The sequence below is a fragment of the Bradyrhizobium sp. 1200_D9_N1_1 genome (assembly GCF_052075915.1).
Lineage (GTDB): Bacteria > Pseudomonadota > Alphaproteobacteria > Rhizobiales > Xanthobacteraceae > Bradyrhizobium > Bradyrhizobium diazoefficiens.
Genome location: NZ_CP197226.1, coordinates 2,432,758 through 2,489,525, shown reverse-complemented (window position 1 = coordinate 2,489,525; position 56,768 = coordinate 2,432,758). Strand labels below are relative to the sequence as shown.

At 65.5% G+C, this 56,768-nt stretch carries 55 protein-coding genes, 1 pseudogene and 1 riboswitch (2 of these 57 only partly in view); of the genes and pseudogenes, 26 read left to right on the top strand and 30 right to left on the bottom strand.

Going from position 1 to position 56,768, the window contains the following annotated elements; all coding sequences use genetic code 11:
- The 3 genes in view from glgX to treY are tightly spaced (at most 1 nt apart) and all read left to right on the top strand, a layout consistent with a single transcriptional unit that may run on beyond the window.
- On the top strand, positions 1–1,393 hold the 3' portion of the coding sequence (glgX, locus tag AB5K84_RS12075; protein ID WP_011089508.1) for a glycogen debranching protein GlgX. The gene continues 686 nt to the left of window position 1, outside the view; only the last 1,393 of its 2,079 coding nucleotides appear in the window; the start codon falls outside the window, past its left edge; it ends in the stop codon at positions 1,391–1,393.
- On the top strand, positions 1,390–3,141 hold the full coding sequence (gene treZ, locus AB5K84_RS12070; protein ID WP_011089509.1) for a malto-oligosyltrehalose trehalohydrolase: 1,752 nt from the start codon (positions 1,390–1,392) through the stop codon (positions 3,139–3,141). Before glgX ends, treZ begins: the two co-directional genes overlap by 4 nt.
- A 1-nt stretch (position 3,142) precedes the next feature.
- Positions 3,143–5,929: a malto-oligosyltrehalose synthase gene (gene treY / locus AB5K84_RS12065; RefSeq protein ID WP_011089510.1), complete on the top strand. Its 2,787-nt coding sequence runs from the start codon at positions 3,143–3,145 to the stop codon at positions 5,927–5,929.
- 3 nt (positions 5,930–5,932) lie between these two features.
- Here treY and AB5K84_RS12060 read toward each other — a convergent pair whose 3' ends face one another.
- Positions 5,933–6,250, bottom strand: a complete 318-nt coding sequence (locus AB5K84_RS12060; RefSeq protein ID WP_038965696.1) for a polyhydroxyalkanoic acid system family protein — start codon at positions 6,248–6,250, stop codon at positions 5,933–5,935.
- Positions 6,251–6,431: 181 nt separating this feature from the next.
- On the opposite strand from AB5K84_RS12060, the gene AB5K84_RS12055 reads away from it, so the two are divergent.
- Entirely contained in the window at positions 6,432–6,596 is a 165-nt protein-coding gene (locus AB5K84_RS12055; RefSeq protein ID WP_007595743.1) for a DUF3309 family protein, read from the top strand.
- A 113-nt stretch (positions 6,597–6,709) separates the two neighbouring features.
- On the opposite strand, the gene ligD is transcribed toward AB5K84_RS12055, so the two are convergent.
- Entirely contained in the window at positions 6,710–9,388 is a 2,679-nt protein-coding gene (gene ligD, locus AB5K84_RS12050) for a DNA ligase D (RefSeq protein WP_011089512.1), read from the bottom strand.
- Between the two features lie 116 nt (positions 9,389–9,504).
- Here ligD and ku point away from each other — a divergent pair, with 116 nt between their 5' ends.
- Complete coding sequence (gene ku / locus AB5K84_RS12045) at positions 9,505–10,389, top strand: non-homologous end joining protein Ku (protein ID WP_011089513.1); 885 nt, start codon at positions 9,505–9,507, stop codon at positions 10,387–10,389.
- A 111-nt stretch (positions 10,390–10,500) separates the two neighbouring features.
- Here the strand turns inward: ku and AB5K84_RS12040 are convergent, their stop codons facing one another.
- The 7 genes from AB5K84_RS12040 to AB5K84_RS12010 form a co-directional block, all read right to left on the bottom strand.
- On the bottom strand, positions 10,501–11,190 hold the full coding sequence (locus AB5K84_RS12040) for a response regulator (RefSeq protein WP_011089514.1): 690 nt from the start codon (positions 11,188–11,190) through the stop codon (positions 10,501–10,503).
- Positions 11,187–13,910 carry a sensor histidine kinase gene (locus AB5K84_RS12035; RefSeq protein WP_097531937.1) on the bottom strand — a complete coding sequence of 908 codons (2,724 nt, stop codon included), beginning with the start codon at positions 13,908–13,910 and terminating at the stop codon, positions 11,187–11,189. The genes AB5K84_RS12040 and AB5K84_RS12035 overlap by 4 nt, the downstream gene beginning before the upstream one ends.
- Before the next feature lie 40 nt (positions 13,911–13,950).
- Positions 13,951–14,556 (bottom strand): K(+)-transporting ATPase subunit C, encoded by a 606-nt coding sequence (locus AB5K84_RS12030; RefSeq protein ID WP_011089516.1) that lies wholly within the window; start codon positions 14,554–14,556, stop codon positions 13,951–13,953.
- 177 nt (positions 14,557–14,733) lie between these two features.
- Positions 14,734–16,845, bottom strand: coding sequence for a potassium-transporting ATPase subunit KdpB (gene kdpB, locus AB5K84_RS12025; protein ID WP_038965691.1), 2,112 nt, complete (start codon positions 16,843–16,845; stop codon positions 14,734–14,736).
- 50 nt (positions 16,846–16,895) lie between these two features.
- Positions 16,896–18,599, bottom strand: a complete 1,704-nt coding sequence (gene kdpA / locus AB5K84_RS12020; RefSeq protein WP_011089518.1) for a potassium-transporting ATPase subunit KdpA — start codon at positions 18,597–18,599, stop codon at positions 16,896–16,898.
- Between the two features lie 112 nt (positions 18,600–18,711).
- Positions 18,712–18,801 (bottom strand): K(+)-transporting ATPase subunit F, encoded by a 90-nt coding sequence (locus tag AB5K84_RS12015; protein WP_038965694.1) that lies wholly within the window; start codon positions 18,799–18,801, stop codon positions 18,712–18,714.
- 11 nt (positions 18,802–18,812) lie between these two features.
- Positions 18,813–18,971, bottom strand: a complete 159-nt coding sequence (locus tag AB5K84_RS12010; protein ID WP_162494044.1) for a hypothetical protein — start codon at positions 18,969–18,971, stop codon at positions 18,813–18,815.
- A gap of 433 nt (positions 18,972–19,404) precedes the next feature.
- On the opposite strand from AB5K84_RS12010, the gene AB5K84_RS12005 reads away from it, so the two are divergent.
- The 10 genes from AB5K84_RS12005 (at position 19,405) to AB5K84_RS11960 (ending at position 25,256) form a co-directional block, all read left to right on the top strand.
- Entirely contained in the window at positions 19,405–19,872 is a 468-nt protein-coding gene (locus AB5K84_RS12005) for a hypothetical protein (RefSeq protein WP_038965693.1), read from the top strand.
- A gap of 40 nt (positions 19,873–19,912) precedes the next feature.
- Positions 19,913–20,173, top strand: a complete 261-nt coding sequence (locus tag AB5K84_RS12000) for a hypothetical protein (protein WP_011089521.1) — start codon at positions 19,913–19,915, stop codon at positions 20,171–20,173.
- 132 nt (positions 20,174–20,305) lie between these two features.
- Entirely contained in the window at positions 20,306–20,560 is a 255-nt protein-coding gene (locus AB5K84_RS11995; protein ID WP_038965690.1) for a hypothetical protein, read from the top strand.
- Between the two features lie 25 nt (positions 20,561–20,585).
- Positions 20,586–21,503, top strand: a complete 918-nt coding sequence (gene dapA / locus AB5K84_RS11990) for a 4-hydroxy-tetrahydrodipicolinate synthase (RefSeq protein WP_011089523.1) — start codon at positions 20,586–20,588, stop codon at positions 21,501–21,503.
- Positions 21,504–21,578: 75 nt separating this feature from the next.
- Complete coding sequence (locus AB5K84_RS11985) at positions 21,579–21,926, top strand: hypothetical protein (protein WP_236842123.1); 348 nt, start codon at positions 21,579–21,581, stop codon at positions 21,924–21,926.
- 110 nt (positions 21,927–22,036) lie between these two features.
- On the top strand, positions 22,037–22,225 hold the full coding sequence (locus tag AB5K84_RS11980; protein ID WP_028174527.1) for a hypothetical protein: 189 nt from the start codon (positions 22,037–22,039) through the stop codon (positions 22,223–22,225).
- A gap of 17 nt (positions 22,226–22,242) precedes the next feature.
- Entirely contained in the window at positions 22,243–22,629 is a 387-nt protein-coding gene (locus tag AB5K84_RS11975) for a hypothetical protein (protein WP_011089526.1), read from the top strand.
- A gap of 90 nt (positions 22,630–22,719) precedes the next feature.
- The gene (locus AB5K84_RS11970; protein ID WP_018641127.1) at positions 22,720–22,848 is read left to right on the top strand and encodes a hypothetical protein; all 129 of its coding nucleotides are present in this window, start codon (positions 22,720–22,722) and stop codon (positions 22,846–22,848) included.
- Positions 22,849–23,012: 164 nt separating this feature from the next.
- Positions 23,013–23,648, top strand: coding sequence for a uracil phosphoribosyltransferase (gene upp, locus AB5K84_RS11965; RefSeq protein ID WP_028174525.1), 636 nt, complete (start codon positions 23,013–23,015; stop codon positions 23,646–23,648).
- A gap of 33 nt (positions 23,649–23,681) precedes the next feature.
- Complete coding sequence (locus AB5K84_RS11960; protein ID WP_011089528.1) at positions 23,682–25,256, top strand: AMP-binding protein; 1,575 nt, start codon at positions 23,682–23,684, stop codon at positions 25,254–25,256.
- A gap of 53 nt (positions 25,257–25,309) precedes the next feature.
- On the opposite strand, the gene AB5K84_RS11955 is transcribed toward AB5K84_RS11960, so the two are convergent.
- From AB5K84_RS11955 to AB5K84_RS11935, 5 genes are read right to left on the bottom strand one after another with little or no spacing between them, the layout of a single operon-like run.
- Positions 25,310–26,557, bottom strand: a complete 1,248-nt coding sequence (locus AB5K84_RS11955) for an acetyl-CoA hydrolase/transferase family protein (protein WP_011089529.1) — start codon at positions 26,555–26,557, stop codon at positions 25,310–25,312.
- A gap of 31 nt (positions 26,558–26,588) precedes the next feature.
- Positions 26,589–27,755 (bottom strand): acyl-CoA dehydrogenase family protein, encoded by a 1,167-nt coding sequence (locus AB5K84_RS11950; RefSeq protein ID WP_011089530.1) that lies wholly within the window; start codon positions 27,753–27,755, stop codon positions 26,589–26,591.
- 40 nt (positions 27,756–27,795) lie between these two features.
- Positions 27,796–29,085 (bottom strand): TRAP transporter large permease, encoded by a 1,290-nt coding sequence (locus tag AB5K84_RS11945; protein WP_011089531.1) that lies wholly within the window; start codon positions 29,083–29,085, stop codon positions 27,796–27,798.
- Between the two features lie 12 nt (positions 29,086–29,097).
- Positions 29,098–29,652, bottom strand: a complete 555-nt coding sequence (locus tag AB5K84_RS11940) for a TRAP transporter small permease (RefSeq protein ID WP_011089532.1) — start codon at positions 29,650–29,652, stop codon at positions 29,098–29,100.
- 35 nt (positions 29,653–29,687) lie between these two features.
- The gene (locus AB5K84_RS11935) at positions 29,688–30,716 is read right to left on the bottom strand and encodes a TRAP transporter substrate-binding protein (protein ID WP_038965687.1); all 1,029 of its coding nucleotides are present in this window, start codon (positions 30,714–30,716) and stop codon (positions 29,688–29,690) included.
- Between the two features lie 225 nt (positions 30,717–30,941).
- On the opposite strand from AB5K84_RS11935, the gene AB5K84_RS11930 reads away from it, so the two are divergent.
- From AB5K84_RS11930 to AB5K84_RS11915, 4 genes are read left to right on the top strand one after another with little or no spacing between them, the layout of a single operon-like run.
- Positions 30,942–32,144 carry a CaiB/BaiF CoA transferase family protein gene (locus tag AB5K84_RS11930; RefSeq protein WP_028174520.1) on the top strand — a complete coding sequence of 401 codons (1,203 nt, stop codon included), beginning with the start codon at positions 30,942–30,944 and terminating at the stop codon, positions 32,142–32,144.
- Complete coding sequence (locus AB5K84_RS11925) at positions 32,125–32,640, top strand: MaoC family dehydratase (protein ID WP_323922755.1); 516 nt, start codon at positions 32,125–32,127, stop codon at positions 32,638–32,640. Before AB5K84_RS11930 ends, AB5K84_RS11925 begins: the two co-directional genes overlap by 20 nt.
- On the top strand, positions 32,640–33,491 hold the full coding sequence (locus AB5K84_RS11920; RefSeq protein ID WP_038965686.1) for an HpcH/HpaI aldolase/citrate lyase family protein: 852 nt from the start codon (positions 32,640–32,642) through the stop codon (positions 33,489–33,491). The genes AB5K84_RS11925 and AB5K84_RS11920 overlap by 1 nt, the downstream gene beginning before the upstream one ends.
- A 37-nt stretch (positions 33,492–33,528) precedes the next feature.
- Entirely contained in the window at positions 33,529–34,272 is a 744-nt protein-coding gene (locus tag AB5K84_RS11915; RefSeq protein WP_011089537.1) for an IclR family transcriptional regulator, read from the top strand.
- A 10-nt stretch (positions 34,273–34,282) separates the two neighbouring features.
- Here the strand turns inward: AB5K84_RS11915 and AB5K84_RS11910 are convergent, their stop codons facing one another.
- Both AB5K84_RS11910 and AB5K84_RS11905 read right to left on the bottom strand, forming a co-directional pair.
- On the bottom strand, positions 34,283–34,699 hold the full coding sequence (locus AB5K84_RS11910; RefSeq protein ID WP_038965678.1) for a hypothetical protein: 417 nt from the start codon (positions 34,697–34,699) through the stop codon (positions 34,283–34,285).
- A 264-nt stretch (positions 34,700–34,963) separates the two neighbouring features.
- A complete protein-coding gene (locus tag AB5K84_RS11905; RefSeq protein WP_038965685.1) occupies positions 34,964–35,755 on the bottom strand; it encodes a fumarylacetoacetate hydrolase family protein in 792 nt (263 codons plus the stop codon).
- Positions 35,756–36,037: 282 nt separating this feature from the next.
- On the opposite strand from AB5K84_RS11905, the gene AB5K84_RS11900 reads away from it, so the two are divergent.
- Positions 36,038–36,334 carry a hypothetical protein gene (locus tag AB5K84_RS11900; protein ID WP_038965684.1) on the top strand — a complete coding sequence of 99 codons (297 nt, stop codon included), beginning with the start codon at positions 36,038–36,040 and terminating at the stop codon, positions 36,332–36,334.
- 217 nt (positions 36,335–36,551) lie between these two features.
- A complete protein-coding gene (locus tag AB5K84_RS11895) occupies positions 36,552–38,042 on the top strand; it encodes a hypothetical protein (RefSeq protein WP_236842124.1) in 1,491 nt (496 codons plus the stop codon).
- 9 nt (positions 38,043–38,051) lie between these two features.
- Here AB5K84_RS11895 and AB5K84_RS11890 read toward each other — a convergent pair whose 3' ends face one another.
- Positions 38,052–39,350: an MFS transporter gene (locus AB5K84_RS11890; RefSeq protein ID WP_011089542.1), complete on the bottom strand. Its 1,299-nt coding sequence runs from the start codon at positions 39,348–39,350 to the stop codon at positions 38,052–38,054.
- Positions 39,351–39,675: 325 nt separating this feature from the next.
- A complete protein-coding gene (locus AB5K84_RS11885) occupies positions 39,676–39,801 on the bottom strand; it encodes a hypothetical protein (protein WP_257784529.1) in 126 nt (41 codons plus the stop codon).
- On the opposite strand from AB5K84_RS11885, the gene AB5K84_RS11880 reads away from it, so the two are divergent.
- Genes AB5K84_RS11880 through AB5K84_RS11870 form a run of 3 tightly spaced genes read left to right on the top strand, consistent with a single transcriptional unit; the run spans position 39,749 to position 43,518 of the window.
- The gene (locus tag AB5K84_RS11880) at positions 39,749–40,963 is read left to right on the top strand and encodes an ABC transporter substrate-binding protein (protein WP_011089543.1); all 1,215 of its coding nucleotides are present in this window, start codon (positions 39,749–39,751) and stop codon (positions 40,961–40,963) included. The genes AB5K84_RS11885 and AB5K84_RS11880 overlap by 53 nt on opposite strands.
- 7 nt (positions 40,964–40,970) lie before the next feature.
- On the top strand, positions 40,971–42,704 hold the full coding sequence (locus AB5K84_RS11875) for an FAD-dependent oxidoreductase (RefSeq protein ID WP_011089544.1): 1,734 nt from the start codon (positions 40,971–40,973) through the stop codon (positions 42,702–42,704).
- 19 nt (positions 42,705–42,723) lie between these two features.
- On the top strand, positions 42,724–43,518 hold the full coding sequence (locus AB5K84_RS11870) for an IclR family transcriptional regulator (protein WP_011089545.1): 795 nt from the start codon (positions 42,724–42,726) through the stop codon (positions 43,516–43,518).
- Positions 43,519–43,674: 156 nt separating this feature from the next.
- Here the strand turns inward: AB5K84_RS11870 and AB5K84_RS11865 are convergent, their stop codons facing one another.
- The 8 genes and pseudogenes from AB5K84_RS11865 to AB5K84_RS11830 all read right to left on the bottom strand — a co-directional run bounded on the left by AB5K84_RS11865 (position 43,675) and on the right by AB5K84_RS11830 (position 51,527).
- Positions 43,675–44,454, bottom strand: coding sequence for an SDR family NAD(P)-dependent oxidoreductase (locus tag AB5K84_RS11865; protein ID WP_011089546.1), 780 nt, complete (start codon positions 44,452–44,454; stop codon positions 43,675–43,677).
- A 58-nt stretch (positions 44,455–44,512) separates the two neighbouring features.
- A pseudogene (locus tag AB5K84_RS11860) lies at positions 44,513–45,101 on the bottom strand (thiamine pyrophosphate-dependent enzyme).
- Positions 45,101–45,643 carry a thiamine pyrophosphate-binding protein gene (locus AB5K84_RS11855; RefSeq protein WP_038965676.1) on the bottom strand — a complete coding sequence of 181 codons (543 nt, stop codon included), beginning with the start codon at positions 45,641–45,643 and terminating at the stop codon, positions 45,101–45,103. The pseudogene AB5K84_RS11860 and the gene AB5K84_RS11855 overlap by 1 nt, the downstream one beginning before the upstream one ends.
- A 325-nt stretch (positions 45,644–45,968) precedes the next feature.
- The gene (locus tag AB5K84_RS11850; protein ID WP_231166568.1) at positions 45,969–46,658 is read right to left on the bottom strand and encodes a GntR family transcriptional regulator; all 690 of its coding nucleotides are present in this window, start codon (positions 46,656–46,658) and stop codon (positions 45,969–45,971) included.
- 120 nt (positions 46,659–46,778) lie between these two features.
- On the bottom strand, positions 46,779–47,522 hold the full coding sequence (locus tag AB5K84_RS11845; RefSeq protein ID WP_011089550.1) for an aspartate/glutamate racemase family protein: 744 nt from the start codon (positions 47,520–47,522) through the stop codon (positions 46,779–46,781).
- A gap of 9 nt (positions 47,523–47,531) precedes the next feature.
- Entirely contained in the window at positions 47,532–48,797 is a 1,266-nt protein-coding gene (locus tag AB5K84_RS11840) for an NAD(P)/FAD-dependent oxidoreductase (RefSeq protein WP_011089551.1), read from the bottom strand.
- A 3-nt stretch (positions 48,798–48,800) separates the two neighbouring features.
- On the bottom strand, positions 48,801–50,462 hold the full coding sequence (locus tag AB5K84_RS11835) for a thiamine pyrophosphate-binding protein (protein WP_011089552.1): 1,662 nt from the start codon (positions 50,460–50,462) through the stop codon (positions 48,801–48,803).
- Positions 50,463–50,609: 147 nt separating this feature from the next.
- Positions 50,610–51,527, bottom strand: coding sequence for an NAD(P)-dependent oxidoreductase (locus tag AB5K84_RS11830; RefSeq protein ID WP_011089553.1), 918 nt, complete (start codon positions 51,525–51,527; stop codon positions 50,610–50,612).
- A 113-nt stretch (positions 51,528–51,640) separates the two neighbouring features.
- Here AB5K84_RS11830 and AB5K84_RS11825 point away from each other — a divergent pair, with 113 nt between their 5' ends.
- Together AB5K84_RS11825 and AB5K84_RS11820 are read left to right on the top strand one after the other, a co-directional pair.
- Complete coding sequence (locus AB5K84_RS11825) at positions 51,641–52,477, top strand: transporter substrate-binding domain-containing protein (protein ID WP_011089555.1); 837 nt, start codon at positions 51,641–51,643, stop codon at positions 52,475–52,477.
- 215 nt (positions 52,478–52,692) lie between these two features.
- Positions 52,693–53,421, top strand: coding sequence for an aspartate/glutamate racemase family protein (locus AB5K84_RS11820; RefSeq protein WP_038965675.1), 729 nt, complete (start codon positions 52,693–52,695; stop codon positions 53,419–53,421).
- Between the two features lie 45 nt (positions 53,422–53,466).
- Here AB5K84_RS11820 and AB5K84_RS11815 read toward each other — a convergent pair whose 3' ends face one another.
- The 4 genes from AB5K84_RS11815 to AB5K84_RS11800 form a co-directional block, all read right to left on the bottom strand.
- Positions 53,467–53,625 (bottom strand): hypothetical protein, encoded by a 159-nt coding sequence (locus tag AB5K84_RS11815; RefSeq protein WP_165448172.1) that lies wholly within the window; start codon positions 53,623–53,625, stop codon positions 53,467–53,469.
- Positions 53,626–53,705: 80 nt separating this feature from the next.
- Complete coding sequence (locus tag AB5K84_RS11810) at positions 53,706–54,452, bottom strand: metallophosphoesterase family protein (protein WP_011089558.1); 747 nt, start codon at positions 54,450–54,452, stop codon at positions 53,706–53,708.
- Between the two features lie 47 nt (positions 54,453–54,499).
- Positions 54,500–54,578: riboswitch (SAM riboswitch) on the bottom strand.
- A gap of 23 nt (positions 54,579–54,601) precedes the next feature.
- The gene (locus AB5K84_RS11805; protein WP_011089559.1) at positions 54,602–56,110 is read right to left on the bottom strand and encodes a carboxylesterase/lipase family protein; all 1,509 of its coding nucleotides are present in this window, start codon (positions 56,108–56,110) and stop codon (positions 54,602–54,604) included.
- A 17-nt stretch (positions 56,111–56,127) separates the two neighbouring features.
- Positions 56,128–56,768, bottom strand: the final stretch of a protein-coding gene (locus tag AB5K84_RS11800) for an MFS transporter (protein WP_011089560.1). 700 nt of this gene lie beyond the right edge of the window; the window shows 641 of its 1,341 coding nt (coding positions 701–1,341); its start codon lies off the right edge, out of view — the gene reads right to left on this strand; the stop codon is at positions 56,128–56,130.

The window sequence follows — 56,768 nt, the reverse complement described above, 5'->3', positions numbered from 1 at the left end:
CTACAACACGCTGTCCTTCTTCGCGCCCGAGCCCCGCTACGCCCAGGACAACGCGCTCGATTCCTTCCGCACCACGGTCGCGCGCCTGCACGATGCCGGCATCGAGGTGATGCTCGACGTCGTCTACAACCACACCGCCGAAGGCAACCACCTCGGCCCGACGCTGTGCTACCGCGGCATCGACAACGCCTCCTATTACTGGCTGAACCGCGAGAACCCGCGCTATTACGACGATTTCACCGGCTGCGGCTCGTCGGTGAACCTCACCCATCCGCGCGTGCTGCAGATGGTGATGGATTCCCTGCGCTACTGGGTCGAGGTATGCCATGTCGACGGCTTCCGCTTCGACCTCGCCACGACCCTCGCGCGCGGGCCCAACGGTTTTGATCGCGGCAGCTCGCTCCTGACCGCGATCCGGCAGGATCCGGTGCTGGCCGCCGTCAAGCTCGTCGCCGAGCCGTGGGACCTCGGGCTTGGCGGCTACCAGGTCGGGGCGTTCCCCTCGCAATGGTCGGAGTGGAATGACCGCTATCGCAGCGCCATGCGCCGCTACTGGAGCGGCGAAGGCAGCCTGATCGGCGACATCTCCAGCCGCATGACGGCATCGTCCGACCTGTTCAACCACGACGGACGTCGGCCGCGCGCCAGCATCAACCACATCACCGTGCATGATGGCTTCACGCTGGCCGACCTGTTCAGCTACAACGAGAAGCACAACGAGGCCAATGGCGAGGACAATCGCGACGGCTCCAACGACAACCACAGCAACAATTGCGGTGTCGAAGGGCCGACCGACGATCCCGGGATTCTCGGTCTGCGCCGCCAGCTTCGCAAGAACGTGCTGGCCTGCCTGATGCTGGCGCAGGGCGTTCCCCTGCTTCTCGCCGGCGACGAGGTCGGCAATTCGCAATCCGGCAACAACAACGCCTATTGCCAGGACAACGAGGTCGGCTGGGTCGGCTGGGGCAATCTCGGCAAGGACGGCGACGACATGGTCGATTTCGTCGCCGGTCTCGCCGACATCCGCCGCCGCTTCTCGCAGCTTCGCAGCCATCGCTGGCTCGACGGGCGCCCCAAAGACGGCCTCTCCTACGGCGCGCTGTGGCTGACGCCTGCCGGAGAGGAGATGACGGAGAACGACTGGAAATTCCCGGAAGGGCGGTTCCTCTCCTATGTGATGGGGCCGATGGAACCGGGCGGGGCCGCGATCTTTATCGTCCTGAACGCCGCTCCCGAAGAGATCGCATTCAAATTGCCCAAGATGACCGAATATAAGAGCTGGCAGCAGATCCTCAACACGACCGATGCCAAGCTGAACACGATCGACTTCCAGCCTGGAAGCGACAGCAAGGCGCCGCCGCGCTCCGTGCTCGCCTTCGCGGGGGCGCTATGAGGCCGTCCTTCGGCGCGAGGCCGACGAAGGAGGGCGTGTCGTTTCGCCTGTGGGCGCCCGGCGCGCGACGAGTCGATCTCCTGCTCGACCGAAGGCACGCGATGCAGCGCCGGCAGGACGGCTGGTATGTGGCCGAGATCGCCAGCCTGACCACCGGCAGTCCCTACAAGTTCAGGATCGATGACGAGATCGACGTGCCCGATCCGGCCTCCGCCTTCCAGCCCGAGGACGTGTTCGGCCCGAGCGAGGTGATCGATCACGACGCCTTCGCCTGGCGCGCGCGCGACTGGCGCGGCCGTCCCTGGGAAGAGACGGTGCTGATCGAGAGCCATGTCGGCACCTTCACAGCGGAAGGTACTTACCGCGCCATGATCGACAGGCTCGATCATCTCACAGCGACCGGCATCACCGCGCTTGAGCTGATGCCGCTGGCCGATTTCGCCGGCTACCGCGGCTGGGGCTATGACGGCGTGCTGTGGTATGCGCCCGACAGCGCTTACGGTCGGCCCGAGGACCTGAAGACGCTGATCGACGAGGCGCATCTGCGCGGGTTGATGGTGTTTCTCGACGTCGTCTACAATCATTTCGGCCCCGAAGGGAATTACCTCGGACGCTATGCGCCGAGCTTCTTCACCGACGCGCATACGCCCTGGGGCAGCGCCATCGACTATCGCCTGTCGCAGGTGCGGGCCTTTGCGGTCGAGAACGCACTGTCCTGGCTCAGCGATTATCGCTTCGACGGACTGCGACTCGATGCCGCCAACCACATCATGGCGCTGCCCGGCGAGCAGTCGATGCTGCAAGACCTCAGCGTCGCCGCCGGCGAGCTTGCCAAGGCCACGGGGCGGCACATCCATCTGGTGCTGGAGAACGGCGACAATCGCGCCAGCCTGCTTGACGCCGCGCAGGAGCCGCCGAACGGCAAATATCGCGCGCAGTGGAACGACGACTATCACCACGTCTGGCATGTGATGCTGACCGGCGAGCTCGCCGGCTACTATGCCGACTACCAGACACCGCGCATGGATCTCGCACGCGCGCTCGCCTCGGGCTTCGTCTACCAGGGCGAGATCTCGGAGTTCTGGGGCAAGAAGCCGCGCGGCGAGCCGAGCCGCGAGCTGCCGCCGGCGACCTTCGTCAACTTCCTGCAAAACCACGACCAGATCGGCAACCGTCCGCTCGGCGAGCGGCTCGAAAGCCTGGCATCGCCGCGGCAGATCGAAGCCGCGCTCGCAGTCACGCTGCTGGCGCCGATGGTGCCGATGCTGTTTCAGGGCGAGGAATGGGGCTCGAAGGTCCCCTTCCCGTTCTTTTGCGACTTCCAGGGCGGGCTGGCCGACGCCGTGCGCAAGGGACGCAGGCAGGAATATGCCTGGGCCTATGAGAAATACGGCGACGAGGTGCCCGACCCGCTCGATCCGGCAACACTGCAATCGGCCGTGCTCGATTGGGGCGGCCGCACGCCGGAGCAGGATGCGCGGCTGGCTCTGGTGCGTGACCTGCTCGCGCTCCGCCGCAAGGAGATCATGCCGCGGCTGAAAGGCGCGCGCTTCGGCGACGCCGAGGCGACCGATAGCGGCTTGCTCCGCGCGCATTGGCGCATGGGCGACGGCACGACGCTGCGCCTCGTCGCCAATCTCTCGGATCACGAGATCATTTCCACTGACAATGCGGGCACGCCGATCTGGGGCGGCGCGGCCGGCGATCGCCTTCCGCCCTGGTCGGTGGTCTGGCGCCTCGGAGGTTGACATGCCTCCGGCCATTCCTCTCGCGACCTACCGGCTTCAGCTCACCGCGGATTTCGACTTCGACAAGGCTGCCGCAGTGGTGCCTTATCTCAAATCGCTCGGAATCACGCATCTGTATGCCTCGCCGGTGATGAAGGCGCGCAAGGGCTCGACGCACGGCTACGACACCGTCGATCACAGCCAGTTCAATCCGGAGCTCGGCGGCGAGGCCGGCTTTGCGCGGCTGAGCGAGGCACTCGGCAGGAACGACCTCGGCCTCATCATCGACTTCGTGCCGAACCATGTCGGCGTGCACTTTGCCGACAATCCCTGGTGGCTTGACGTGCTGGAATGGGGACCGACTTCGCCGCACGCGGCCGCCTTCGATATCGACTGGGATCTGCTGCCCCACCGCGCCCGCGGCGGCGTGCTGCTGCCGATCCTCGGTTCGTCCTATGGCGAGGCGCTGGAGCGCGGCGACATCGAGCTGCGCTACGATGCCAGCGAAGGCAGCCTTTCTGCCTGGTATTTCGAGCATCGCCTGCCGATCGCCCCGGAGCGCTATGGCGAAATGCTGCGGATGCTCGTGAAGGAAGCCGATGCCGCCGAGACGGAGGCCGGCAAGCGCCTGCTCGCGCTCGCGGCCCGCTACACCGGCCTTCGCCGTCCCAACCGCAAGGAAGCCCCTGGCTTCAAGACGGAGCTGAAGGAGATCGCGGGCGCGGCCGACATCATCGCGAGCGGCCTTTCCGCCTATCGTGCGGCCAAGGATCGTCCGGCGCAGACGCTGGCGCTGCATCATCTGCTGGAGCGCCAGCACTACAAGCTCGGTCATTGGCGGCTCGCCTCCAGCGACATCAACTACCGCCGCTTCTTCGACGTCAACGGGCTCGCCGGCCTGCGCGTCGAGGACCCCGGCACATTCGCTGCCACGCACCGGCTGGTGAAGCAGCTCGTGGCCGACGGCAGGCTGCACGGCATCCGGCTCGATCACATCGACGGCCTGCGCGATCCCGCCCAGTACTGCCAGCGGCTGCGCCGGCTGGTGCGCGACGCGCAAGGCAACACCAAGCCGTTCTACACCGTGATCGAAAAGATCCTGTGCGAGCACGAGCACCTGCCGCATTTCGCCGGCATCCAGGGCACCACCGGCTATGAGTGGATGAACGTCATCACGCAAGTGCTGGTCGACGCCAAGGGGCTGGAGGCGCTGGACGAGACCTGGCGGCAAGTCAGCAATCGCCCACCGCGGCTTGCGCCTTACGTCAAGGAGGCCAAGCGGCGGGTGCTGGAGACGCTGCTCACCAGCGAATTCATCGTGCTGACGCGCCTGCTCGCACGCATTGCCAACGGGCATTACTCGACCCGCGACTTCTCGGCCGACAGCCTGCGGCAGGCGCTCGAGCTCTACGTGCTGCATTTCCCGGTCTATCGCACCTATCTCACGTCCGGCGCGCCTGCCGCGCACGATCGCAAGCTGATCGACGATACCATCGCGCGCGCCCGGGCAGAGTGGTTCGCCGCGGACGAGGGCATTTTCGATTTCCTGCGCGATGCCCTCACCATGGACCTGCTCAAGCCCGGCCGGCCCCCGCACAGTGCCCCACGCGTGCGCCGCTTCGCGCTAAAGGTGCAGCAGTTCACCGGGCCGGTGATGGCGAAGTCGCTGGAGGACACCGCGTTCTACCAATTCCACCGGCTGCTCGCGCTGAACGAGGTCGGCGGCGATCCCGCGAGCACCGGCCTTGCCATTCCCGCCTTCCACGAGGCCATGCGCGCGCGCGCCAAGGAATGGCCGCAAGGGATGACGGCAACCGCCACCCACGACACCAAGCGCGGCGAGGACGCCCGCGCCCGGATCGCAGCGCTCAGCGAAATTCCCGGCGAATGGACCAGCGCAGTTTCGCGCTGGAAGGTGCTGAACGCGCCGCATCTCGCGCTCCATGGCCATCTGCGCGCGCCGTCGGCGACGTTCGAATACATGCTCTACCAGACCCTGCTCGGCGCCTGGCCGCTTCAGACACCCGCGGACGCCGGCTTCGTCGAGCGCATCCAGGCCTATGCGCTGAAGGCCGCCCGCGAGGGCAAGGAAGAGACGAGCTGGCTCAACCCGCACGAGACCTACGAGACCGGACTACGAGACTTCGTCGCGAAGATCCTCGATCCCGCGCAGTCGCGCGAATTCCTGGAGGCGCTGCAAACCCTGGCGCGCCGCGTCGCGCTGCTCGGCGCGTTGAACTCGCTGAGCCAGCTCACCCTCAAGGCAACGCTGCCGGGCGTTCCTGACTTCTACCAGGGCACCGAATTCTGGGATCTGTCGCTGGTCGATCCCGACAACCGCCGTCCGGTGGATTTTTCCGCGCGGAATACGGCGCTTGGTTCGCTGTCCGGTCCGGATTGGAGCAGCCTTATCAAGACTTGGCCGGATGGCCAGCTCAAGCTGGCCTGGACGCGGCACCTCCTCAAGCTGCGCAACGAGCTCGCCGGCGTTTTTACGCAAGGCGACTACCAGTCGCTGGACGTCCATGGCGCGCACGCCGATCATGTCATCGCTTTCGCCCGTCGCCACGACCGCGCTGCGGCGATTGTCGTGGTCGGGCGATTGTTCGCGCCGTTTTCGCAAGGCGGCCGGGAATGGCCCGCGCTCGAAGGTTTTGACGCCACCATCGACATCACCGGCTACGCTGCGCCGGGACTTGCAGGCAACGAACTGCCGGTCGCGCAGGCTTTTCGTGATTTTCCCGCGGCCGTCATCGAGGCCCGTACAGCGGGCGCCATCAGGCCTGCGCGGCAGCGCGTGCGCGCCTGAAACTCACTTTCCCCCGTCCTTGGTCAGCAGCAACTGCCCGCGCTTGCGGATCGTCGCCTGCGCCATCTCGGCAAAGCGCTGCAACAGCCAGGGCAGCACGACTTGCACCTTGACCTGGTCGTCGGCGACGTCGACCTGGCCGGTGGCAATCTGCCCGAGTGCGCGGATGCGAAAGGTCATGCTGTCGCCGCTCCAGCGCTCCTCCTCCACCTGCATCACGGGAATGCTCGCCGCCGCGCGGCCAAGCCCGGACTTCAGCCGGCGCACCGCTTCCTCGCGGCCGAGACGATGGGGAATTGAAACGACAAGCGGTGCTGACATGGCCGTGCCCTACGCTGATTGAATCTCATTCATCATGCCGGCCCGAGCGGCAAAGGTTCCATGCAACTTGCACCTGTCGCCCCGTTTCAAAACCGGAACTTTAAAACCTGCGGCAAGTTGCCCCCGCACCAAAGGGACAGGTGCAAACGACCCTTTCAACAGAGGGCTGGAGGAGACTAGCATGTCTATCGGTACGATCATTCTGATCATTTTGGTCATCGCCCTGCTCGGCGGCTTCAGCGGCATCGGCGGCGGGCCGTTCTACGGCACCGGCTATTACGGCGGCGGCGGCCTCGGGCTCGTCATCGTCATCCTGCTGATCCTGCTGCTGCTCGGACGGATCTAGCCAAGTCGGTCATTCCGGGGCGCGCGCAAGCGCGAACCCGGAATCTCGCGCCGCAAACCTCTGGATTCCGGGTCTGCGCTTCGCGCAGCCCGGAATGACGTTTAAAAGAGCGACTACCTCATCTTCCCCGCAAGCTTCTTCATCGCGGCCTTGATCGACGCGGCCGCATCGTCATAGCCCTCCCACGCCTTGGAACGCGCCAGCAGGCCCGGCACCGTCCGCACCGTATATCGCTTCGGATCGAGATCGCCCTTCACCTGCGCCCAGGTGACAGGCATCGACACGGTCGCGCCGTCGCGGGCGCGGGGCGATAGCGGCGCCACCGCCGTCGCCAGGCGATCGTTGCGCAGATAGTCCAGAAAGATCTTTCCGTTGCGCAGCTTCTTGGACATGTTGAGCAGATAGCGCTCGGGCTCGTCATCCGCCATCCATCGGCAGATTCCTTGCGCGAACGCCTTGGCCTCCTTCCAGCTCACCTTGTCGCGCGCGCCGTGGAGCAGCGGCACCACCACATGCAGGCCCTTGCCGCCGGTGGTCTTGCAGAAGCTCTCCATGCCAACGTCAGTGAGCCGCTGCCGCATCTGCTTGGCCGCCTCGACGACATCGGCGAAACCGACATCAGGCGCGGGGTCGAGATCGAACACCAGCCGGCCCGGCGTGTCATAGGCATCCGGCGCACAGTTCCAGGGATGCAGCTCGAGGCCGCCGATCTGCGCGACCGCGGCAAGTCCCTCGACGCGATCGATCTGCAAATACGGCTTGCGATCGCCGGACACCTTGGCGAGCTCGAGCAGGTTCGAGGTGCCCTGCATGGCATGGCGCTGGAAGAATGTCTCGCCGCCGATGCCGTCGGGCGCGCGCAGGATCGAGCAAGGTCGCCCCTTCAGGTGCTCGATCATCCAGCCGCCGACCGCCTCGAAATAGCGCGCGAGATCGAGCTTGGTAACGCCCTCGCCGTCGCCGCCATCCGGCCACAGCTCCTTGTCCGGCTTCGAGATCACGACGCCCATGACCTCGGCAGCGCCGGCATCTTTCTTCTTTCCGGACTTCGCAGGAACGCGCTTTCCAGCAGACGGCCTGGCGAGCTCGGTATCGGCGGGCGTCTCCGCCTCGACCTCCTCGGCCGGCTTGTCCTGCCGCAGCCCCTTGAAGGCGGCCTGGCGAATGTTGCCGTCGGCGGTGAAGCCGGCGAACTCGATTTCGGCGACGAGCTCCGGCTTCAGCCAGTGCACGTCCCGCGTCTTCTTCGGCGCGTTCTTGCCGCTGAACGGGCTGTCCTTGGCCTCCATGGCTTTAAGGGACGGCATGATGCGCTTGACCGTGTCGGCGCCGAAGCCGGTACCGACCATGCCGACGAAGACGAGGTGATCGCCGCGATGCACACCGGCCATCAGCGAGCGGAATTTGCCGTTGGTGGTCTTCCAGCCGCCGATCACGACCTCATGGCCGGCGCGGCATTTGGCCTTGGTCCAGCTCTCCGTCCGTCCCGACCGGTACGGTGCGTCCAGCTTCTTCGACACCACGCCTTCAAGCTCGAGCTTGCAGGCCGATTGCAGCACGGCGTCGCCGCCGCTCTCGAAATGCTCGACATAGCGGATCTGGTTCGATTTCCGCTTTTGTGCCTCCAGCAGCTCCTTGAGCCGCGACTTACGCTCCCTGAGCGGAAGGCGGCGATAGTCGCGGCCTTCGGCGAACAGGAGATCGAAGGCAAAGAAGATGAGGTCCTCGGTCTTGCCATCCGACAGCGCGGCCTGGAGCGAGGAGAAGTTCGGCGCGCCGTTGTGGTCGAGCGCGACAATCTCGCCGTCGATCATGGCCTCCGGCAGCGAATTCGCCTCCTTCGCGATGGAGGCGAACTTGTCGGTCCAGTCGAGACCCTTGCGGGTCTTCAGCGTCGCCTTGCCATCCTCGATGCGAAGCTGCACGCGATAGCCGTCGAACTTGATCTCGTGGCACCAGCCGTCGCCGGCCGGCGGACGCTCGACCGGCGTGCAGAGCTGCGGCGCGACGAAATCCGGCATGTCCGCGACCGTCTTGGCGTTCGTAGCCGCCGTGGCACTCTTCTTTGCGGCCTTGTTTACGGTCTTGCCGGCCTTCAACGCGGCGCGTGGCGCCGGCGCGACGGTCCGCCCCTTCGTCTCCTCGACGCGGTTGGATTGCCACACTGCATCGGCCTTGCCCCTGGCACCCTTCGCCAGCATGAACGGCTTTGGCGCGCGGCCCTTGCCTTCGGCGATCTGCGCCATCGCGCGGCCGGAGGCGACTGACTTGTCCTCGGCAAGGATGTCCTCGCCCTCGCGGGCATATTCGTCGCGATGCTTGATCAGCAGCCAGTTGGTCCGCTTGCCGCCATCGCGATCGTTGCGCATGCGGACCAGCACCCAGCTTCCGTGCAGCTTTTCGCCGTGCAGCGTGAACTTCAGGTCGCCCTTCTTGAAACCACGCTCGGGATCATCGGCCTCCCAGGTGCCGCGGTCCCACAGCATAACCGTGCCGCCGCCATACTGCCCTTCCGGAATCGTTCCTTCGAAATCGCCATAGTCGAGCGGATGGTCCTCGACCTCGACCGCCAGCCGCTTGTCGTGCGGATCGAGCGAGGGGCCCTTCGTCACCGCCCAGGACTTGAACACGCCGTCGAACTCGAGGCGGAAATCGTAGTGCAGCCGGCTGGCGTCATGCTTCTGGATCACGAAGCGTCGCTGTTTCGAAGAGGCTACCGCGGCCTCGCCGGAGGGCTCAGGGGTCTTCTCGAAGTCCCGCTTCTGTCGATAGGTGGAGAGTTTTCGCAGCACGACCGGTCCCGCATCTCTTTCGGCTTCAAGCCTATCACGGCAAAAGTCCCATCCGGAACCAAAACCCGACGCGCCGGTTGGAGTTCCAAAACGCCTTGAAAACGCTGGAGAATGGAATGGCCCCCCGCGCCTATTGGAAGGGAACGTTGAAGCTGTCGCTGGTCAGCTGCCCGGTCGTGCTCTATCCCGCAACGACCGCCGCGGAGAAGACCCGGTTTCACATGATCAACCGCGAAACCGGCAATCGCCTCAAGCAGCAAATGGTCGATTCGGAAACCGGCGACGTCGTCGAGAGCGACCAGAAGGGACGCGGCTACGAGCTGCGCAAGGGCAAATATGTCGAGATCGAACCGGAGGAGCTCGAGGCGGTCCAGATCGAGAGCAACCACACCATCGACATTGAGAGCTTCGTGCCGAGCGACGAGATCGACCAGCGCTACCTGGACCATCCCTATTACATCGCACCAGACGGCAAGGCCGCAATCGACGCCTTTGCTGTGATCCGCGACGCCATGAAGGACCAGGAGCGCGTCGCGCTCGCAAAAATCGTGCTTACCAACCGCGAGCATGTCATGGCGATCGAGCCGCTCGGCAAGGGCCTGCTCGGCACCACGCTGCGCTATCCTTATGAGCTCCGCGACGAGGACCAGTTCTTCGACGACATCAAGAGCCCGAAGATCACCAGGGACATGGTCGAGCTCGCCGGTCACATCCTGCACACCAAGGCTGCGCATTTCGATCCGAGCAAGTTCAAGGACCAGTACGAGACCGCGCTGAAGGCGCTGGTGAAGCGGAAGGCGAGCGGCAAGACGATCGAGCTGCCGGAGCCGGAGGAGCGGCCGAGCAATGTCGTCAGCCTGATGGATGCGCTGAAGCAGAGCCTGAGGGGGCGCGGCGGGGGACGGCCGTCGGCCAAGTCGCATGGACGACGGACGACAGGACGGGGACGAGCCGCGAAGAAGGTGCACCGGTCGACGGCGCGACAGAGGAAGGCGGGTTAGCTTGTCATTCCGGGGCGCCTCGAAGAGGCGAACTATGGTGCGCAATTGCGCACCTAAGAATCTCGAGGTTCCGGGTTCGATGCTTCGCATCGCCCCGGAACGACGGCTTAATCAATCCCCCGCCTTCAGGCGGTACCCGATCCCCGTCTCCGTCAGCACATATTGCGGCCGTTCCGGATCGGCTTCGATTTTCTGGCGGAGCTGGCGGACGTAGACGCGGAGATATTGCGCGTCGGTCAGTTCGTCCCAGAGCTCCTTGAGCAGGAAGCGGTGGGTCAGCACCTTGCCGGCATGCTGCACCAGCACGCGCAGGAGGTCGTACTCCTTCGGCGACAGCTTGACCTCGCGCTCGCCGACCTTGACGATGCGGCGGACGAGATCGACGGAGAGATCGCCGGTGCGGAATATCGGTCGCTCGCCCTGGACCTGGAGCTGGTGCCGCAGCGCGGCGCGCAGACGCGCCAGCAGCTCGTCCATGCCGAACGGCTTGGTCAAATAGTCGTCGGCGCCGAGATCGAGCGCCTGCACCTTGCCGGCCTCGTCGCCCCGGCTCGACAGCACCACGATCGGCACGGCTTCGTTGCGGGCCCGGATGGTACGGAGCAGCTCGTGGCCCTGGATGTCGGGCAGGCCGAGATCGAGGATGATCAGCGCAGGCTCCTCGGTGAGCTTCTCCAGCGCAATCTTGCCGTTTGACGCTTCCAGGATCTCATAGCCCTGCGTCGTCAGCCCCATCCGCAGCAATTTGCGGATCGGTGGCTCGTCGTCGATGACCAGAACCTTGATCGGGGCGGCACTCATGCGGCGGTATCCAATGCGTGGGTCTGTGCCGGAACGGGCAAACGGATGGTGAGGACCGCGCCGCTCCGGTCGCTGCGGTTGGCGGCCGAGATCGTGCCATGCATTGCCTCGACGAAGCCGCGGGAAATGGCGAGCCCGAGCCCGGTGCCGGGACGAACGTGATCGCCCTTCTGCACGCGATAGAACTTGTCGAACACGCTCTCGACCTCGTCCGGCGGAATACCGCTCCCCTCGTCGGCGATCTGGAGCACCACTTGATCTCGCTCGCGCTGGCTCTTGATCGAGATCGTCGTCTCCGCCGGCGAATACTTCGCGGCGTTGTCGAGCAGGTTGAACAGCACCTGCTCGAACAACACGGCATCCAGCTGGAGCATCGGCAGATCGGCGGCCAGCACCAGCTCCACCTTGTGCGCCGTGAGGATCTTGGCTGCCCGCCGGAGTGCGCTGCCGACGATCTCACTAAGATCATGCAGCGCCGTGTTGGGCACGATGGCGCCGGATTCGAGCTTCGTCATGTCGAGCAGATTGGCGATGAAACGGTTGAGTCGCTCGGACTCGTCGATCACGGTGGCCAGCAGGTCGCGCTTCTCGGTGTCGGACAAGGCACCTGCCAGATCGCGCATCGTGGAGGCGGCCCCCAACACGGAGGCGAGCGGCGTCTTGAGGTCATGCGAAATCGACGTCAGCAGTGCCGAGCGCAGCCGCTCGGATTCGACGGTGCGCTTGACGCGGTCCATGTCCTCGACCAGCAGCACGCGCTCGATCGCGAGCGCGCCCTGGTCGACCAGCGCGTCCAGCAGCCGGCGCTGGTCCGGCGTCAGCAACGGGCCGGTACGGTCGTTGTCGATGCCGATCACCCCGATCGGGCCGCGGCCGGTGCGCATCGGCAGGAACAGCCGTTTCGCACCCGGCAGCGTGTCCGAGCCGCGACCGGCTGGGCGATCATTGCTCCAGGCCCAGTTGGCGGCGGCAAGGTCCGCCTGGTCGAGCTGGTCCTCCGGCGGATAGCCGGACTTCACCGTGAGCAGCCCATCCTCCGGCAGCAACAGCACCACGCGCACCTTCAGCATCAGCGCGATCTGATAGGCCGTCGCCCACAAGACGTCGTCGAGCGTGGCGGTGCCGGCAAGCTTGCGGCTGAAAGCATAGAGCTGCTCGGTGGTCCTGATCCGGCCGATCGCGGTGTCGGCCTGCGTGCGCACGCGCGCGGCGACATTGGAGACGATCATCGCCACCACCATGAACAGGACAAAGGCGGCGACGTTGGTCGGATCGGTGATCGTGAAGGTGTAGATCGGCGGCAGGAAGAAGAAATTATAGGACAGCGAGGCCGCGACGGTGGCGAGCAGCGACGGCCACAGGCCATAGCGGACCGCGACCGCCACCACGGCCGTGAGCAGCACGAGGTCCACGTTCTCGATGCCGAACCTCGGCTGAATCAGCTCGGCAGCGCCGAGGCCGATCAGCACGATGCCGAGCGCCTTCAGATAGGGCAGCGGATCGAACGGCTCCGTCCGCGCCGCGGTCTGCACCGCGGTCTTGGGCGCCGCCTCGCCCGGCACATCGTCGCCGGCGATGACATGAACCGTGATATTGCCGGCACGGCGCACCAGGTCATGCACGACCGAGCCGCGCGTGATCTCGAACCAGCGCGAGCGCGTCGACTTTCCGATCACGATCTGGGTGACGTTGTTGCCCTGCGCGAAATTGACGACGTCGTCGGCGATGCGGCGGCCGACCGCGGGAATCGTCAGTGCCTCGCCGCCCAAGGCTTCGGCGAGCCGCAGCGTGTCGGCGAGCCGGTCGCGCTCGTCATCGGAAAGCTGGAGGGAGCGCCGCGTCTCGATCGAAATCGCGGTAAACGGCGCATGCAGCCGGTCGGCCAGCCGCTTGGTGTAGCGCACGAGGCCGGCGGCGCGCGGATCCTCGCTGACGCAGACGAGAATACGCTCGCCCGCGGCCCAGGGGCCGGCGATGGCGTTCGCCTGCATGTGGGTGAGGAGCTGCTCGTCGACCCGTTCGGCTGTCCGCCGCAAAGCGAGCTCGCGCAGCGCGGTCAGATTGCCCGGCGAGAAATAATGCTCCAGCGCCCGCTCGGCCTGCCTGGGGACGTAAACCTTGCCTTCTCTGAGCCGCTGGATCAGGTCGTCGGGCGTGAGGTCGATCAGCTCGATCGCATCCGCGCGGTCGAACACCGAGTCCGGCACCGTCTCGCGCACCCGGACATGGGTGATCTGGGCGACGACGTCGTTCAGGCTCTCGATGTGCTGGATGTTGACGGCGGTGTAGACGTCGATGCCGTGGGAGAGCAGCTCCTCGACGTCGAGATAGCGCTTGGGATGGCGGCTGCCGGCCGCGTTGGTGTGGGCGAGCTCGTCGACCAGCGCGATTTGCGGCCGGCGCGCGATCACGGCGTCGAGGTCCATCTCCTCGATCGTCTGGCCGCGGTAGTCGAGCCTCTTGCGCGGGACGACTTCGAGCCCCCGCACCAGCGCCTCGGTCTCGGCGCGGCCATGGGTCTCGACGAAGCCGACCACGACGTCGATGCCGGCCTTGCGCTTGGCATGGGCGCTTTGCAGCATCTCGTAGGTCTTGCCGACGCCCGGGGCCGCGCCGACGAAAATCTTCAGCTTGCCGCTCGCGCTTTCCTCCCGGCGCGCGGCTTCCAGCAGTGCCTCGGGAGACGGACGTTGTTCGGAATCGCGGCGCTCTCGGACCATTTTGCCAATATAATCATCTGCGCACCGGGAGCCTAGACCGCTACTTGGCGGCGGCGCGATCGAGCGCGAGATTCAACGCCAATACGTTAACGCGCGGTTCGCCAAGCAGGCCGAGCAGACGGCCCTGGACGTTGGAAGCCACAAGCTGCTTCACCGCCTCTTCCGGCATATTCCGGGCCTTGGCAACGCGCGGCACCTGGAATTGCGCGGCTTCCGGCGAGATATCCGGATCGAGGCCGCTGGCAGAGGTGGTGACGAGGTCGACCGGCACGGCCGCGTTCGGATTCTCCGCTTTCAGCTTGTCCACGTCTTCCTTCAACCGGTCGGCCAGCGCCTTGCTGGTCGGGCCGAGATTGGAGCCGCCCGAGTTGGCGGCGTTGTAGGGCGCCGAGACGGTCTTGGTCGAATCATTCGGGTCCGGCGCCAGGGTCGCCGAGGGGCGGCCGTGGAAATATTTGTCGTCCTTGAACTCCTGCCCGATCAGGGCGGAGCCGATCACCTTGCCATCCTTCTCGATCAGGCTGCCTTGCGCCTGGGCGGGAAAGAGCATGCCCGCGATGCCGGTCATGGCGAGCGGATAGGCCAGGCCCGTGATGGCGGTGAGCACCAGCAGGAGGACGATGGCGGGGCGGATTTCTCTGAGCATGTTAGGTCTCCGGTTATTTCGTCATTGCGGGCGAAGCATCTCTGTCGTCGTTCCGGGGCGATGCAAGGCATCGAACCCGGAACCTCGAGATTCTCAGGTGCGCAATTGCGCACCATAGTTCGCCTCTTCGAGGCGCCCCGGAATGACAGAGAGAATTTGCTCCTCGCATGACAACGATCAGGCCAGGTGCAAGGCGACGACGACGAGGTCGATCGCCTTGATTCCGATGAAGGGAATGACGATGCCGCCAAGCCCGTAGATCAGCAGGTTACGTCGCAACAGTGCGCCGGCCCCGACGGCGCGGTAGGCGACGCCCTTCAGCGCGAGCGGAATCAGCGCGATGATGACAAGCGCGTTGAAGATGATCGCCGACAGGATGGCGCTCTGCGGGCTCGACAGGTTCATGACGTTGAGCACGTTGAGCTGCGGGTAGAACGCCAAGAACATCGCCGGGATGATCGCAAAGTATTTTGCGACGTCGTTGGCGATCGAGAAGGTCGTCAGCGCGCCGCGCGTCATCAGCAGCTGTTTGCCGATCTCGACCACTTCGATCAGCTTGGTCGGGTTGGAATCGAGATCGACCATGTTGCCGGCCTCGCGGGCCGCCTGCGTGCCGGTGTTCATGGCGACGCCGACATCGGCCTGGGCGAGCGCCGGCGCGTCATTGGTGCCGTCGCCGCACATCGCCACCAGCTTGCCCTTGGCCTGCTCGTCGCGGATCAGCTTGAGCTTGTCCTCGGGGGTTGCCTGCGCCAGGAAATCGTCGACGCCGGCTTCCGCCGCGATCGCGGCGGCCGTCATCGGGTTGTCGCCGGTGATCATGATGGTGCGGATGCCCATGCGGCGCAGCTCGGCAAAGCGCTCGCGGATGCCGCCCTTGACGATATCCTTGAGCTGGATGACGCCGAGCAGCTTGCCGTCCTTCGCGACGGCCAGCGGCGTGCCGCCGGCTTTCGAGATCTCGTCGGCGATGATCTGGATCTCGCGGCCGACCTCCGAGAGCTCCGCAGGCTGGATCGCGCGGGCGGTGTTGCCGGAGGCAACGGCCAGAGGCGCGCCGCCGCCGACATAGTTGAGCATGGCATCGACCGCGCCCTTGCGCACCGACGAGCCGCCGGCATCGACGCCGCTCATGCGGGTCTGCGCCGTGAACGGGATGAAGGTTGCCCCGAGCTCGGCCATGTCGCGGCCGCGGATGCCATACTTCTCCTTCGCCAGCACGACGATGGAGCGGCCTTCCGGCGTCTCGTCGGCGAGCGAGGCGAGCTGAGCCGCGTCCGCCAGCTCCTGCTCGGTGACGCCGCGAACGGGGCGGAACGCGGTCGCCTGACGATTGCCGAGCGTGATCGTTCCGGTCTTGTCGAGCAGCAGCGTGTCGACGTCGCCGGCCGCCTCGACGGCGCGGCCCGACATCGCCAGCACGTTGAAGCGCACCAGGCGGTCCATGCCGGCAATGCCGATCGCCGACAGCAGCGCACCGATCGTAGTCGGGATCAGCGTCACGAACAGCGCGACCAGCACGACTACCGAGATCGAGCCGCCGGCATAGGCCGCATAGCTCGGAATCGTGACGGTGGCGAACACGAAGATGATGGTGAGGCCGGCGAGCAGGATGTTGAGCGCGATCTCGTTCGGCGTCTTCTGACGCTCGGCGCCCTCGACCAGCTTGATCATGCGATCGATGAAGGTCGAGCCCTGCGCGGCGGTGATGCGGACGCGGATCCAGTCCGACAGCACCTGCGTGCCGCCCGTCACCGCCGAGCGGTCGCCACCTGACTCGCGGATGACGGGCGCGGATTCGCCGGTGATGGCGGCCTCGTTGACGGAGGCGACGCCCTCGATCACCTCGCCGTCGGAGGGAATGGTGTCCCCCGCTTCGACCAGCACGATGTCGCCGACCTTCAGGCTCGTGCCCGGAACCAGCTTTGCCTGGCCGGTGCCGGTGAGCAGCTTGGCCTGGCTCTCGGTGCGGGTCTTGCGCAGCGATTCAGCCTGCGCCTTGCCGCGGCCTTCGGCGACCGCCTCGGCGAAGTTCGCAAACAGCACGGTGAACCAGAGCCAGAGGATGATCTGGAACGTGAAGCCGAGATTCGCGCCGCTGGTGACGAGATCGCGCAGGAAGATCACGGTGGTGAGCGCGGCCACGATCTCGACCACGAACATCACGGGATTCTTCACCATCAGTCGCGGGTCGAGCTTGGTGAAGGAGGCGCGGATCGCGGGCACTACGATCCTGGGATCGAGCATCGCCGATACGGCAGCACGTTTTTGCAGTTTCATCGTATCCATGGAGGTCACTCCAAACCAATCGGAAGATTGTCGATCAGAAGACTTGTCGATCAGAAGACTTGGCCGGCATTCATCGCGAGGTGCTCGACGATGGGGCCGAGTGCGAGGGCCGGGAAGAACGTCAAGCCGCCGATGATCAGGATGACGCCGACGACAAGGCCGACGAACAGCCCGCCCGTGGTCGGGAAGGTGCCCGCCGACGGAGGGATCGATTTCTTGGCGGCGAGCGAGCCCGCGATCGCCATCGCCGGAACGATCATGAAGAAGCGGCCGACGAACATCGCGCTTGCCAGCGTGAGGTTGTAGAACAGGGTGTTACCGGTCAGGCCCGCGAAGGCCGAGCCGTTGTTGCCGGTCGCCGACGTGAAGGCATAGAGCACCTCGGTGAAACCGTGCGGGCCGGCATTCGCCATGGAGGCAACCGCCGCCGGATAGACCACACCGACCGCGGTCCAGCCGAGATACATCAGTGGCAGCACCAGGATCGCGAGCATCGCCATCTTGACCTCGCGCGCCTCGATCTTCTTGCCGACATATTCCGGCGTGCGGCCGACCATCAGGCCGGCCACGAAGATCGCGAGCACGACGAACAGCAGCATGCCGTAGAGGCCTGCGCCGACGCCGCCGACGATGATCTCGCCGAGCTGCATGTTAATCAGCGGAATCATGCCGCCGAGCGCGGTAAAGCTGTCATGCATGGCGTTGACGGCGCCGCACGAGGCGGCCGTCGTGATCACGGCGAACAGCGAGGACGCGACGAGGCCGAAGCGAACCTCCTTGCCTTCCATGTTGCCGCCGGTCAGGCCCAGCGCATGCATGGTAGAGGTGCCGTTGGCTTCCGCCCAGTAGGTGACCGCGACACCGGCGACGAAAAGCACGCCCATCACGGCGAGGATCGCCCAGCCCTGGCGCTGGTTGCCGACCATGCGGCCAAACACGTTGGTGAGCGCAGCCCCGAGCGCGAAGATCGACAGCATCTGCACGAAGTTCGACAGCGCGGTCGGGTTCTCGAAGGGATGCGCGGCGTTGGCGTTGAAGAAGCCGCCGCCATTGGTGCCAAGCATCTTGATCGCGACCTGCGAGGCGACCGGGCCGACCGCGATGGTCTGCTTGGCGCCTTCGAGCGTGGTGGCCTCGACATAGTCGCCGAGCGTCTGCGGAATGCCCTGCCAGACCAGGAACAGCGTGTAGACGACGCAGATCGGCAGCAACACGTAGAGGGTACAGCGCGTCACGTCGACCCAGAAATTGCCGACCGTGCGCACCGAGGCGCGCGAGAAGCCGCGAATCAGGGCCATCGCCAGCGCGATGCCGGTGGCCGCCGACAGGAAGTTCTGGTGCGTCAGGCCGAGCATCTGCACGAGATAGGACAGCGTGCTCTCGCCGCCGTAGTTCTGCCAGTTGGTGTTGGTGATGAAGGAGATCGCGGTATTGAAGGAGAGATCCTGCGCCACCGCCGACTGCCCGGCCGGATTGAAGGGCAGCACGGCCTGGAGCCGCATCACGCCGTAGATGACCAGGAAGCCGCCGACATGGAACAGCAGCATGGCGACCGTGTAGGTCAGCCAATGCTGCTCGCGCCTCTCATCGACGCCAGAGATCCAGTAGATCCCGGCTTCGATCGGACGCAGCACCGGCGACAGGAAGGTCCGCTCGCCGTTGAACACGCGCGTCATGTACCAGCCGAGCGGCTTGGTCAGCGCGACGATAATGACGCAGAAAAGAATGATCTGGAGCCAACCGATCATGGTCATGGCATTAACCCTTCAGGCTTTGTGTCCGGCGCAAGAGCGGCAGGAGCAGCGCAAGCAGGCCCGCGACGAGTGCGACGTCCGCCAGCAGCAATTCGGCAAGCAGCAGCACGGTTCAGAACCGCTCGGGCCGCAGCAGTGCATAAGTGAGGTAGAACAGGAGGCCGAACGAGACGGCACCGGCGAGCGCATAATCGAAGATCATGGTGTGCTCCATCACAGCCGTTCGCAGGCGTAGGTGTAGCCGATCGCGAGGGCAAAGAAGACGAAGCCCAGCGCCAGCATCAGAATGTCCATCATGGCGATACTCCTCAATGCGAGACGATCTCCGGCATTGCCCGCCGGCGGGCCGCTTGCTGCGAGCGAATGCAACACGTGTCTCTCCCGGCCGGGAAACGTCACCGCGCCGAAGTGCCACCGCGCACATAGGTTTTCGAGATGAGGCCTATGGCGACGTTATAGGAATCTCATAAAGGCCGGCCCGTCGTAGCCGCCGGCCGTACGACACGGACGACGCATTCCAGGCGATCGTTCCAGGCAGGCCGCGCAGCGACGCGATCCACCAACGCTTTCGCCTCCCGTTGTTACGGCGGGCCGGCGCCGAGGTCTTTTCAAAAAGCCCTGCTTCTATAAGCCTCCACCTACGACCGAGACGGCAGGCGAGGATCTGTCGGTCTTACACGGAAGAATCCGGGCACTTATGAAATCCCTATATCTCTCGCCCGATCCCCATCTCGTTTTCAAATGCCCTCCCGGCCATCTTGGCAATGCCGGCCGACTGACCGACGCCAACTCCGGGAGGCCTGACATGACCGCCGCTCTCCGACGTCTCGACCCACCATCCCTCAGCCAGCGGCTTCACGCGGCGCCGGCGATGACGCGACCGCTGATGCACGACGTCATCGATCACGCTTGCCGGCGCATCCCTTCGCTCGGCCAGAACGAACGCACCACGCGCGTCATGCGCCTGATCGACGCCGAGGCCTGGGCCGATGCGGCGCTGGCGCTGATCGAGCTCGAGCTGCCGCTATGGCAGGTCCGCCGCATCGCCTATGACGAGGGCGAGTGGCACTGCGCGCTCTCGCGCGAGCGTGAGCTGCCGGACTGGCTCGACGCTGCGGTCGAGGCACGCCACGCCGACCTCGCACTGGCCTTGCTGTCGGCCTTCGTCGAGGTCCGGGCATTGGCCGCGGACGTGTCGCGGCCGAGCGTTCCCTCCGTTCGTCCTGTGCCGGATCCGCTTTACGAGCCGGTCGCCTGCGACAATTTCGGCTAGAGCAGCCTGACGGGTTCACACCTTGTCGCAAGCTCCGGACATGCCGCACAAGCTGAGCCCGGCGCGCGTGATCGCACGCTTCGCCGTCCGCATCGCGCTGCTCGCCGCCTTTGCCGCATTCGGTAGCGTCGGCTTCGGTCGAAGCCTTGCCGTTCTGCTCTGGATGTCGATCATCCTGTGCGCTCTCGCCGGCCTCGTCAGGCGCGAACCGCTGTTCGGCCCTGCCCTCAATCATTGGGACGAAGCTGCTGCATTCGGTGCGCTGTTCGCGCTGGTCCACATTGCCAATGATGTGACCTGAGCGGTCGGCTTTATGACCTTCCTATGAGATCGCCGCGCACCCGCCCTCGAAATCATATTCGCGAGACGGGATATTGAGCGCGCAGGCAGGGACATGCATCCCGCGCCGGCGTCGTTCAGAAGGAATACATCCGTGAAACTCGTCGACCCTCCCTCGTGCACCTCCACCTCAACCATCGTCCTTATCGGCCGCAACCACCGGGGACAATGGGTCGCGCAGGAGCAGAACGGCCTCTATGGCGGCTTGTTCGTCAGCCGCGCCCAGGCCGTCAAATATGCGCTGTTCGAGAACGGACAGCATCCGGAGACCATCGTCGAGCTGCCGCGCGAGATCGAGCTCGACATGGGCAAGAGCCCCAACGCCATCGTCTCGCAGCGCGCCGCCTGAGCCGGCGCCATCCGGCGGAAAAGCCATGTTCACTCCTCCTGCTGCCTGGTTCACGGGCTTCATTCCAGACCTGCCGACGCCGTTCGACGCGGCTGACACAATCGATCTCAAGGCGTTCACCGCGCTCTGCGAGCGCCAGATCGCGGCTGGCGTCCCCGCGATCGTGGTCTGCGAGACGGCCGGCGAGGCGCCGACGCTCTCCCCGGCCGAGCAGGAGCTCGTCATTCGCGCCGCGGTGGACGTCGCCCGCGGCCGGGTGCGGATCATCGCCGGCGCGATGTCGAACGCGACCAGCCAGGCCATCGCGCTCGCGCGGTGCGCGGAGGCCGCCGGCGCCGATGCCGTGATGGCGGTGGTGCCGGCCTACAACAAGCCGATGCAGGAGGGGATGCTCGCGCATTTCCGGGCCATCGCCGGTGCAACCGGCTTGCCCGTGATCCTGCACGATATTCCCTCCCGCACGCTGCGCCCGCTCGCCGACGAGACGCTGGTGCGTCTCGTCGAATCCCGCCAGTTCGTCGGCCTGCGCGATGGAAGCTGCGACATCGCCCGACCGATGCGCCTCGCCCGGTTGCTCCCGGCCGGCTTTCGCCTGCTCTCCGGCGACGACGTCACCGCGTTCGGCTACATCGCAAGCGGCGGCGACGGCGCCATCTCGGAAGTCTCCAACATCGCCCCCGATCTGTGCCGCATGATCTTCTCGCAGGTCAGGCAAGGCCGCTTGCAATCGGCACGCTACCTGCACAGGCGCCTCATCCCGCTCATCACATGCCTCTCCAAGGACAGCCCGGCGGCGCTCAAGAGCGCGCTGAGCGTGCTCGGCCTGATGTCACCGGCGACGAGGCTGCCGATCGTGCCGCTGGACGCGGCCGCGCAGCGGGAGGTGATACGCGCCTTCGCCGCGATCGCCGACGAGGAGCTGATCGACCGCGTCGGCGCCTGACGCCTCGCGCAGTCGTTCGGATCTCGCATGCCGCCATCAGTTGAAGACCATCAGAGGCTGCTCGGCGCCTGGCAGTTGGCGATCCTGCGCTTTGCCGTGACGCTGAGCGACTCCGACAGGCACAATGTCGCCGCACTCGCGGTTGAACTCGATCGTCTCGGCGGCCGGCGCAGCGGCGAGGACTCGCTGCACTTCTTCCGGCGCACCAGCTCCCGTCTCTGCGCGGCCATCGACGGCCGGCAACAAGACGCGAAGGCGACCCTGGACTGCTTCTGCAAGCAGATCGAGGAGCCGCGGCTGCGGCTCGCCTTCGCCGCCGCCGTCGGGCTGGCGCGTTCGAAGCCTGCGCGATCCAAACCGCAACCGAAACGCGACCAAAACCTCTTCAGAGGACTGCTGGCGCGACCGCCGGCGCCTTTATGACTTTCCTATACGGCAACTGCGGCGGTCACCTCGCAATCATACGCAGCGGTGGCCATCATACGGGACAGCTCGGAGCGGCCGTCTCGCCACTCCGGATAAGGACTGAAAAAATGTCGATCCTGACACATGGCCTTGACCGCCCCTTCGTGCCTGGGCGTTCGGCGCGCATCTCCGAGGCACGCAAGGCGCAGCTCAAAGGTTTCGCTCTCGGCACACTGACGCTGCTCTCGATGGGTAGCGTGCTCACCGCGTTGATCGCGCTGAGGACCGCAATCTATGTCTGGCACATGCACGGCTGACCCGCAGGGAGGCCCCTATGACCTTGCAGATGTGTGAGGAAGCCGCCATGGCCGCAATTGCGCTTCAGGCTTCCCGTCGCCGCCCCGATACCAGGCAGGCGGCGGCGCTCAAGCCACTCGATCCGGATGTCGTCAGCGCCGCCATTCCCGCGTTCTTCATTGGACGCAACAGCGCCGGCCTCTGGGTGGTGCGCGAAGCGAACGGACGTGTCGGCGGCCTGTTCCTGTTCAAGAGCTCGGCGGTGGATTTCGCCAACCGTCAGAGCGCGCCGGCGCGGTGCGCGCTGGTGTTTCCCGCCGAGACCTTCGAGCTCGACATCGAGAACCGCGGCAATCCGCTGATTGTGCTCGCGGAGGGAGCGAGGCAGCTTCTTGCACGCGTGACCGCGAGACGGCGGACATGATCGAGCTCAAGATCGCGATCCTGGTTGTGTTGATGGGAGCATTGCTGCTCGGCATGCGCATCGGCGCGGCGCCCGCCCCGGACAAGTAGCGTGCAGCTCCTCAAGGGAAATCTCGAGCACGCAGTCACCACGACGATCCTGACCATGACGCTGAGCCTGGTCTGGGGCGCGGTCCTGACGATCGTGATCACGCTCGTCGCGCGGGGGCTCGGGGTCTAGCCTTTACCTCTTCACGCGCCAGTTCCGCCGCCGTGACCATGGCTGCCTACGAGGCGAGCAGCCGTGCCCGCAAGGAGGTCGCGATGCCGGCTTGAGGCCACGTATCCCGCGGAAAATACCCGGCCGATCTGGCGCAATTTCACGGAACCGTGTAGAGCGGTTTCATGAGCACAAGCAGCGTCAACGTCGTCGCCCACCCTCTGGTCCAGCACAAGCTCTCGCTGATGCGGGAGAAGGACCGCTCGACCAAGAGCTTTCGCGAGATCCTGAACGAGATCGGGATGCTGCTCGGCTACGAGGTGACGCGCGACCTGCCGCTGGAGCTGGTCGAGATCGAGACGCCGATCGCATCGATGCGGGCGCCGAAGATCGCCGGCAAGAAGCTCACGCTGGCGCCGATCCTGCGCGCCGGCGTCGGCTTCCTCGACGGCATGCTGGCGCTGATGCCCTCGGCGCGCATTGCCCATATCGGGCTCTACCGCGACCCCGAAACATTGCAGGCCGTGGAATATTACTTCAAGGCGCCGCAGGACCTGTCCGACCGCACCGTGATCCTGATGGACCCGATGCTGGCGACCGGCAACTCGGCCTGCGCCGGCGCGTCCCTGCTCAAGAACCGCGGCGCCCGCGACATCCGCTTCGTGTGCCTTCTGGCCGCGCCGGAAGGCATCGCGCAGTTCCAGAGCGAACATCCCGACGTGCCGATCTGGACCGCCGCAATCGACGAGCGGCTCAACGACCACGGCTACATCGTGCCGGGCCTGGGCGATGCCGGCGACCGGATGTTCGGCACCAAGTAGACAGTTTTGCGCGATCGGGTTACTCCGGGCGCCATGAGCTCCAACGAATTTTCGCTGCAATCGCTGATCTGCACCGAGGCCTTCGCGGATCCCGCCTTCGTGTTCGACGGCACGCCGGTCTCGCGCGCGGAATTCTCGGCAAATATCGAAAAGACCGCGGCCTGGCTTGCTGCGCAGGGTGTCGGCAAGGGCGACGTCGTCGCGGTCTGGCTGGTCAACCGGATCGAATGGGTCGCGCTGCTGTTCGCCGCCGCCCGCCTCGGTGCGATCGTCTCCGCCGTCAATACCCGCTACCGCAGCGCGGAAGTCGCCCATCTGCTTCGCTTGTCCGGCGCCAGGCTGATGGTGGTCGAGGCCGCGTTCCGCTCGATCGACTTTGCCGCCATCCTCGCCGATATCGCCAAGGACGAGGTGCCCGCGCTGCGACAGCTTGCAGTGGTCGGCGCGGATACGATCCCGGCGCACTGGCCGTGTGTACGGTTCGATGCGTTCGACCAACCCTATCCGCCGGCCCCGCCCGCCCAGGATGACGTCGACCTCCCCGTGCTGCTCTACACCACGTCGGGCACGACCAAGGGACCGAAGCTCGTCGCGCATTCGCAGCGGACGCTGGCCGCGCACGCCGCCGCCGTCGCCAGGGCGCTAAGCCTCGCGCCGCAAAACCATTCGCTCCTCGCCATGCTGCCGTTCTGCGGCACCTTCGGCATGACGAGCCTGCTCGGCTTCATCGCGGCGGGCGCGACCATCCATGTGCTCGACGCCTTCGAAGCGGCGCCGGCGCTGAAGATCCTCGGCGAGCATGAGATCACCCACGCCTTCGGCTCCGACGAGATGTTTCGCCGCATCCTCGCCCTCACCGACGTGGCCCAGCCCTTCCCCCGTGCCGAGGTGTTCGGCTTCGCCGCGTTCCAGCCCGGCTGGCGCGAGCTTGCCGCGGAGGCCGAGGCGCGCGGCATGCCGCTGTACGGCCTCTACGGTTCGAGCGAGGTGCAGGCCCTGTTCTCGATCGGCCGCGCCAGCGACGCGTTCGCCGACCGGATCGAGGGCGGCGGCTGGCCGATGTCGCCGGAGGCCAGGGTCCGCGTGCGCGACACCGAGACCGGCGAACTCGCAGCTCCCGGCGTCTCCGGCGAGATCGAGATCAGCGCGCCGTCACGCTTCCTCGGCTACTTCAACAATCCCGACGCCACGCGCGACGCGATTACCGCGGACGGCTTCTTCCGCACCGGCGACATCGGCCGGCTGCGCGGCGATGGCTCCTTCGTCTACGAGACCCGCGCGGGCGATGCGATGCGGCTCGGCGGCTTCCTTGTCGCGCCCGGCGAGATCGAGGACGAGCTCAAGTCCTGCGCAGGTGTTGCCGACGCCCAGGTCGTCGCGGTCGACCTGAAGGGAAACGCACGCTGCGTCGCTTTTGTGATTCCAGCAGGGGAGCCGCCTCAACAGGAGATGCTGGTCGCGCACCTGCGCGAACGGCTCGCCGGATACAAGGTGCCGGCACGAATCTATATCGTCGATGCTTTCCCCGTCACCGACAGCGCCAACGGTGTGAAAATCCAGCGCGCCCGGCTTCGTGCCATGGCGATGGAGCGGATTGCCGCCGAATAGGCCGGCCACCTCCTCGACGATCTCGTCATGGACGCTCGCGATGATGAACTGAGCTAGCTCGCGGGCCCGCGAAGCCGCGCCGAAAGCGCGTCGCGATGCTCAGGCGCCGCGATCGCGATCATGCGGCGCGCGCGCTCGGCAAGGCCGCAGCCACGCAGCTCCGCAACGCCCCATTCGGTGACGACGGCATCGACATCGGCGCGCGGTGTCGTCACCGTCTCGACGTCAGCGACGATCCGGCTGGTCCCGTCGGAGGCCGTCGCCGGCAGCGCGATGATCGCCCTTCCGCCGCAAGAGGCGTTGGCGCCGCGCACGAAATCGAGCTGCCCGCCGATGGCGCCGATCGCGACGCCATTCAGCGTCTCGGAATTGACGCTGCCGTCGAGGCCGACCTGAAGCGCCGAATTGATCGCGACCAGCCGGTTGATCCGCGCCAACACGTTCTGGCTGTGCGTATAGGACGTCGGCCGCACCGCCACCGCCTTGTTCTCGTGCGCGAAGCGATAGAGCCGCCGGGTCCCGATCACCTGGTTGGTGACCGTGATGCCGGCATCGATGCCCTTCTCCGCATTCGTCACCGCGCCGCGCTCGATCAGGTCGACGACGGCATCGTTGATCAGGCCGGAATGGATGCCGAGACGGCGCGCATGCGACAGCGAGGACAGGATCGCATCCGGAATTCGGCCGACGCCGAACTGGAGCGTGCTGCCGTCGGCGATCAGGCCTGCCGCATGCGCGGCGATGCGCCGCGAAACGTCATCGAGCGGCGTCGAGGCCAATTCAACCGGCGGCCTGCGGGCTGCCACGCGAACATGGATCGGCACGTCCTCCGGCCATTCGGCGCCGAACGTAAAGGGCGTATCCGGATTGATCTCGGCGATGACGAGGCGTGCGCCGCGCGCGGCATCGATGACGTAGTCGTTGGAGAGGCTGGCGCTGAGCCGCCCTTCGAGCTCCGCAAGCTGCACCAGAACGACATCGGCCTTGTAGCGGCGCGCCGCGAAGTCGGCACAGAAGGCGCTGTAATTGCTCGGGATCACGTCGAGCCGCCCCGCTTTCGCGAGCCGCCGCGAATTGCCGATCACGCCATAGCTCTGGAACGAGACATTTCCCGCGCACGACGCCGAAAACGTCTCCGAGAACACTGGCCCGATCATCATGCGGAAGGGCGGAAGCTGTGCTGCCTGCGCCATCAGCGCTTCCGTCAGCGTGACAGGCTCCGCCGTCGCCTGCCCGCACACGACGAGATCATCCTTCCGGACCAAGCCGGCAAAATCGATCGGCGAGCTGTCCTCGGGCATCGGCAATCCTCCCGACCGATCCGCGGGCAACCTAGTACGACTTCGCCAGCCCCAGCACCTTTTCCGCGATGAAGCTGAGCGCGAGCTGCGGGCTGACCGGCGCGATGCGCGGGATCAGCACTTCACGCAGATAACGCTCGACGTGGAACTCCTTGGCATAGCCGAAGCCGCCATGGGTCATCACGGCCTGCTCGCAGGCATGGTAGCCGGCTTCGCCTGCGAAATATTTCGCGGCATTCGCGCCGGCCCCGCAGGGCAAGCCCTTGTCGTATTGCCAGGCCGCCTGCATCACCATCAGCCAGGCCGCCTCGAGCTCGACCCAGTTCACCGCGAGCGGATGCTGGATGCCCTGGTTCTTGCCGATCGGGCGGTTGAAGACGACGCGGGTCTTGGCGTATTCGGTCGCGCGCGCCAGCGCGAGCTTGCCGAGGCCGACGGCTTCCGCCGCGATCAGGATGCGCTCGGGGTTCATGCCTTCGAGGATGTACTGGAAGCCCTTGCCCTCTTCGCCGATGCGGTCCTCCATCGGGATCTCGAAATCCTCGAAGAACAGCTCGTTGGAATCGACGACCTTGCGGCCCATCTTCTCGATCTCGTGGACCTTGATCTTCTTGCGGTCGAAGTCGGTGTAGAACAGGCTGAGGCCGTGGGTGGGCGAGCGCACCTCTTCCAGCGGCGTGGTGCGCGCCAGCAGCAGGATCTTGTGCGCGACCTGCGCGGTCGAGATCCACACCTTCTGGCCGTTGACGATGTAGCGGTCGTTCTTGGCGACCGCACGGGTCTTGAGCTGGGTGGTGTTGAGGCCGGTATTGGGCTCGGTGACGGCGAAGCACGCCTTCTCGCGGCCCTCGACCATCGGCGGCAGCATGCGCTTGCGCTGCTCCTCGGTGCCGAACACGACGACGGGATTGAGCCCGAACACGTTGATGTGCACGGCCGAGGCGCCGGACATGCCGGCGCCGGATTCGGCGATGGTGCGCATCATGATCGCGGCTTCGGTGATGCCGAGCCCCGAGCCGCCATAGGCCTCCGGCACGCAGATGCCGAGCCAGCCGGCGTCGGCCAGCGCCTTGTGGAAATCGTGCGGGAAGCCGCCGTCGTGGTCCTTCTTCAGCCAGTAGGCATCGGGAAAACCTTCACAGATCTTGGCGATGGCATCGCGAATGGCTTCCTGCTGATCGGTGAGCGCGAAATCCATGTTCTTGATCTCCTGATTGGGAGCAGCAGAGGCTCCGATCCTAGCGCCCCATCTGCGAGGGCAGCCAGAGAATGATGCTCGGAAACGCCACCAGGATCGCGATCGCGATCAGATGGGCGATGAAATGCGGGAAAGTGCCGTGGAACACTTCCGCCACCGGCCGCTTGGCATAGCGGGCGACGATGAAGCAGTTCAGCCCGACCGGCGGCGTGATCATGCCGACCTCGGCGGTGACGATCTTGATGACGCCGAACCAGATCGGATCGAAGCCGAGCGTCTTGATCAGCGGCAGCACGATCGGCACGGTCAGCACCAGGATGGCGATCTGGTCCATGAAGGAGCCGAGCACGATGTAGCCGCACAGGATCAGCGTGATGATCACCCAGCGCGAAGTCGGCAGACTGCCGATCCAGGCGACGAGGTCCTGCGTGACGTGGGTGAGCGTAAAGAAGTAGCCGAAGATCGAGGCGCCGACGAGGATCATGATGATCATGCAGGTGCCGTGGCAGGCCCGCAGCAGCGTCCGGTAGAGCGATGACGGCGTGATCTTGCCCTTGACGATAGCGAGCAGGAAGGCGCCGAACGCGCCGAAGGCGGAAGCCTCCGTCGGCGTGGCGACGCCGAGATAGATCGTGCCCGTCACGATCGAGAACAGCACCACCATCGGCGAGACTTGCCACAACAGCGCGAATTTTTCGCGCCACGGCACCGATTTCGCAGCGGGGGCGCGCGAAGGATCCTGCCAGACCAGGAAGTAGATCGTGGCCATGATGGTGATGGTGACGAGGATCGCGGGGATGATGCCGCTGATCAGGAGCTTGCCGATGTTCACCTCGGCGAGCAGGCCGAAGATGACGAGCGCGACGCTGGTCGGCAGCAGCATCGACAGCGTGCCTGATATCGCGACCACGCCGGCGGCCATCTTGGGCTCATAGCCCTGGCGGATCATCGCGGGAAGGCTGGTCGAGGACAGCGTCGCGGCGGAGGCCGTCGAGGTGCCGCAGATCGCGCCAAAACCTGCGCCGGCCAGTGCCGTCGCCATGCCGAGCCCGCCGGGAATGCGCCCGACCCAGGCCGACGCCGTCTTGAACAGGTCGTCCGCGACACCCGACAGCAGCACGAGGTCCGCCATCAGTAGGAACATCGGGATGGTGATCAGCTCGTAGGACGAGACAGTCGACAGCGGCGCGGTTTGCAGGATGCCGAACAATGTGCCCCATCCGCCGACCATCACGAGGCCGACCGAACCGGAGAAGGCCATTGCGAAGCCGACGGGCGTGCCGAGTGCCAGCAGGCCGAACAGCAGGGCGAGAACGATGAAAGGTGTCATGGATGCCTGCCGTTACTCAAAGCTTCGCGTTTCGCCGACGCCGGTCACCGGCGGCAGCGGATAGAGGTCGCGCCCGCTGACGAGGCTCAGCACATTGCCGACGAGCTGGAGCGCCAGCCGCAGCACCAGCACGCCGCAGCCGAACGGCACCAGCGCCGCCGATATCCAGGTCGGCCAGGCGATCGCACCGGCCAGCACGTCGTGCTGCTCGTAATTCTCCAGCGCACGCTCGAACCCGACCTTGCAGATCAGGACGAACACGAACAGGCCGGCGAGCGCGGTGATGATCTCGGACAGTCGCCGTCCCGCCGGCGAGAAGCGCGACAGGAGGATATCGACGCCGACATGCGCATGCTCGCGCAAGCCGTCCGACAGCGTGAAGAAGAACACGCCGGCCAGAAGATAGAGGCCGATCAGATCATAGGTGAAGGCAAACGGACGGTTCAGCGCGTAGCGCATGAACACGTCGGTCACCACAAGCAGCATGATCACGAACAGGAACACCACCGCGATCACCGTCAGCGCGCGCTCCAGCGCGCCGAGCACATCTCCCGCCCGCTTGATCACCTCCAGCGCCTCCCTTTGCCGTATTTCATGGACGGTTACTTGGCGCCACCGGCGGCGAGCAGATCTTCAAACTCCTTCAGCGCGGCGGACGCCTGCTTGCCGCGGCTGTCGAGCCCGCTCGCCCACTCCTTGCCGACGCCCTTCAGCTTGTCCTTCATCTCGGCACGCGTCGCCTCCGGCAGCGGCTCGAAGCTGACGCCCTGGTCCTGAAGGTGCTTCCTGGTGGTCTCCGTCTCCTTGTCGACCTGGGCACAGGCAGTCGGCTCGATCGCCTCGGACGCCTCGTTCATCGCCTTCTTCACGTCGTCGGGCAGCTTGTCCCAAACCGACTGGTTGATGGAATAAGCGACGATGAAGCTGCCGAAGCTGACGCCTTCGGTGGCGTGCTTGACCAGCTTGTCCAGCCCATAGGCCACGACGCTTTCCATCGGGAACAGCAGGCCGTCCATGGTACCGCGCGACAGCGATTCATACGCATCGGGCGCCGCCATGCGCACCGGCACGGCGCCGAGCGCACGCAATGTCAGATCCTGCGCGCCGCCGGTGGTGCGCAGCTTCAGGCCCTGCATGTCCTTGGTCGTGTCGACCTTGGTTTTTGCGGTCCACACCTGATAGGGCGGCAGCACCACCTCGAACAGCAGCTTGATCTTGTTCGGCGCGTATTCCTGCTTGGCCAAAACGCCTTCGCGCGCGGTCTTCCAATAGGCGAGCGTGCCCTGGCAGCTCGTCTCAAAGGCCCCCGGCAACTGCGCGACTTCCGACAGCGGCATCTTGTCGGAGACGTAGGACGGCCCGATGTAGCCGATGTCGACCACACCGGACTGCGTCAACCGCAACATGTCGGCGGCCTTGCCGATCTGCTGGTTCGGATAATAGGTGAAGGTTACCGCGCCATTGGTGCGCTTGGTGACGTCGTCCATCCAGGGCTTGAGCAGCAGGCGAACCAGATAGTGGCCGGCGGGGAAGCTATCGGCGACCTTCAGCTCCAGCGCCTGCGCCTGAAACGTCGAGACCGGCAGCGCGAGCGCGAACACTGCTGCGGCCCAGACCTTGTTCTTCTTCATTTCGTTCTCCCTGACGCGTCCCATGCCGAAGGCGGCAGCCTTCGGCTGCCATCCGTCCGGCCCTCACTCCACTTCTTGCTTGAGGAAAATGTACATATACGTGAATTTATAAGTCAAGTATATGAACTATGCATGGGCCCATGCACGGAACATCGGGACCGTCGAATTGACACCTGAGTTTTATGAATTCTAACTCCACGAATATGAATGCACCCACGAGGCCCCATGGGACCGCTCGCCGGCTTCACCGTTCTCGACCTGACCTCCGTCCTGATGGGCCCGTACGGCACCCAGGTGCTGGCGGACATGGGCGCCGACGTCATCAAGGTCGAAAGCCCCGAGGGCGACATCGTCCGCCAGATCGGTCCCGGCCGCACGCCCGGCATGGGCGGGATGTTTCACAACGCCAATCGCGGCAAGCGCAGCATCGTCCTCGACCTCAAGAAGACGGAAGGCCGCGACACGCTGCTGCGGCTGGCGAGGCGCGCCAACGCGCTCGTCTATAATGTGCGCCCGCAGGCGATGGCGCGGCTCGGCCTCGACTACGAGACGCTGGCCGCGGTCAATCCCGCCCTCGTCTATGTCGGCGCCTTCGGCTACGGCCAATCCGGCCCCTACGCCGCAAAGCCCGCCTACGACGATCTGATCCAGGGCGCAGCGACCATTCCGACGCTGCTCGCGGCCGCCGGTGACGGCACGCCGCGCTACGTCCCTGTGACCATCGCCGACCGCGTCGTCGGTCTGATGATGGTCAACGCCATCATGGGCGGGCTGATGCACCAGCAGCGCACCGGCCAGGGCCAGCGCATCGACGTGCCGATGTTCGAATCGATGACCGAGTTCGTGCTGGTCGATCATCTCGGCGGCCTCACCTACGATCCGCCGCTCGACCATGGCGGCTATGTCCGCCTGCTCTCGCGCTACCGAAAGCCCTACAAGACCAGCGACGGCTATCTTTGCGTCCTGATCTACAACGACAAGCACTGGCGCAGCTTCTTCGAGGCGATCGGCCGGCCGGAATTCCTGCAGCAGCCGCGCTTCGCCAACCACGCGTCACGCACGAAACATATCGACGAGATCTATGAGGAGATCGGCCACATCTTCCTCACCCGCACCACCGCGGAGTGGCGCGAGCTGCTGGAGCACGCCGACATTCCGGTGATGCCGATGCACACCCTGGAGACGATTCTGGACGATCCGCATCTCAACGCGGTCGGCTTCTTCAGGACGGTCGATCACCCCGTGGAAGGCCGCATCCGCCAGATGCGGGTGCCTTCGACCTGGAGCGTGACCCAGCCGGAGCCGGCCGGCCCGGCGCCGACGCTCGGCCAGCATGGCCGCGACATCCTGCACGAGGCCGGCTTCTCGGCAGACGAGATCGAAGCGCTCGCGCAGCAGAAAGCAGTTCATCTGGCGGCGCCGCCTTAACGGCAGCGCCAGCCAAACCGCACGATACAGGGAGGAAATCGCGATGGCCGGACTTTATTTCGAGGACTTTTCCGTGGGCCAGGAGTTCAGGCATCCGCTAACCCGGACCGTCACGGAGATGGACAACACCATGTTCAGCCTGCTGACGCTCAACCCGCAGCCGCTGCATATCGACGCGCATTTCGCCGAAAAGACCGAGTTCGGCCAGCGCATTTTCAACAGCCTTTACACTCTCGGCATCATGATCGGCATGACGGTCTATGATACGACCATGGGCACCACCGTCGCCAATCTCGGCATGACCGACGTCACCTTTCCGAAGCCGGTCTTCCATGGCGACACCTTGCGGGCGACGACGAAGGTGCTTTCGTTGCGGGAATCCAAATCGCGCCCCAAGGCGGGCATCGTCGAGTTCGAGCACCACGCCCTGAACCAGAACGACGAGATCGTCGGAAAATGCCGCCGCATGGCGATGATGCACAAGAGGCCGGTCTGATGCGTTCGATGCTGTTCGTGCCGGGGGATTCCCCGCGCAAATTCGAGAAGGCGAGCGAAGGCAAGGCCGACGCGCTGATCATCGATCTCGAGGATTCCGTCGTCACCGAGAAGAAGGCGGAAGCACGCGGGTTGACGCTGGCGATGCTGAAGAGCCGTCCCGGCCCACACCAGCTCTATGTCCGCGTCAACGCGCTCGACACCGGCATGACGCTGGCCGATCTCGCCGCGGTGATGCCGGGCAGGCCCGACGGCATCGTGCTGCCGAAATCGCAAGGCGGCGACGATGTGCGGCAGGTCGCGACCTGGCTCGAAGCACTCGAGGCGGCGGCCGGCATCACGGTCGGCGCAACCCGCATCGTCTGCGTCGCGACGGAGACCGCCGGCTCGATCTTCGGGCTCGGCAGCTACAAGGGCTGCTCCCCTCGCCTCGCCGGCCTGATGTGGGGCGCGGAGGATCTCTCCGCCTCTTTGGGTGCCACAGAGAAGTCCTCGGGCGGCGTGTTCCACAGTCCCTATCGCCTCGCGCGCGATCTCTGCCTGATGGCAGCCGCCGCGGCCGAGGTCGCGCCGATCGACACTGTCTATACCGACATCGACAATCTGGCCGGCCTCGAGCAGGAAACCCGGGCGGCGCGGCGCGACGGGTTTTCGGCGAAGGCGCTGATCCATCCCAAGCATGTCGATGTCGTCAACGCGGCATTCGAGCCGACGGAAGCCGAGCGCAGTTGGGCGGAGAAGGTGATCGCGGCGTTCGCGGGCAATCCGAACTCCGGAACGCTGCGGCTCGACGGCCAGATGATCGACAAGCCGCATCTTCGCGCGGCGAAGAAGATCCTCGGCCAGTCCTAGATCAAGGGCATCGCGCTGCGACAGACGGGACCGGATCATGATCGTTCGCCAAGCCGCAAACGTCCTGGAGATCATGGAATTCTTCGCCCATACGAGGAAGCCGGCGACGCTTGCGGAGATCGCCGATCATTTCGGCTGGCCGCGCTCGTCGACCTTCAACCTGCTCGCGACGCTCTCGGAGAAGGGCTATCTCTACGAGCCGCGGCCGCGCGCCGGCTTCTATCCGACACCGCGCTGGCTCGCCATGGCGCGGATGATCTCGGAGGTCGAGCCGCTGCCGCCATGGACGCATACGCTGGTTGCCGATCTCTCGGCCGAGACCGGCGAGACTGCGTCGATCGTGGCGCCCGCGGGCGTGATGGCCGTGTTCATCGACGTCGTCGAGTCCAAGGCGGCGATCCGCTATTTCGCGACCATCGGCCACCGCGTGCCGATCCACGCGACCGCGAGCGGCCGCGCGCTGCTGCTGCAATATTCGCAGGAGGAGCGCGACTCCGTCTATCGCAAGATCGAGTTCAAGCAGTACGGTCCGTCGACGCCGATCAGCATCGAGGCGGTGGAAGCCGAACTGCGCAACTCGATCGAGCGCGGCTATTGCCAGAGCTTTGGCGACTACAGCCGCGACCTCGCGGGCGCTGCGATTCCACTGCCGATCGGCGACCGCAGGCTCTCCGTCGTCGTCGCGGGGCCGGAGTTCCGGATTGGACCGAAGGTGGCCGAGGTGGCGGCGCTGATCGCGCGCACGGTCGACCGGCTGCGGCCGAAGACCACCGCGGCCTAACGCCGAAGCTTCATTCGAATCCCTGAATCGGCGGCGCCAAAGTCTGTACCGGCGCAGCCGGTGCAGCTTCAACAGGCTGCTCCGCAGGCGCGGCTTGGGCCGGCGGATTGCCGGCAGCCCTGATTTGGCCGTTGGCATTCATCGCCTCACGTGCGCGCGGCGGAGCTCCGGTTGCAGCTGCGCGATACGTCTCGCGGCGCGGCGGCTGCCGATGTCTCGCCGAACGTGAATCTCTCGCGCCCCAGGACCGGGCGATTGCAGGTCCGGCGGTATAGCCCACCACCGCGCCCGCGACGGCACCGATCGGCCCCAGCACCACAGCGCCTGATACGGCTCCGATTGCTGCAGCACCGGCGCGCTCTTGCGCGGCGGCGCTTGCAGGCACGCCAGCCAGCAGCACGACGGCAGTGATCAAAGCTTTGTTCATCGGAGCGTCTCCCTCACGGGAGATCACTTCTTACTGAAATATGGCTGCAGAACGTTTGTTCGTTGCCAAACACGGGGCAATCGCCGATGGAACTCCGGCAATTCAGAGGCCTCGCCTTCAAACCGCGATTCCAGCGGAGGTCGCGCGGCGCAACTACGGCGCGACCTTGTCGCTGGTAAACCCGTTAGCGTCGAGCGCGCGACGCGGATTGCATCTGAAGGTGCAATCCGGCCTCCCCCCGCACGCGGGGAGAGGCGAGGACGATCAGACGATCTTGATCGACATGTCCGGCAGTCCCTCGAGCTTGCACAGCAGCACGTCGCCCTTCACCACCGGGCCGACATTCTCCGGCGTGCCGGAATAGATGATGTCGCCGGCCTTCAGCTCGAACGCTTCCGAGAGCTTTGCGATCTGCTCGGCGACGCTCCAGATCATCTTGCTGAGATCCGAGCTCTGCTTCACGGTGCCGTTGATTGCGAGCGAGATCGCGCCCTTCTCGAAATGGCCGGTCTTGCTCGCGGGGTGGATCGGACCGAGCACCGCGGCGTGGTCAAAGCTCTTGCCGATTTCCCACGGCTTCTTCTCCGCGGCCATGCCGTTCTGGAGATCGCGCCGGGTCATGTCGAGACCGAGCGCGTAGCCATAGACGTGGTCGAGCGCCTTCTCGGCCGGGATATTGGTGCCGCCGGATTTCAGCGCGGCAACCAGCTCGATCTCGTGATGATAATTCTTGGTCAGCGACGGATAGGGATGGTCGGCGACCTCGCCGACCGCGACGTTCTGGATCGCGTCCGTCGGCTTCTGGAAGAAGAACGGCGGCTCGCGGTTCGGATCCGAGCCGCGCTCGATCGCATGCGCCGCATAGTTGCGCCCGATGCAGTAGATGCGGCGGACCTGGAACACCTGGGTCTCGCCGACGATCGGGATCGCGACCATCGGCACCGGGAAGATCGGCTTCGGTCCGGCCTGCGCTGCGGCGGGCGCAACCTCCGCGATGGAAGCTGCGGTGGCTGCGGCGGCTGTTGCGAGCAGATCCCGGCGCGTGGTCTTTTTCATCTTTTGTGCTCCCTTGTTGCTTCGCAGGTCGGCGTTCATGCGCGCCGATCCGTCTGCTTAGACGATATTCAATATGCCAGCAACGCTGGACGGGCGCGACGAGACATCGTCTTCTTGATGAGCCAACTTCAACCGCATCCAACCCGTCATGCGGCAGGACGGACATTGTCAGCGCCTGCGTTGACCTCCACTTTTGGGCCATTCCATAAGTAGGCCCTAGTCCGGCAGCGGCCCGGTATGCTTTGATGCGTGGGGGAGGAACCGAGACGCAAGGGTGGCCTGATGTACATACTCATTCGAAAATACACCAAGGTTCGTTCGGTCGCGGATGCTGCCCGCCGCGCCAAAAGCGGCGTCGGTCAGATCCTGAGGGAGTCGCGCGGCTTCAAGTCTTACTATGTGCTGGATGGGGGCGAAGGCGTTGGTGTCGCCGTGATGATATTTGAGGACCGCGAATGCGCCAATGCGGCGAACGACAAGGTGATGGAGTTCGTTCAAGCAAGCATGCATGACCTTGATCTCGGGGATCCCGAAATCATCGCCGGAGAAGTCCTGGTGAATATAGAATCTGCCGCGTAGATGCCCGCATGGCTACTCACGCCTTGACATGCGCCAGGCTCTGCTCGCGCAACGCCAGCTATGGCCAGAACTTTGCCCAGGGCTGCGCCGCTTCGAACGCGGCGGGGCTAATGGTTCGGGCGGCTGCATTTTGCTTTTGGCAGCACGCATAAGAAGGCGTCAGGACGTGCATACAAGACGGCGAATGCCACGCGGCGGGCTTCTTGACGCAGCACGGGTGACAGGGCTTGCGCTGCTCGCAGCCGGGACATCGTGCGCCGCGCACGCCGGCACGGTGTCGATCGCGCCTGCGGGGCTGCGAGCGATCGGTACGATCGATCCCCGCTTTCAGTCCTACAACATCGAGATGGTGGAGGTGACCGGCGGGCGGTTCTGGAAGCCTTATCCGCAAGCGATGCGCGCGTGGGCCGACAAGGATCGCTACAGTTACAGACCTCCAATCGATCTCGGCAACACGCGTCTGCGCGGGCTCGCGGTGGCGTTGTCGCCCGCTTATCTGCGCGTGAGCGGCACCTGGGCCAATGCGACGTTCTTCGCCGACACCGAGAGCGCGCCGGCCGCGCCGCCACCGGGATTCAACGCGGTGCTGGGCCGCGCGCAGTGGCGCGGCGTCGTCGACTTTGCGCGTGCGACTGGTGCGGAGATCGTCACCTCCCTTGCCGTCAGCCCGGGCAGCCGCGATGCGGATGGCCTTTGGAGGCCGGATCAGGCGCAACGCCTGATCGACTATACGCGCTCGCTGGGCGGCCACATCGCCGCCGCCGAATTCATGAACGAGCCGACGCTCGCGGCGACCAACGGTGCGCCGCCTGGGTACGATGCGAAGGCTTATGTTCGCGATGTCGGGATCTTTCACGAGTGGATGCTGCGCGCCGCGCCGCAGACGCTGATCGTCGGACCAGGCTCGGTCGGCGACTCAGCTTCCACCGGCGCGTCCGGCCTCCGCACGCGCGACCTGCTCGCCGCCTCGGGCGCCGGTGTCGATCGCTTCTCCTATCATCACTACAACACGATCTCGCCGCGCTGCGGCGGCCGCGACGAGCCGGCAGGTGCGCTGTCCGAAGCGTGGCTCGCCCGCACCGATGCCGCGCTATCGACCTACAAATCGCTGCGCGACGAATTCGCGCCGGACAAGCCGATCTGGCTGACCGAAACCGCGGACGCCGCCTGCGGCGGTAACCGCTGGGACAAGACTTTCCTCGATACGTTCCGCTATCTCGACCAACTCGGACGCTTGGCCAGGGCCGGCGTTCAAGTGGTGATGCACAACACGCTGGCCGCGAGCGACTACGGATTGCTGGACGAGAAGACGTTCCGCCCGCGGCCGAATTATTGGGGCGCGCTGCTCTGGCGTCGGTTGATGGGTACGACGGTGCTCGACGCAGGCGCCGCGATGGCACCCGGCCTCCATGTCTACGCGCACTGTCATCCGTCGAAGCGCGGCGCCGTGACCGTGCTCGCGATCAATATCTCGCGCAGCACAGCGCGCACGATCGTGTTGCCGCTACCCGCCGAGCGCTACACCTTGCAGGCCGCAAGGCTGCAAGGCGCAACCGTGCAACTGAACGGCAAGACGCTGGCGCTGACCGACGAAGATGGGCTGCCGCCCCTCGCCGGGCGCGCGATCGAGGCCGGCGCAGTGCAGCTTGCATCCGAGACCATCACCTTCCTCGCCATTCCGGGCGCCGCGAACTCCGCCTGCCGATGACGGCGCTCACTATTTGAGCGCGTCGCGCGCCGTCTCCGGCGCCATCAGCGTAGCGACGATCGTGATGATCGACAGCGCGATGATGTAGACCGACACCGCCCAATAAGAGCCGGCCCATGCGAGCAGCGCGGTTGCGATCAACGGCGAGAAGCCGCCGCTGAGCGCGGCCGCGACGTTGGCACCAAGCGACGCGCCGCTGTAGCGCACCTGGGTGCGGAACAGTTCCGGCATGAACGCGGCCTTCGGCCCGAACAGCAGCGCATGCGTCAGCGTCATCGTGACCACGAGCGCGAGCGTGATCAGCGCCGGGTCCCTGGTGTCGAGGAACCAGAACAGCGGAAACGCCAGCGCCACCGAGAACACGCCGCCGGCGAGATACAGCGCCTTGCGGCCGAAGATATCGGACAACCAGCCTGCAAGCGGCAATGTGGCGAATTCGACGATCGCCGCATAGACCACCGCATCCAGGATAACCTGGCGCGGCAGGCCGAGCTTTGTCGTGGCGTAGACCACGGTGAAGACGGTGAGGAGGTAGGCGAGCCCGACTTCCGAGACCGTGATGCCGATCGCCAGCAGGAAGCTGCGCCAGTCGCGGCGCAGCACTTCCCAGACCGGCTGCGCCAGCACCTCCTTGCGCTCGACCACCTCCTTGAAGTGCGGTGTCTCCGCAAGCTTCAGCCGCACGATGAAGCCGACACCGACGAGCACAATGCTGATCAGGAACGGCACGCGCCAGCCCCAGCTCAGGAAGTCGGCCTCAGGCAGCTTCGTCATCAGGGCGAAGATGCCGGTGGATGCGGCAACGCCGACAGGAAAGCCGATCTGCACCAGGCTGCCGTAGAAGCCGCGGCGATTGCCTGCATGCTCGATCACCATGACGACCGCGCCGCTCCATTCGCCGCCGAGCCCGATGCCCTGGACGAAGCGCAGGACGATGAGCAGGATCGGCGCCCACACGCCGATCTGGCTGTAGGTCGGCAGGCAGCCGATCAGGAAGGTGCCGAGCCCCATCGCGATCATGGTCGCGACCAGCATTGTCTTGCGGCCGAGCCGATCGCCATAATGCCCGATGATCGCGCCGCCGATCGGCCGCGCCACGAAGCCGACCGCATAGGTCGAGAATGCCGCCAGCGTGCCGACAAAGGGATCGAAGCTCGGAAAGAACAGCTTGTTCAGCACCAGCGCCGCCGCCGTGCCGTAGATCAGGAAGTCGTACCACTCGATCGCGGTGCCGAGCGCGCTCGCCCACACCACATGCGCCGTCGTCGATCGCTCCGTCGCGCCGGAGACCCCCGTTGCTGCCGTCATTCCATGCCCCAAAGATTCCCGACGGCATCATGGCCAATCGCGGTGGCGATTGCAACCTGCGGGGGTGTTGCTGCTGGCGATGACCACAGCGGGAATGGTGGCGCACAACTGCATCAACGCCGTCATTGCGAGGAGCTCGCGACAAAATTGCGTGGCAATTTTGCGCTGATGCGACGAAGCAATCCAGACTGCCTCCACGGAATGAGTCTGGATTGCTTCGCTCCGCTCGCAATGACGGAGCTGAGGGGGCTGCGCACATATTTTGGAGGCGTCGTCCGGGCGGTCACGGAACCCGCCCAAGCCCGCCTATTCGCCATTGACAAATTCATTCGCTAATATCTAACTTGCCGCCATGATAATCGGCCGCGCCAAGCGGCCCACAAAGAGAGGGAACGACGATGAGAGGGTTTTTGGCCTGCGCCATGCTCGCGGCCATGACTTCGGCTGCCATGACGTCAACCGCGACCGCGCAGGTCTCCGACGATGCGGTGCGAATCGGCGTGCTGACGGACCTGTCAAGCTGGGGCCGCGACAACAGCGGGCCGGGCTCGGTCGAAGCCGCGAAAATGGCGGTCGAGGAATTCGGTCCCACCGTGCTCGGCAAGCCGATCGAGATCATCAGCGCCGACCATCAGATGAAGACCGACGTCGGCGTCCAGATCGTGCGCGGCTGGTTCGACAACGGCAAGGTCGACGCCGTCGTCGACATCCCCAATTCCGGCATCGCGATCGCCGTGCACAACATGGTGCGCGAGCGCAACAAGATCGCCCTGCTCTCCGGCCCCGGCGCGAGCTCGCTGACCGACGAGCTGTGCAGCCCGAACACCGTGCATTTCACCTACGACACCTACGCCCTGTCGAAGGTGACCGCCTCCGCCGTGATCAAGGAGGGCGGAAAATCCTGGTACTTCATCACCGCGGACTACGCCTTCGGCCAGCAGCTCGAGAAGGACGCCACGCGCTTCATCAACGAGATGGGCGGCAAGGTGCTTGGTGGCGTGAAGCACCCGACCAACACCGCGGACTTCTCCTCCTTCGCCCTCCAGGCACAGAGCTCGAAATCCGACGTCGTCGCCTTCGCCAACGCCGGCCAGGACACCGACAACGCCATCAAGCAGTCCGGCGAGTTCGGCCTGGTCCAGGGCGGCCAGAAGCTCGTCGGCCTCCTGATGTTCGACACCGACGTGCATGCGATCGGCCTCAAGGCCGCGCAGGGCACCTACATGACGACGGCCGCGTACTGGAACATGGACGAGGCAACCCGCGCCTGGTCGAAGAAGTTCTACGAGCGCACCAAGGTGATGCCGACCATGATCCACACCGGCGTCTACGGCTCGGTGTTGCATTACCTGAAAGGCATCAAGGCGGCCGGCACCGACGATCCCGCCAAGGTGATGGCCAAGATGCGCGAGCTGCCGATCGAGGATATCTTCGTCCATGGCGGCAAGTTGCGCGAGGACGGCCGCGTCATCCGCGACATGTATCTGGCCAAGGTGAAGTCGCCCGAGCAGTCCAAGGAGCCCTGGGATTACCTCGAGATCATCAAGACGGTGAAGGGCGAGGACGCCTTCCGTCCGGTCTCCGAGTCCAAATGTCCGCTGCTGAAGAAATGAGGCACGCATGACCGGCAACGAGCATAGCGCAATTGAGACTTACGAGTGCGATGTGCTCGTGGCCGGATCGGGCGCCTCCGGCATGTCGGCCGCGATCACCGCGCGCTATCGCGGCCTCGACGTGCTGATCGTCGAGAAGGAGCCGCGTTTCGGTGGCACCACGGCCCGCTCCGGAGGCTGGCTCTGGATCCCCGGCACCTCGCTGGCGAAGGCCTACGGCATCGAGGAGACGCCGGAGCAGGCCCGCACATACCTGCGGCACGAGGCCGGCAACAATTTCGATGGCGCGCGCATCGATGCGTTCCTGAGCGCCGGTCCCGAGGCGGTGGATTTCTTCACCACCAGGACAGCCCTGCGCTTCGACATGCCGCTGGTGTTCCCGGACTATCACGCCGAAGCACCGGGCGGCGCGCAAGGCGGCCGCTCCATGGTGACGCGCCCGTTCGACGGCCGCGAGCTCGGCGAGCAGATCAGGACGCTCGGCATGCCGCTGCCGGAGCTGACCGTATTCGGCATGATGCTGGGCTCCGGCAAGGAGATCATCCATTTCATGCGGGTGACGAAATCGCTGACCTCGGCGGTGTATGTCGCAAAGCGACTGTCGCGGCATCTGATGGACGTGCTGCACTACGGCCGCGGCATGACGCTGACCAACGGCAATGCGCTGGCGGGACGGCTGGCGAAATCCGCGCTCGATCTCAAGATTCCGATGTGGCTGTCTTCTCCGGTGCGCGAGCTGACGGTCGAGAACGGAGCTGTCACCGGCGCGATCGTGTCGCGCGAGGGACGCAAGGTGCGTGTTCGCGCAAGGCAGGGCGTCGTGCTCGCCTGCGGCGGCTTCCCGCACGATGTCGAGCGGCGCAAGAAGATGTTTCCGCATGCGCCGACCGGCAACGAGCATTTTTCGCCGGGTCCCATCGGCAACACCGGCGACGGCTTGCGCCTTGCGGAAAGCGCCGGCGGACATGTCGAGGACCGTCTGCCGAATGCCGCGGCCTGGGTGCCGGTGTCGCTCACCACGCGCAAGGACGGCTCGAAGGGCGTGATGCCGCATTTCATCGACCGCGCCAAGCCCGGCGTGATCGCGGTGATGCGCGACGGCAGGCGGTTTGCCAATGAAGGCAATTCCTACCACGACTTCGTCCAGGCCATGGTCAAGGCGGCCAAGCCCGGCGAGGAGATCGCGGCGTACCTCGTCTGCGATCACAAGACGTTGCGGAAATACGGCCTCGGCTGCGTGCCGCCCTTCCCGATGCCGCTGGGTCATCACCTCAGTACCGGCTATCTCATGCGCGGCGACACGCTCGAGGCGCTTGCGGCGAAAGCTGGCATCGACGCCACGGCCTTCGCCGAGACGGTCAGGCAGTTCAATACGACCGCGCCGCTGGGACATGACGCCGCCTTCGGCAAGGGCTCGAAGGCCTACAACCGCTACCAGGGCGATGCGCTGCACGGCCCCAATCCGTGCGTCGCGCCGATCGAGAACGGTCCGTTCTACGCCATCAAGATGGTGATCGGCGACCTCGGCACCTATGCCGGCATCATCACCGATGAGAACGCGCGGGCGCTGGACGCCGAAGGCCGGGTCATCCCCGGCCTCTATGCCGCCGGCAACGACATGGCGAGCATCATGGGGGGCAATTATCCCGGCGCCGGCATCACGCTTGGGCCGGCGCTGACCTTCGGCTACATTGCCGGCCGTCATCTTGCCGACAGCGCCGCCAAGCGCAACGCGGCGTAAGCGGAACGCCAGGAGGCGCATGAAGAGAGAAAGCCGCGGCATCCAGTCGATCGAGGTCGGCGGAGAACTGCTCCGCGCCCTCGCCCGCAGCGGCGAGCCGATGATGCTGCGCGATCTCGCACGCGAGGCCGGCATGACGCCGGCCAAGGCGCATCCCTATCTCGCCAGTTTCTCGCGCATCGGGCTGATCGAGCAGGACGAGACCACCGGCCGCTACGAGATCGGCGCGCTGGCGCTGGAGCTCGGCCTCATCAGCCTGCGCCGCCTGTCCGGCGTGCGGATCGCCGGACCAAAGATCGCGGCGCTTGCGAGCCAGATCGGCCATGCGGTCTCGCTGGCCGTCTGGGGCACGCATGGTCCGACCGTGGTGCAGCTCGAAGAGCCGGGTCAGCCCGTGCACATCGTGATGCGGGCCGGCTCGGTGATGGCGCTGCTGGAGACCGCAACCGGCCGCGCCTTTGCGGCCTTCCTGCCGGAGAAGACCGTCAATGCCGCGCTCGAAAGCGGCCTCGACCGTCACGGCGTCGGTTACAATCCGAAGCGGGCGGTGAAAGGCGCGAAGGTCGCCGACATGCTCACTGAGGTCCGCAAGCACGGCCTCGCCCGCGCGCTGGGCGATCCCCTGCCCGGCGTCAATGCGTTCTCGGCACCAGTGTTCGATCACGCCGGCCATGTCGCGCTGGTCATCACCGCGATGGGGCCGGAAGGCACGTTCGATGCCCGCTGGGACAGCCCGATCGCGCATGCCTTGCGCGACTGCGCCGGCGGGATTTCGAAGCGGCTCGGCCACGGGATGACGGTTGCGGCGGAGTGAGAGGCAAACTGCCCGCCTTACAACGGCTGTCATGCCCCGCGAAGGCGGGGCATCCAGTACGCCGCAGCCCATCGGCTCCATCACTGCTGTCACGGCGTACTGGATCGCCCGGACAAGCCGGGCGATGACAGCGAGTGTGGGACGACCTTCAGAGCCCTACTTCTCCTTCACCGGCACCGTGTAGTTCAGGATCAACCGGCCGCCATCGGGATAGATCGTCTGCCCCGTGATGTAGGACGCATCGTCGCTCGCCAGGAACGCAACAACAGAGGCCACTTCGCTCGGCTCGCCGCCGCGGCCGATCGGTGTACGCGACAGCACGGTCTTGCGCGCATCCTCGGACGTGTAGATCGCGGATGCCACCATGTCGGTCAGGATCGTGCCCGGCCCGACCGCGACGACACGAATGTTGTGCGGGGCGAGCGCGACGGCCGCGACCGAGGTCAGCTGCTTCATGCCGCCCTTCGACATCGCGTAGGTCGCAAGCGCAGGGATCGCCAGCAGCGCGTTCACCGAGGACATGTTGATGATGACCCCGCCGCCGCCCTGCGCGATCATCTGCCTTGCAGCCGCCTGCACGCCGAAGAAGGCGCCTTTCAGATTGATGCCGATGATTTCGTCGAATTCCTCCTCGGAGATCTCGAGGATGTCCCGGTTGCGGGCGACGCCGGCATTGTTGACCATGATGTCGAGCCGGCCGAACTCCTTCACGGCGGTCGCAACGAGCTGGTCGACGTCGGCGCGCTTGCCGACGTTGCCGACGACTGTGCGCAAGGCATCCGGCCGTCCCAATTCAACCGCCGTCGCGGCAAGTCCCTCGGCATCGACGTCCGAGATGACGACCTTGACGCCGTCGTCGAGGAATCTCTTCGCGCAGGCCTTGCCGATGCCGCGTGCCGCGCCGGTGATGGCGGCGACCTTGCCGGATAGTTTCATGGTCTCACTCCAGAGTAGCTGCTTAGGCAGCAGGCTATCGCCGGGTGAGATACCCGGCTCAGGCCGCCGCAAATCCAAGATGAGCACGGAACCGGTTCTTGATAAAGACGGCATCGCGCGAGGGCAGCGAGCGCGGCGGATTTTCCGCCAGAACCTTGATGACGAAGAGTCGCGGCCCCTCGCCCGGGGAGGCGATCTGCGCCGCGAGACGTTCCACCTCGGCAATCGTCCGCGGTTCCGGTCGCGGCAAAGCCGCAGGCCATGGCGATGGACGTGAGATCGACGCCGCGCCCGGTGTGGCTCGCCTGCATCCCAGTCTCGCCGAAATGCTGGTTGTCGATCACGACGATGTCGAGATTGCGCGGGCGCGCGACGCCAATGGTGGCGAGACCGCCGAGGCCCATCAATTGCTCGCCGTCGCCGGTCAAAGCGAGAACGCGCTTTCCGGGCTGCGCCTGCGCCAGTCCAAGCCCGATCAGCGCGGCGCCGCCCATCGCCCCCCAGAGATAAAAATTGCCATCGTGGTCGCCGACGGAATGAAGATCATAGGTCGGGGAGCCAAGGCCGGCGACGACCAGCGTGTCCTTGCGATTCCTGAGAAGCGCAGCGACAGCGGCACGGCGATCGAGTTGAGCTTGCATTGACATCACCACTTCTTCTTGCCGATCAGGCGCTGCCCGATCAGCACTGCGATTTGCTGATCGCAATCGTAGGCAAGCGATGCCGCCGATTCGACCGTCTCGACCAGATCCTCCGGCGTCTCCGCGCGCATCACCTTCAGCCCGATCGCCTCCAGCGAGGGCTGCGTGGCCCGGCTCATCGGCACCTGCCAGGGATTGAACTCGGCCCATTCGCCGCGCATCGTCACCAGCATCAGCAGTGGAAAGCGGCCGATCGCCGACAGCGACAGCATGTTGATGCAATTGCCGACCCCGCTCGACTGCATCAGCAGCACGCTGCGCTGGCCGCCGAGCCAGGCGCCGGCGGCAATCGCGACGCCCTCCTCTTCCGTCGTCAGCACGTTGGTGGTGACATCGCGGTCGGCCGAGAACATGCGGATGAGCTGGCTGTGGCCGGCATCCGGGACGTATGACATCTGCCTGACGTTGGCGGCCTTCAGGACGCGATAGAGCTCGGACGGCCAATCGTCACTGGTCCGCGTTTCGAGATGAGGTTGAGGGCTGTGCACCGCTTGTCTCCGTGAGTCTCGGATGAACGCTAGCGATGTTCGCGCGCGAAAGCTCTGACCGTCTGGCACGACCTGGTATCGACGGATTGTATAGCTGACGCTCTTTCGGATGAATCTAATACGAGCGCGATGCGCATTGCTGCGCCCTCTCCCCCTGTGGGAGAGGGCATCACCGCAGGTTGACGCGAGCTCACTTGGGTGAGGGGTTTGTCTCCGCGCACTCATGCGCGTTTGTAATTCCCGGAGAGATACCCCTCATCCGGCGCTTCGCGCCACCTTCTCCCACAAGGGGAGAAGGGAGGGCACCATCATCGAGGCTTGCTGCTCAATTCGCCGCCGACCTCGCGGCCGGCATGTAAATCTGCGCGTAGCCTTCCTTGATCGCGGACGTGATGCGGTCGAGGCGGCGGTCGATGTGCTTCTCCAGCACGGAGACGCAGGCCTCCTCATTGCGCGCCTTCAACCCTTCGACGACGGCGCGGTGCTCGGCTTGCGTGTTGGAGCGGTTGACGCGGTCCATGTCGATCCAGCGCACGAAGCGGATGCGGGCGTTGACGTTGCGCAGCACGCGCAGCATCTCGGCGTTGTTCGACATCGCCATCAGCCGTTCGTGAAAGGTCTCATCCAGCTCGACCAACTCCACGGAGGAGCGCTCGCCGGGATCGGGACCGGTTGCCTCGAGAAATTTCAAGAGCGCGTCGATATCCTCGTCCTTGGCGCGCTTGATGGCGAGACGCACCGAAGCGACCTCGATCGACTTGCGCAGCTCGTAGAGATCGAAGATCTCGTGTGCGTCGAGCTCGCGGCAGAAGAAGCCCTTGCCCGGCGTGAAGCGCAGGAAACCTTCGGTGTTGAGACGGTTGAGCGCCTCGCGCAGCGGCGTGCGGCTGACGCCGAGGCGTTTTGCCAGCTCGCCTTCGTTGAGCCGTTCGCCCGGCTTGAACTCGTAGCTCACGGCCATCGCCTTGAGCTGCTCATAGACGCGATCGACGATGCTATCGGAAGCCAGTTCCACGTTGCTTTTCATAAGCTGCATTCATGCCCGAACACAGCCCAATATACCGGGGCTGTGAAGACGATTGCAATGCAAAGGACAGCGTAGCAGCGTTTGTTCAGAGCTTTACGACACCCGGAATCAGGCGAAGACGCGCGGGCGCAGTCCAGCATGAAACCAGGTGATCATGGAATAGATATCATAGACCGGCAGCCCGACCTCGGCCTGCAACGCCGCCGCATAAGGCGGCATGTTGGTGCATTCGAGCACGATTGCGCCGACGTCGGGGTTCTTTGCGACCAGCAGCTTGCCCGCCTCGACCACGTCGCGCTCGGCCAAGCCGACGTCCATGTCGTCCTTCTCGGCCTTGATCAGGACGCGGAAAAATTCCTTGCCGTTCTCGGTGCCGACCAGCGGCGTGTCGAGCGGCACGCCGGCACCTTCGAGATGCGCCGGCGTCAACGTCGAGCCCGACACCGTGACGAGGCCGACGCGCTTGCCGGGCGGCAAGGTCGCCTGCACCCACGGCACCTGCATCAGCGACGAGGTCGCAACCGGCACGCCGACGGCCGCCGCGATCTCCTTCTGGAACAGCGAGAGGAAGCCGCAATTGGTGGTGATGGCCTCCGCACCAAGCCGCACCAGGTCCTTGGCCGCGTCGATGAAATCAGGCAGCAGGCCGGCCGCACCCTTCAGCACCACCTTCTCCGGCGAGGCGCCGTTCACCACGCGATAGAGCACGGGGAACGGCCAGGTCGTGCCGTTGCCCATGTCGCCGGGAATGCGCGGAAAGCGCGCTTCCAGCATCAGGATACCGAGCGGCGCGCCATAGATGGCCTTGCCGCCACGGGCGATGCGGGAGGATGAGTTGGCAGGAGTGGTCATGGCGCGACCTCAGAGGAAGCGAGTGGGCGAAAACGGCGCGAGCGGAATCTCGGGCTGCTTGCCGCTCAGAAGCTGGGCGACGAGACGCCCGGTGCGGGCCGAGCCGACCAGGCCGACATGGCCATGGCCGAAGGCATAGACGATGTCGCGCGAGGCGCGCGCGTGGCCGATGCAGGGTAGTCCGTCCGGCATGCTGGGACGATGACCGAACCAGGTCTTGATGCGCGAGGCCGGAATGTCCCTCGGAAGTTTCGGGAACATGCTGAAGAGATGGTCGCGCAAGATCTCGGCGCGCTTCCAGTTCGGCGCGGCCTCGAGACCGGCGATCTCGACGGTGCCGGCGGCGCGCAGGCCCTTGTTGGTCCAGTTCACGACCATCTTGGCGTCGGACGCCATGATCGAGCTGCGCGGACCCGTTTCCGGGTTCTCGATCATGACGTGATAGCCGCGCTCGGTCTCGAGCGGCAGGGGATCGCCAACCGATGCGGTGAGCTGCTTGGACCGTGCCCCCGCGGCGACCACCGCGGCATCGCAAGCGATCTCGCCGGTCTCGGTGACGACAGCGACGAGCTTGTTGCCGGAAAGCTTCAGCCCTGTCGCCTTGGCGCGCACGAGCTTGGCGCCGCTGGCCAGCGCGTGATTGGCCAGTGCCGCAACGTAAGCGCCGGGATCGCGGCAGCGGCCGGCTTCTTCCACCACCACGCCAAAGCTGTAGCGCGGATGCAGGTCCGGCTCGCGCTGACGCATCTCGTCGGCATTGAGCTCCAGCCACGCGACCCCGACCTTCTTGCGCAGGCGCCAGCCGAGATCGTTGTCGAAATTGCCGCGCGAGGGAAAGGCATGCATCACGCCGTTGCGTTCGATCAGCTCCGGGACGCCGGCCTCTTCCGCGAGCTTTCGATGCAGCAGCGGCGCGTCCTTCAGCAGGTCGCGGAGCGCAAACGCGGTCTTTTCCACGCGCGCCTCGGTCCAGCCCGAGAGCAGGTACTTGATCAGCCAGGGCAGCGCCTTCGGCAAATACGACCAGCGGATCGCGAGCGGGCCGAGGGGGTCCATCAGATAGCCCGGCACCTTCTTCCAGATGCCAGGTTCGGCCGGCGGAATCACCGAATGCGAGGAGAGCCAGCCGGCGTTGCCGTAGCTCGCCGCCTGTTCGCCACCGGGCTCGCCGGGATCGATCAGCGTGACGCGATGGCCCTCGCGCAGCGCCTCGATGGCGCTGATCACACCGACCGCGCCGGCTCCGATGATGGCGACGTGGCGGCCTTCGGGCATCGCTTACGCCTTCACCGACGGCACAAAATCCTTGCCGACCGAGATCGCGCGCGGATCGATGATGCAGTGGAGGATCGACGGCTTGCCCGAAGCCAGCGCGCGCTCGAACGCCGGCGCGAACTCCTCGGTGCGCTCGACGCGCTCGCCGTGGCCGCCGAACGCCTTGGCGTACATCGCAAAGTCCGGGTTCTTGAGCTGGGTGCCGACGACGCGGCCGGGATAGTCGCGCTCCTGGTGCATGCGGATGGTGCCGTATTGCGAATTGTCGACGACGATGACGACCAGCGGCGCGTCGTACTGCACGGCGGTCGCAAACTCCTGCCCGTTCATCAGGAAGCAGCCGTCGCCGGCAAAGGCGACGACAGTGCGATCCGGATATTGCCGTTTCGCCAGCACCGCCGCTGGCACGCCGTACCCCATCGAGCCCGAGGTCGGGGCGAGCTGGGACGCAAAACTGTGGAAGCGGTGATGGCGATGGATCCAGCCGGCATAGTTGCCGGCGCCGTTGCAGACGATCGCGTCCTTCGGCAGCCGGTCGCGCAGCCAGGTCATGACCTGGCCGTACTGGAACGTGCCCGGCAGCTCGCGCGCCTTCTCGGTCCAGGCGAGGTAATCGGCATGCGCCTTGGCCGCCTCGCCCTTCCAGGCAACCGCCCCGGAGGGCTTCAGCGTCTCGACGGCCGCGGCGAACGCGGCGGGCGTCGCCTGGATCGCGAGCGCCGGCTGATAGACGCGGCCAAGCTCCTCGGAGCCCGGATGAACGTGGATCAGCTTCTGCTGCGGGGTCGGAATGTCGAGCAGCGTGTAGGACGAGGACGGCATCTCCGACATGCGGCCGCCGATGAGCAGAACGACATCGGCGCCGTCGATGCGCGCCTTCAGGCCCGCGCTCGGCCCGATGCCGAGATCGCCGGCATAATGCGAATGGTCGGCGTCGATCAGCGAGGCCCGGCGGAACGAGGTCGCCACCGGCAGGTCGAACCGCTCGGCAAAACGCGCGATGCTCTTGGTCGCCTCATCCGTCCAGCGCGAGCCGCCGAGAATGACGAGCGGCGCCTTGGCGCTCGCGAGCATGGCGCCGACACGCTCAATGTCCGCGGGCGCGGGCCAGCTCACCGCCGGCTCGATGCGCATGGCATCGGCGACGGCGGCGGTCTCGGTCAGCATGTTCTCCGGCAGCGAGATCACCACGGGGCCCGGACGGCCCTGCATCGCGACGCGGAAGGCGCGCGCGACCAGTTCCGGAATGCGGTCGGGGCGATCGATCTCGACCGCCCATTTCGCCATGGTGCCGAACACGGCCTTGTAGTCGAGCTCCTGGAACGCCTCGCGTTCGCGCATGCCGGTATCGACTTGGCCGACGAACAGGATCATCGGTGTCGAATCCTGCATCGCGATGTGGACGCCGTGGCTGGCATTGGTCGCGCCGGGGCCGCGGGTGACGAAGCAGACTCCCGGACGCCCCGTGAGCTTGCCATAGGCCTCCGCCATCATCGCGGCGCCGCCCTCCGCGCGGCAGATCATCACGTCGATCGGGCTGTCGTGCAGCGCGTCCAGCGCCGCAAGATAGCTCTCGCCCGGCACGCAGGTGACGCGCTCGACGCCTTGGGCGACGAGCTGATCGATCAGGATCTGGCCCCCGGTGCGGGTGTTACGAATGGTCATGACAGCTCCCTGCAGGCTTTGGCGACGCGCTCGGGCGCCTCGCGAAAATGTCGTTCGCGGGTGGCGTAGGACAGGCCAACAGGAGGCGCAAGATCGAAAGGCTTCCCGCTCCCTGCGCAGGCGTCATGCCCGCCCCTGCTGTTTGCACTACCGCCCATTCGCGATGATGCGGCGGCAATGATCGAGCGCCGCGCCGATCAGGTTGTCGCTCGCCTCCGGCGTGCGGAACGCCGAATGCGCCGATAGCGTCACGTTCGGCAGTTTGGTCAGCGGATGGCCTGGAGGCAGCGGCTCGACGGTGAAGACGTCGAGGCCGGCATGGGCGATGTGGCCCGAGCGCAGCGCATCGCACATCGCGTCCTCGTCGACCACGGCGCCGCGCGCGGTGTTGATCAGGATGCTGCCTGGGCGCATCATCCCGATGCGCTCGCGCGACAGGAAACCCTTGGTCTCGTCGTTGAGGAGCAGATGCAGCGATACGACGTGGCTGTCCGCAAGGAGCTTCTCCAGCGGGACGAATTCGACGCCCGGATGCGTCTTCGGCGATCTGTTCCAGGCGATCACCTTCATGCCGCAGCCAAGCGCCATGCGCGCGGCTTCCGCCGCGATGCCGCCGAAGCCGATCAGGCCGAGCGTCTTGCCGGTGAGCTGCAGCGCATCGCGACGCAGCCAATTGCCCTCGCGCATGCCGCGATCCATCTCTCCGAAGCTCTTTGCAGAGGCCCACATCAGGGCGATCGCGCATTCGGCGACGGCGGTGTCGCCATAGCCCTTGATGGTGTGAACCGAGATGCCGCGCTGGCCCAGCTCCTCCGGATTCATGTAGCTGCGCGCGCCGGTGCCGAGGAAGACGACGTGCTTCAGGGCAGGACATTTCGCGGCAATCGCCGTCGGCACCGCGGTATGGTCGACGATCATGATCTCAACACCGTCAAGAAGGCGTGGCAGGTCGTCGGGAGTGATCGCGGGGTTGCGGTTGATGCCGACCGGAAGGCTGTCCCCGCGCAGCAGTTTCTCGGTCACCGCGGCAAGGGTGTCATTGGCATCGACGAAGAGAGCGCGCACGGGCCTGTCTTTCCTGTCCAGTTTAAAATACCGTATTGCATTTTAATCTGAATACAGAAATAGTCCAGACGCCGGGTTCGAATGTCCAGAAGCGACTGCCCAGGAGAACTGCCATGAATCGCAGGGATGCACTCACCACTGTCGCCCTCGCCGGAGCCGCGATCGCCGCAACCGGTTCGGCCAAGGCCGACACCGCGCCGGGCTCGACGCTCGAACGGATCAAGAAGAGCGGCGTGCTGCGGATCGCCGTCATCGCCGGCCAGGATCCTTACTTCCACAAGGACCTCACCACCAATCAATGGTCGGGCGCCTGCATCGACATGGCGAACGACATCGCCGGCAAGCTCGGTGCCAAGGTCGAGACGTTGGAATCGACCTGGGGCAACCAGATCCTGGATCTCCAGGCCGAGAAGATCGACCTTGCCTTCGCCGTGAACCCGACACCGGAGCGCTCGCTGGTCATCGACTTTTCCACGCCCATCCTGGTGCACTCCTTCACCGTCATCACCAAGAAGGGTTTTGCCAAGCCGCAAACCTGGGCCGAGCTGAACAAGCCCGAGGTCAAGATCGCCGTCGACATCGGCTCGACCCACGAGACGATCGCGCGCCGCTATTGCCCGAAGGCGACGATCCTCGGCTTCAAGGAGCGCAACGAGGCGATCCTCGCCGTCGCAACCGGACGCGCGGACTGCAACATTTCGCTGGCGGTGCTTTCGGTCGCGACCTTGAAGAAGAACCCGACGCTCGGTGAGCTCGCGGTGCCACGTCCGCTGCTTACGCTGCCGACCAATATGGGCATCCGCGCCGAAAGCGACCGGCGCTACAAGGACTTCCTCAGCGCCTGGGCCGACTACAACCGCTCGCTGGGCCAGACCCGCGAATGGATGTTGAAGGGTTTCGAAGCCGTAGGTCTCGGCGCGGACGACATTCCCGGCGAAGTGCAGTTCTGAGCGCCAATCCGCGATGTATGTCTGGGGATTCGCGGTGCTCAAGCCGTACCGGAGCCCGCGTCGGCTTCATGAATGATGGCGTCATGGCCGGGATCGGTACGCCAGAGGAGATGATCCGCCAGCCGCGCAGCGAACGGCGGAAGTCCCTCCTCAGCCGGTTTCACGAAACGCATTAGACTGCCGGCCACGACCATCCCGAATCGGTGGGACGAACCATGAAACTCCGCGGCGGCTTCACGAATTACGGCGAGACGATCGGCATTCTGATGCTCGATACCCGCTTCCCGCGCCCGCGCGGCGACATCGGCAACGCGCTCTCCTACGACTTCCCGGTGCGCTACAAGATCGTGCGCGGCGCGCACGCCACAAGGATCATGGGCGACCAGCCCGATCCGACCCTGCTCGAGCCGTTCATCGCCGCGGCCCGCGAATTGGAAGCCGACGGCGTCAAAGCGATAACGACGAGTTGCGGCTTCCTCGCGCCGTTCCAGAAGCAGCTCGCGGCTGCCGTGAACATCCCGGTCTTCACCTCGAGCCTGATCCAGGCGCCGCTGATCCACGCCATGCTGCCGCCCGGCAAGGTCATCGGCATCTTCACCGAACGCGGCCACCACATGAACGAAGGGCACTTCCGCGGCGTCGGCTGGTCGCCGGACGACATTCTCGTTCAAATCCAGGGCATGAAGCCCGATGCGCAGTTTCCCGCAACCTACATTCTCGGCCGCGAAGAGCTGGACACTGACGTGCTGCGCGCCGAGATGATCGAGATGACGGAAGCCTTCATGGCGTCCTGCAAAAATCCCGGCGCGATCCTGTTCGAGTGCACCAACATGTGCCCATTCTCGCGGGACGTCGCCGAGGTGTCGGGTCTGCCGGTGTTCGACATCAATACCCTGATCAACTTCTTCCATCGCGCGGCCCATCCCGTGCCGTTCCTGCGCTGAACCAGCCGGGACAGGCGGCGAGGCGCGCGATGAACGCGCAGGAGCCTAAAATAAGGCGGCGTTGACAGCCTGTCCGTAGATCATTGCAGCAACGAGTGAGAGCAGCAGGCCCGCTCCCGAGAATATGACGACGACTTTCAGAGTCTCGACATCGACATTGGTTCCCGTCGCGCGGGATATTGCTCTTGCCAGTGCAGCAATCATCGCCAGCTCCGAAGCGGGCCGCGCGGAAGCGAGGCCTCACTTCATCTAGCGTTACTCGGCGCATTCGCGTGTGAAGCAGATTACAGGTGATCCCGCTGCACCCAGCCCGTTGCAATCGCGCTCGCCCAGGTGAGCATTCCCCTGGCCCGCGCCAATGCTGCCATGGCCGTGGTGTCGTAGGCCACGTAGCGGAGCGTCGCGGACCAGCCTCTGTTGGCATGCTCCAGAATTGCGTAACACGCATGAGGGGTGCCGACCTCGACCACGTAGGGAACGGGCATCTTCCCGTCGTAACCGGGCAATCCAACGCTGCCGGGATTGACGACCAGCCGGCCATCCTTCAGACGCACCACGCGCGGAATGTGCGTGTGTGCGCACAGGATGATCTCGGCGTCGATCCCCTCGGCGCCGGCCTCAATAGAATCAATCCGGCTCGGACGCGGGCAGCCGTCGCCCGCGATGTGGTCGAGCCAGAACGCAGCATCATTCCCTGGCGATCCATGGCACAGGAACGCCCGCCCCCTATACATGAGCGTGGACGGCATGCTTGCCATCCACTCGAAATGCTTGCGTTCGAGCTCTCGGAAATCGCTGCGCGCCGATGTGCCGGCCTGCCACAGCTCCACGAGAATGCGGTCCTGATCGCCCTTGATGGACGGAAAGCCTCGCTCCATCAGCAGGTCAGCCGTTCGGGCCGCTTCGAGCGGACCGCTAACATGGTCGCCCAGGTTCACGACCTCGTTGATGCCGAGCGCAGCAATGTCCGCAAGGACGGCTTCGAGCGCCGGACGATTTCCGTGCACATCCGCGATGGCAGCAAATTTCACTTGGCCTCTCCATTCGAGATGGCCGACGATTCACCCAATGCGGGACGATGCAGGGATAGCGGGTCTCTTTAGCTGCATTTTTAGAAGCGCCCGCAAGCTGAGGATCAAATCGGCGCTGGACGAACGCTTACATGACCAAGGTGCTGCGATCAACCGATCTTCGCTCGCGCGGCCGGAGCCTGCGGCGCGCCGCGTTGGGCCGACAGCTCCGCCCACAGGCGGGAGCGCACGCCTTCATTGAGAGGCACAATGTGGAACGGCTGGCCGAAGATTGCGAGCGGCTCCTTGGCCGGCTCGAACCGCGGCCAGGCTTCCGCGATGTCGGGCGCGCCGGATGTGACGAAGCGCAGCACGCTTGCCTGAAACCGCGCGGCGACCTCGATATCCTCGGGCGTCATCGGCCCGCCCTTGCGCTTCAGGATCGGGCGGTCGATGAAATCCGGCGGGTGCGCCCAGAGGCAGGCATTGTCGGCACCGTGGGTCGGCCCCTGCGACAGGAACGGCTCCAGCGCCGGGCGATGGTCGAACCGGCTCAGCCACACCGCGCCGCCAGCCGCGGCATGAAGCCGCGCAAGATCTGCCATGGGGCGATGCCAGAACGCGTCGGACAGCAGCGCCTCGTACGGATCCTCGTCGACGCGCGCTGTGGCGCGGTAATACGCCAGCAGACGTTGCCAGCCGGCATCGCCGACTGCGGCGCGCACTTGTCGTTCGGTGGTGCGGATCATCGCGGCCGGCGGCGTGCTCTTCAGGAACATCACCATCTCGTCGCGGCAGGAGCCGAGCCAGAGCGGAATGTCGCGCAAGGTTCCTTCGGCGAAGACGTCCCGCGGCTCGCGCGGAATCACGATTCCATCGAGCACCGGGCCGAACACGGTGCCTTGTTCGGTCTCGTCCGCAAGCCTGCGACTGACGCGCTCCACCGCCGCGAAGAGCTTTGGCAGTGGCAAAGAGGCAATCGCGGTTGGGTCGTGCGCTAATTCGAGCTCGGCAAGCACGCGGCGTGCAACGTCGTCGGCATGATCGGCGCTCATGATGTTCCGCCCGGGCGCGCTGAGCGCGAGGGCGCGAATGAACTTGCCTCTGGCCTGCGGCAGGGTTGCGAGCGCGATCACCATCGAGGCGCCGGCCGACTGGCCGGACAGCGTGATCGCGTCAGGATCGCCGCCGAAATCCGCGATATTGGCGCGCACCCAGTCGAGGGCGGCGAGCGAATCCGAGATCGCGAGGTTGTTGGCCTCGCCGAGCCCAAGGCGATGCAATTGCAGGAATCCGAGCGGGCCGAGCCGGTAGTTGATGGTGACGATCACCGCCGGACCGTGCGCGGCGAGGAATGCGCCGTCATAGTCGGCGCCGCCGCCGGTGACGAAGGCGCCGCCATGGATGAAGACCAGCACCGGCAGCGGCCGATCGGCCTCTGCACGCGTCCAGATGTTCAGGCTGAGACAGGCAGCCTCGTCCGCATGATCGAGATGGCCCGGCTGCGGCGCGTAAGCACCGTAGCCCGTGCAGCGGAGCGGCTCCGTCCACGCTTTCGGCGGCATTGCCTTGGCAAAGCGCGGCGCGGTTGCGAACGGCACGCCCTTGAAGGCACGCATACCGGCCTGCGTGGTGCCGACGACGGGGCCACTCGTGGTCTGAACTGCGCTGGTCAGCATGCGTGCCTCGTCTTCACTCAAGCGCGCCGCTTGCCGAGATCGGCGATGTCGACGGTGTGGGTTTCGCGCGCCGTCGCCGCAGCGGCTGCCGAGATCACGCAGCAGCAGGCGACGAAGATCGCGACGGGGACCCAGCCGTTCTGCCCCTCCCCGACCAGGCTCGCGCTCACCAGCGGCGTGAAGCCGGCGACGAGAAAGCCGAGCTGCGTGCCGATCGCGGTGCCGGAATAGCGCACGCGCGCCTCGAACATCTCGGCGTAGAACGACGGCCAGATCGCGTTCGGCGCGGCGTAGACGATGCCGGACAGGATCATCGCGGCGGCGAAGATCGCGATCGTGTTGCCTGACGTCACCAGCATGAAGTACGGGAACAGCAGCACCGCGCAGCCGAGCACGCCGCCGATGAACACCGGCTTGCGGCCGATCTTGTCGGCGAGCAGGGCCCAGAGCGGCTGGGTGAGCAGCGCCGTGACGTTGCCGAGCACGCCGGCCCACAGCATGGTCGGGCGCGCGACGCCGAACTTGCTGGTGGCATAGCCGAGTTGGAACACGGCGGTCATCGTGCTCACGGTCGCGATCAGCGCGCAGACGATGACGCGCAGCACGTCGGGCCAGTAGTCGCGCAGCAGGGCGACGACGGGGAAGCGCGCAACTTGCG

Coding starts and splice junctions, on each gene's coding strand:
- treZ (WP_011089509.1), top strand. CDS start 1,390: ATGAGGCCGTCCTTCGGCGCGAGGCCGACGAAGGAGGGCGTGTCGTTT.
- treY (WP_011089510.1), top strand. CDS start 3,143: ATGCCTCCGGCCATTCCTCTCGCGACCTACCGGCTTCAGCTCACCGCG.
- AB5K84_RS12060 (WP_038965696.1), bottom strand. CDS start 6,250: ATGTCAGCACCGCTTGTCGTTTCAATTCCCCATCGTCTCGGCCGCGAG.
- AB5K84_RS12055 (WP_007595743.1), top strand. CDS start 6,432: ATGTCTATCGGTACGATCATTCTGATCATTTTGGTCATCGCCCTGCTC.
- ku (WP_011089513.1), top strand. CDS start 9,505: ATGGCCCCCCGCGCCTATTGGAAGGGAACGTTGAAGCTGTCGCTGGTC.
- AB5K84_RS12040 (WP_011089514.1), bottom strand. CDS start 11,190: ATGAGTGCCGCCCCGATCAAGGTTCTGGTCATCGACGACGAGCCACCG.
- AB5K84_RS12035 (WP_097531937.1), bottom strand. CDS start 13,910: ATGGTCCGAGAGCGCCGCGATTCCGAACAACGTCCGTCTCCCGAGGCA.
- AB5K84_RS12030 (WP_011089516.1), bottom strand. CDS start 14,556: ATGCTCAGAGAAATCCGCCCCGCCATCGTCCTCCTGCTGGTGCTCACC.
- kdpB (WP_038965691.1), bottom strand. CDS start 16,845: ATGGATACGATGAAACTGCAAAAACGTGCTGCCGTATCGGCGATGCTC.
- kdpA (WP_011089518.1), bottom strand. CDS start 18,599: ATGACCATGATCGGTTGGCTCCAGATCATTCTTTTCTGCGTCATTATC.
- AB5K84_RS12015 (WP_038965694.1), bottom strand. CDS start 18,801: ATGATCTTCGATTATGCGCTCGCCGGTGCCGTCTCGTTCGGCCTCCTG.
- AB5K84_RS12005 (WP_038965693.1), top strand. CDS start 19,405: ATGACCGCCGCTCTCCGACGTCTCGACCCACCATCCCTCAGCCAGCGG.
- AB5K84_RS12000 (WP_011089521.1), top strand. CDS start 19,913: ATGCCGCACAAGCTGAGCCCGGCGCGCGTGATCGCACGCTTCGCCGTC.
- dapA (WP_011089523.1), top strand. CDS start 20,586: ATGTTCACTCCTCCTGCTGCCTGGTTCACGGGCTTCATTCCAGACCTG.
- AB5K84_RS11980 (WP_028174527.1), top strand. CDS start 22,037: ATGTCGATCCTGACACATGGCCTTGACCGCCCCTTCGTGCCTGGGCGT.
- AB5K84_RS11975 (WP_011089526.1), top strand. CDS start 22,243: ATGACCTTGCAGATGTGTGAGGAAGCCGCCATGGCCGCAATTGCGCTT.
- upp (WP_028174525.1), top strand. CDS start 23,013: ATGAGCACAAGCAGCGTCAACGTCGTCGCCCACCCTCTGGTCCAGCAC.
- AB5K84_RS11960 (WP_011089528.1), top strand. CDS start 23,682: ATGAGCTCCAACGAATTTTCGCTGCAATCGCTGATCTGCACCGAGGCC.
- AB5K84_RS11955 (WP_011089529.1), bottom strand. CDS start 26,557: ATGCCCGAGGACAGCTCGCCGATCGATTTTGCCGGCTTGGTCCGGAAG.
- AB5K84_RS11950 (WP_011089530.1), bottom strand. CDS start 27,755: ATGGATTTCGCGCTCACCGATCAGCAGGAAGCCATTCGCGATGCCATC.
- AB5K84_RS11945 (WP_011089531.1), bottom strand. CDS start 29,085: ATGACACCTTTCATCGTTCTCGCCCTGCTGTTCGGCCTGCTGGCACTC.
- AB5K84_RS11935 (WP_038965687.1), bottom strand. CDS start 30,716: ATGAAGAAGAACAAGGTCTGGGCCGCAGCAGTGTTCGCGCTCGCGCTG.
- AB5K84_RS11930 (WP_028174520.1), top strand. CDS start 30,942: ATGGGACCGCTCGCCGGCTTCACCGTTCTCGACCTGACCTCCGTCCTG.
- AB5K84_RS11920 (WP_038965686.1), top strand. CDS start 32,640: ATGCGTTCGATGCTGTTCGTGCCGGGGGATTCCCCGCGCAAATTCGAG.
- AB5K84_RS11915 (WP_011089537.1), top strand. CDS start 33,529: ATGATCGTTCGCCAAGCCGCAAACGTCCTGGAGATCATGGAATTCTTC.
- AB5K84_RS11910 (WP_038965678.1), bottom strand. CDS start 34,699: ATGAACAAAGCTTTGATCACTGCCGTCGTGCTGCTGGCTGGCGTGCCT.
- AB5K84_RS11905 (WP_038965685.1), bottom strand. CDS start 35,755: ATGAAAAAGACCACGCGCCGGGATCTGCTCGCAACAGCCGCCGCAGCC.
- AB5K84_RS11900 (WP_038965684.1), top strand. CDS start 36,038: ATGTACATACTCATTCGAAAATACACCAAGGTTCGTTCGGTCGCGGAT.
- AB5K84_RS11890 (WP_011089542.1), bottom strand. CDS start 39,350: ATGACGGCAGCAACGGGGGTCTCCGGCGCGACGGAGCGATCGACGACG.
- AB5K84_RS11880 (WP_011089543.1), top strand. CDS start 39,749: ATGAGAGGGTTTTTGGCCTGCGCCATGCTCGCGGCCATGACTTCGGCT.
- AB5K84_RS11885 (WP_257784529.1), bottom strand. CDS start 39,801: ATGGCAGCCGAAGTCATGGCCGCGAGCATGGCGCAGGCCAAAAACCCT.
- AB5K84_RS11875 (WP_011089544.1), top strand. CDS start 40,971: ATGACCGGCAACGAGCATAGCGCAATTGAGACTTACGAGTGCGATGTG.
- AB5K84_RS11870 (WP_011089545.1), top strand. CDS start 42,724: ATGAAGAGAGAAAGCCGCGGCATCCAGTCGATCGAGGTCGGCGGAGAA.
- AB5K84_RS11865 (WP_011089546.1), bottom strand. CDS start 44,454: ATGAAACTATCCGGCAAGGTCGCCGCCATCACCGGCGCGGCACGCGGC.
- AB5K84_RS11845 (WP_011089550.1), bottom strand. CDS start 47,522: ATGACCACTCCTGCCAACTCATCCTCCCGCATCGCCCGTGGCGGCAAG.
- AB5K84_RS11840 (WP_011089551.1), bottom strand. CDS start 48,797: ATGCCCGAAGGCCGCCACGTCGCCATCATCGGAGCCGGCGCGGTCGGT.
- AB5K84_RS11835 (WP_011089552.1), bottom strand. CDS start 50,462: ATGACCATTCGTAACACCCGCACCGGGGGCCAGATCCTGATCGATCAG.
- AB5K84_RS11825 (WP_011089555.1), top strand. CDS start 51,641: ATGAATCGCAGGGATGCACTCACCACTGTCGCCCTCGCCGGAGCCGCG.
- AB5K84_RS11820 (WP_038965675.1), top strand. CDS start 52,693: ATGAAACTCCGCGGCGGCTTCACGAATTACGGCGAGACGATCGGCATT.
- AB5K84_RS11815 (WP_165448172.1), bottom strand. CDS start 53,625: ATGATTGCTGCACTGGCAAGAGCAATATCCCGCGCGACGGGAACCAAT.
- AB5K84_RS11805 (WP_011089559.1), bottom strand. CDS start 56,110: ATGCTGACCAGCGCAGTTCAGACCACGAGTGGCCCCGTCGTCGGCACC.